Here is a 57,671-nt window from a genome sequence, read left to right on the forward strand (position 1 = left end):
TCTCTTTTATATTAAGGTAAAGAGAACAAAAAAGTGGGTAGTAAACCGGAAAAAAGTGCTGCAGCGGCTGTCATTTCGACAGCCGCTGCAGCACTTAATTGCTTTTTTAGAAGCTTTTACCTAAGTCTTCTGCTTTTTTCAAGGCTTCATTCATTAGTTCTTCGGAACGTTCTGGTGCATAATCGATTCCTTCGATAAACAGCTGTTGAACATCTTCAATACCGATAAAGTTAAGAATACCTTTTACGTATTGTGAAGAGAAATCGTTTCCGCCGTATACACCGCCGTTAGACTGGATATGAAGTACGCTTTTTCCTTCAGCAAGGCCTTTAGGACCTTCTTCTGTATATTTGAATGTTTTGCCTGCAACGTTAATTGTATCAATCCATGCTTTTAGACGGGTTGGTACATTCAAGTTCCAAAGTGCATTAGCAATAACAACTTTATCTGAATTGATAAACTGTTCTGTTAAATCGTTAAAGCGAGAAATTTTCTCCTGTTGTGAAGCATTCAAGCTAGTAAATTCAGAACCGGCTCTTAAGGCATTCCATCCAGATAATAGCTCTTCATCAATTTCTGGAACAGTGTCTGCATAGACATCCAGAATTTCGATTTGATCATCAGCGTTAACTGATTTATAACTTTCTAAAAATGAGTCCAAAGCCCGCACTGAGCGTGATTCTTCCTTAGTAAGTGGGTGTGCCTTAACAACTAATAATTTTGACATGTGTGTTTTCTCCTTTTCATTGTGATTCCACTACTGATAATTTGGTGCAGCAGAAATAGTTTTATGATTATTTTAGGATGCATCCGAAAACTTAAATAAAATTCAATTTATTCAGACAAAATCCATTATTAAACATTATCATTTTACTAATAAAAAGTAAGGGAAGCAATATATTTGCTTATAAGAAAATTTTTGGTAATGATTTCTAAACAGTTGGAAGAAGTGAAAGGTTTGATATTGCTGAAAAATCAAGCTATGATAGTAAAAAGAAAGAGTATGCTGCATGAATAACGACAATCCTAGAATTAGCTGAACTATATATTAGAAAGGAGAGACCTGTATGGAAGTGGAAAAAATAAATCATCCTCTGTATATCATTATGGGTCCAAGCGGATCAGGAAAAACAAAAATAACTGAGCTGGCCTTTCCCAAAGAAAGTAAAATTGTTTCCTATACCACTAGAAAAAAGCGTAAAGGAGAGCAGGAGGGACTGGATTATTATTTTGTCGATAGGGAGCAGTTTGAAGAACTAATAAATACAGGTAAGCTGATTGAATATGATGAGTATGACGGACATTATTATGGAATTGGGGTAGAAGAGATTGTTAGGAAAACTCGTAGTCGTAGTGCCTACAATGCCTTGACCATCAAAGGCTTTCGGACTCTGGCTGCCCGTTTTGGCAATCAGGTAGTTCCAATTTTTTTAGATGTCAGCAGGGAAAATAGTCAAAAACGCCTAAAACTGCGTAAAGACGACAAGCTTTCTCAAGAGAAACGACTGGCAATATTTGAGCAGGATCAGCAGATTAAAGAGCAGCTGCAGCAGTATAAAAATCTCCACGTAATTGATGGAAATCAGCCGCTGGAAAAAGTGGTTGAAGAGCTGAAGCGGATCATTGAATAATGGGTTTTAAGGAATGACTATGGTGTGGGACAAATTAAGAAATTTCTGCTTATACATTACAAGGGACGAACGGATATTTATCAGTACTTGTTTGGTTCTCAAAGTATACCTCTTCTGTTTCAATTTGATTCCTTCATAAAATCAATAAAACTGAGGAAATAAAGCAAAACAAGTGAGGAAAATCTTACTATACTTGTTTTGTTTTATTTTGTATAATTTACATTAAATATCATTTGTTATTTTAAAATAAAATATTTTTTATGAAAAAATCATGTATTTAATACATAAAACAAATAATTGGTCTAGTTGCTTGGAAAGTCTGAATCGTCGGGCTTAATTAGTTGCTCAATTCAGGACAAGTGATACAATAGTAGTGAATTGTTAGTGTGATAGGGAGGAAAATGTATGGGGACTTTTCAATTAGCAGAGGACGCCTCTTTGAATACAATTGCATTCAAAATCAATAGTAATCATGAAATGGTCAGCTTCTATAAAGATGTATTAGGGTTTACCCTGAAAAATGAAGAAAATGGACTGTCAATATTTGATATCAATAAAGATAAAAAACAGCAACTGATTTTAGAGGAAACAGATGCAATGGATCTTTCAGAAAAAGCTGAAGCTTCACTCGTGCACTATTCTGTTCAGATGGGTTCTGAATCAGAGTTTACCGCAGCCCTCCAACATTTTTCCAGCCAGGATATTTCCACAGAAGAACTCTCAAAAAATAAAAAGTTAAACGGCGTTCGTTTGGTTGATCCAGAAAAAAATGAAATTGAATTTCTTTATCCAAACAAAGCGCACGATGGCCAGAATGGTGAAACTGTTGGTAGTGGACTTGTAAAAATTTCGTTGAATACTGCAAATAAAGAGCAGAGTCAAACCTTTTATGAGAATATCTTCGGTATGAAAAAGCTTGCTGAAGACTTGCTGACGTTTAACAATCAGAAGGTTGTTTTTCAGCTGGTAGAAGAAAAGGATTATGACAATTTAGGCTGGAGTTTTTTTGTCGTTGATTTGAAAACTTCGGAAGAAATTGAGCGGCTTAGTGAACACTTGAAAACAATGAAACAGGACTTTTTTGTGGATAATAAACGGTCGATTCTGACTGTTTTTGACGTAAATGGTATCGAATGGTGGTTTGTCCGCGAATAAGCTGGATATGGAGAATAAGATGATGTATGAACAGACAAAAAACTGTATTAACAGTTTCCTGAAAGAGGGCGTATTTCCAGGTGTTTCCTACAGCTTTATACGCAATGGCAGTATAGAGTCTCAAACACTTGGATTTGCACGGCTCCTTCCTGAAAAAGAAAAGCTAACAACAGATCATCTGTTTGATGTTGCCTCCTTAACAAAGGTGATTTGTACCACAACTGTTATTTTGCAGTTGCTAGAGGAAAAGCTTATTGCACTGGATCAGCCGCTTAAAATGTATTACCCGGTATTTACGGATGACAAGATAACGATTCGACACTTGCTTACACATACTAGTGATATTCATACGTACATAAAAAATCGGGATTCATTATCGCAAAAAGAGCTAATCGAGGCCTACAATAACGTGGAATCTGGGAGTAAGCTTGGGAAAGAAGTAAAGTATACAGATGTAGGAACTATTCTGCTAGGCTTGATGCTGGAACATTTACTAAAAAAAACTGCCGTGGAGTTATTTGAGGAGCGAGTACTTAGACCACTGCAAATGACAAGCAGCTGTTTTCTTCCTGCGGCTTCTGTAAAAACCGTAGCTACAGAAGATCATCCTGTCAGAGGAATAATTCAAGGAGCGACGCATGATCCCAAAGCCTTTGTATTGTCAGAGCATGCGGGAAATGCCGGCTTGTTTACAAATTTATCAGATTTGCTGAGTTTTGCTGAAATGTACTTAAATGATGGTAGCTATAACGGAAAAACGTTTTTGAAAAAAGAAACGATTCAAGGATTGTTAAAAGACTATACACTTGCAGCTACAGGTGAGCGTTCTTTGGGCTGGGATTTGAAAGAAGGATTGAACGGCGAGCGTTTTCTTTTTCATACAGGTTACACTGGAACATTTTTATTATTAGATATTTTGCACAAAGAGGCTTTTCTTTTTTTATCTAACCGGGTTCATCCTGCAGACAACCGTCAGGCTTATATTGAAAAAAGAGATGAGCTGCTGCAGATTTATCTGGAAGAAAAAGCGAGAATGAGTTAAAATTAGCAGATAATGACTATACATTAACTATTAGAAAAGTTGCGGAGGAGTAAGTGATCATGAATCAACCTTTATTTCTAAAACCTGTTTTTCAAGAGAAGATTTGGGGCGGCAATCGTCTTCATACAGTGTTTGGCTTTGATTTACCTAACGACAAAATTGGTGAAGACTGGGCAATCAGTGCACATCCTCATGGCGTTGGCACGGTTATCAATGGCGAGTTCGCCGGTAAAAAACTGGATGAACTATGGCAGGAACATCGTGAACTCTTTGGAAATGCTTCTGGAGATGTTTTTCCTTTACTAATTAAGATTTTGGATGCAGAAGATGATTTATCTGTTCAGGTTCATCCAGATGATGCGTATGGTTTAAAACATGAAGGAGAACTAGGAAAAACTGAATGCTGGTATATCATTGATGCCGAGCCGGGAGCTTCAATTATTTATGGACATCATGCAAAGACCAGAGAAGAATTAGCTGAGATGATTCATGAAGGAAAATGGGATGACCTCTTAAAGAAGGTTCCTGTTAAAAAAGGTGATTTTTTCTATGTACCAAGCGGTACGATTCATGCAATTGGTAAAGGGATTATGATTCTGGAAACACAGCAGAGCAGCGATACAACTTATAGAGTATATGATTATGACAGAAAAGATGATAAGGGACAGCCCAGAGAGCTTCACTTGGAACAGTCAATCGATGTGACCACTGTACCGGCGAAAGAGCCTGCACTGCAGATTCAACAGCAAAACCAAGGGCAGTCAAGTCTAGTGACTTACTTGAAAACCGAGTTCTTTAATGTCTACGAATGGCTGGTTAAAGGATCATTAAAGCTGAAAAAGGGTGCACCTTATACTTTGGCAACTGTCATTAACGGTGAGGGCAGATTAGTTATTGAACAGGCTAATCCTGAGCAGAATACAACGTATGAGTTGAAGATGGGAGACAGCTTCATTCTTCCTGACGGTGTCGAAAGATGGCGTGTTGAAGGCGAGCTGACAATCATTGCTTCTGAGCCAGGCGTATAAAATCTGATTAGAAAAAAATAAAGAGTTCCCGTAGTTAGTAAAAACTGCGGGACTCTTTTTAAATAGACAGAATCGCACATTATACAAAGATAAGTAAGCTGGCAGAAGCGTAGAGAGGAAGGCTGAAATGATAAGTGAGAGAAAGTAGTGCGCCAGCTTCGATTTGTTTTAGATTATGTCACTCGTGTTACAAAGAAAATAAGCTAGTTCATCATGCTTCAGACCAATAAAATAGGCAGTGACTTCCTTTGTTATAGCTCTCTTTCCCGCAAAATAACAGAGCTCGGCCCAGAAGTCTTGATGGAGATTTTTACACCATTGGTTCAACAGGTGAATCGGCAAAGAGCTGTTAATTCTCCATTCGTTTATTAAAGTATTGATAAAAACAGCGAAGGGGATATAGTTATGTCCTCTCGCTGTTTCGTTTATTTTTTATGATTACTAGTAGCCTCATGAGTAAAGTAAATCCCTACGATGCCAAGTCGGTTGTTCGTTAAGCGGTTTGTATTCCCGCATCTTTTCCATACTTTCTTTCAAGGGCAGTATTAATGAGACGTAAACCAAGATTCTCATTTCTGGAAAGGATAGGTCCGTGAAAATATGAACCGTAGACATTTTTGTAGATAACTCCTTCGGAACCATCTTCGGCATTGTTTCCTTTGCCTTCAACAACCTTTCCTAAAGGGCGTTCCCCTTCCCCTAAGAATGTCCGTCCATTATGATTTTCAAATCCATAGTAAGTTTCGTTAAACTCCTCGTTATGAATAGTGATATCACCGATATATCGGTTGTTATCCTGACTAAGCGTGTAGTGATCCAAAGCACTGATGCCTTTGATTTTTTCACCATCTGCGCCAATGTAATAATGTCCCAGCAGCTGATAGCCGCCGCAGATAGCCAACATAACGCCATCATCTTCAATATAGCTGGTTAGCGTGTCTTTTTTTGTTTGAATATCCTGCGAAACAATAACCTGCTCAAAATCCTGCCCGCCGCCAAAAAAGACTAAATCATATTTTTCAGGATCAAACGGTTCATAAATACTGACTATCTCAGAAGTAAAGGCAATGCCGTTTTTCTCAGCAAGATATTTCAGCATCAGCATATTACCATTGTCGCCATACGTATTCAGCAGGTTACCGTAAAGGTGACAGACATGAAGTTCTTTAGACACTGTTCATTCCTCCTTGAATATAGCCTTGGACAGCAAGTGCTTTTCTAAGCTGCAGCACAGCTGTGTAAGTGGCTAAAATATACACATTTTCAGTTGGCAGTTCTTTAATAGCAGTAATGACTTTTTCCAAATCAGGAATCTCAGTAAGCTTTTCCTCAGGAATGCCAGCTACCTTTAAGCGCAGCGCCATATCTGTATGACGGTCACCGCCGGCAATCACTGCTGGAATATCCATCTCTGCAAAGGCTTCGTGATTTCCGTCCCAAATCCAGCTGACATCTATTCCGTCTGCGTAATTTGCATTTAACAAAGAAACCAAGGAGAAGGGATAGGGAGCTAAGCCAATCATATCAACAACCTGATTCAAGCCCACCGGATTTTTAACAAGTACCAGTGTACAGCGTTTATCACCAATTTGAATCACTTCCTGACGTCCAAACACTTTTTCATCGTAGCTTAATCCTGCTTTGATTTTTTCTTTATCCACACCATAATGTTCAGCCACTGCAGCAGCGGCTAAAGCGTTGTACACGTTATACATGCCGCCGACAGCTATGTCATAGGTTCCGCCGTCAATAACAAATTCAGCTGAGACATTGTCCATATGTATCATATCGGTTAGCTGAACGTCCAACTCTGGTCTATGGAAGTCACAGTTTGGACAGTAATAATTGCCTAAATTCGCGTAAGTAATCATTTTATAGTGTAAAATGTGATGACAATTAGGACATAATACGCCATCGGTATTGTAATGTGCCAGCTGTTCTTTATCAGGCAGATGGTTAAAGCCGTAGTATTTTCTTGGATTTACGGTATCCACTGAATTGAAGATTGGTGAATCACCATTGCAGAGAATCGTCGCTTCCGGTGAAGTTGCTGCTCCTTCAACAATCATTCGGTAAGTTGTATAGATTTCTCCATAGCGATCCATCTGATCACGGAAAATGTTGGTAAACAAAAACAATTTTGGTTTAATGTATTTCGTCACTTTACTTAGACTGGCTTCATCAATTTCCAGAACTGCAAATTTTTTCTGTCCTTTTTTAGCATTGGCAGAAAGAAACGTAGAAACAATTCCCTGAGCCATATTTGCTCCGGTAGGGTTTGTCAAAACATGATCAAACTCCTGTTTTAAAATATTAACGGTTAAGGCGGTTGTTAGAGTTTTTCCGTTGGTTCCAGTTACCACGACAATTTCGTAGTCTTTTGCCAATGTATCTAAAATATTAGGATCTATTTTTAATGCCAGTTGTCCCGGATAGCTGCTTCCGCCTTTAAAAAAAGTTTTTAATACCCATTGCGATGTTTTGCCGGCAGCAATCGCCACTTGACTTCTTAATCCCATAAAGTACCCTCCAATAGCTTTTTTCCATTTTTTCACGCTATATAAACCCTGTTCAAAACCCGTTATGTATACTACTGGAATTTATATATTGAAACTCCACCTATAATACCATAATTAAAAAAAAATATTAATTGATTTTTCTCAATCTTCATTGAATCGCAAGAAATCCCAAAAAACAACTATCTGCTGTTTTTTGGGATTTCTTTACTAAGATGGTTAAAATTCAAAATTGATTAACCAATAATGATTTTTTCTGAAGGGTATTCGTAGCCAAGATCTCGTGTTTCTTTGGGAATGAAAATCATTAATGTGTACAGCATGCCAATTCTGCCGATAAACATTAAGAGTGAAATCATGATTTTTCCGGTAATGCTTAAATCATCTGTAATGCCTAAAGATAAACCTGTTGTCCCAAAGGCAGAGGCAACTTCTACAATAATCGCAATCAAGGAATGCTCCTCCGTTGCAGAAAGAATAACCACAGAAAAGAAGCACATCAGAAGAGAAAGCATAAAAACAACAACTGATTTCTTTACATCATCATCATCAATTCGCCGGCCGAAGATGTTAACATTGTCTTCACTTTTAATAAATGAGTATAGATACAGACCAATGATAGCAACGGTTGTAGTCCTTATACCGCCGCCGACAGAACTTGGGCTGCAGCCAATAAACATTAGCATAGAAAAGACAATCAGTGTAGTTATTTGAAAATCCTGAAGCGGATTAATCTGAAGTCCGGCATTTCTGGTTGTCATGGAATAAAACATAGACGTAATCCAGCGGTTAGTCTCACTCATATCTGTAAATAAATGATTTCTTTCAAGCAGATAAATCAAAATAGTCCCGCCAATGAACAGGATAATGAAGGCTAGCATAGCTATCTTACTGAAAAGGGAAAAACGAAAAGGCAAGCAGCGTTTGGTTTTCTTAAAGAGCAGCCACTCGCGAAATTCCATTAAAACAGGAAAGCCAATTCCCCCGATAAAGATTAAGAACATAATGATGATCAGAAATAGATAATCATTGGCAAAAGGAACAATCGAATTACCAGTAATATCAAAGCCAGAGTTAGTAACTGCCGAGATTGACTGATAAAAGCCATAGAAAATTGCATCCTTCCAGTTTGTGTAGTAGCCGGAAATATAGAAATAAATGGAAAAGAACACACCAAACAGCAGCTGGAACCATAATAATATGGAAAAAGTAATCCGAATCAGCCGGACAATACCGCTTAGCTTTGGCTGATTCATGTCAGTCATAATGAGCTGACGCTGCTTTAAAGTAATTCTTCGTTTAGACAAAATAATGAAGGCAGTGGAGATCATCATAATACCAAGACCACCTACCTGAAAAAGAATTTCCAGTAAGATAATACCTTGATCATTAAAAATGGTATGAATATCAAAGGTGGTTAAACCTGTAACACTCACTGTACTGACAGCCATGAAAAGCATATCCAGAAAGGAAGCAGAAGAACCTGGGATTCTAAAAAATGGTAGATAAAATAAAATCAGTGAGATAGCTGTCATCAAAATGTAATAGCTGACAATAATTTGAATAGATGAGAAATGGTCACTGATGAAATGACGAAATTTTCTTTGGGAACGCCAAAGAAAGCGACTGTTGAACATAATACGCCTCCTGCAAGTAATTAAGTAAAGTATAGCAGAAAAAGCAGGTTAGGGAACAGAAAAATTACGGAATCGAACATAACATTATATTGTCATCTGCAGGAAAAAGAAAAGCGCATTGCTAAGTGCTGTCTGAAAACGGAGGCAAAGGAAAACTTATTTTATTTGGAAAAAGACAGGCAATTTTGCGAAAATACTGCTTTTTTGTTCAAAATATAGTAAAATACGAAAGGAATGAAATGAAAGGTGACAGTGAGTAATGGCACAATTATTTTTTAAATACGGCGCAATGAATAGCGGAAAAACAATTGAAATTTTAAAAGTAGCACATAATTATGAAGAACAAGACAAACCGGTTGTTATCATGACCAGTGGTTTGGATACACGAGATGGTGTGGGAAATGTCTCCAGTAGAATTGGGTTGAAGCGCAAAGCCCTGCCTATTTTTGAAGAGACAAATGTCTATGATTTGGTTAAAAGTCTGGATGCTCGACCTTACTGTGTATTGGTAGATGAATCTCAATTTTTAAGCAAACATCACGTGATTGAATTTGCTAAAGTCGTGGATGATTTGGAAATACCAGTGATGGCGTTTGGGTTAAAAAATGATTTTCGTAATGAGCTGTTTGAAGGCTCAAAATATCTGCTTCTTTATGCGGATAAAATCGAGGAGCTAAAAACAATCTGCTGGTTCTGTCATAAAAAAGCAATCATGAACTTACATTATATAGATGGGAAACCAGTGTATGAAGGTGATCAGGTGCAGATTGGCGGAAATGAAGCCTATTATCCAGTTTGTCGGAAACACTATTTCCACCCTGAAAAAAGAAAAGATCTATAGCGAAGCATATAATGGATTTGCAGCTTCATAGGTTAGTAAACAGAGTGATAGGCAAGTTAAGAGCCAAATCTAAACAAATGAAATAGACCGATAGCGTTAAAAATCGGAAAACGTGGAAAAACAATTGAAAAAATGATTATTTCAGTGTAAGTAAACGCGGCAAAAAGCTGAGCTGCACTGATTATCTAGAGAAGGAGAAATGCACATGTACGATCAGTTACAGGCGATCGAGGATCGTTATGAAGAATTAGGGGAGCTCTTGAGCGATCCGGAAGTAGTTACGGATACGAAACGTTTTATGCAGCTTTCAAAGGAAGAAGCAGGAAGCAGGGAAACAGTAGAAAACTATCGCCGCTATAAAAAAGTTGTTGAAGGAATTAAGGAAGCCGAAGAACTGCTTGGCGAAAATCTTGATGCTGAAATGGCTGAAATGGCGAAGGAAGAGCTTTCTGAGCTGAAGAAGGAAAAAGAGGTTCTTGAAGAGCGAATCAAAATTTTATTATTACCTAAAGATCCGAATGATGATAAAAATATTATTATGGAAATTAGAGGAGCTGCCGGTGGTGATGAAGCAGCGCTTTTTGCTGGTGATTTGTTCAATATGTATCAGAAATACGCAGAAAGTCAGGGTTGGAAGGCTGAAGTCTTAGAAGCAAATGTTACTGGTATCGGCGGTTACAAAGAAGTGATTATGATGATTACCGGCGAAAATGTATTTTCAAAACTGAAATATGAGAGTGGTGCTCATCGTGTACAGCGTGTGCCTTCAACAGAATCTCAAGGCCGTATCCATACATCAACAGCTACAGTTGTCGTAATGCCGGAAGCGGAAGAAGTAGAGATCGACATTGCAGATAAAGATATTCGAACAGATATTTATCATGCCAGCGGTGCCGGCGGTCAGCACGTCAATAAGACAGCATCCGCTGTTCGTTTAACACACATTCCAACAGGAGTAGTAGTTGCGATGCAGGATGAACGGTCGCAGCTGAAAAACCGGGATAAGGCAATGAAGGTTCTGCGTGCCAGAGTTTATGACATCATCCAGCAGGAAGCACAAAGCGAATATGATGCAACTAGAAAATCTGCAGTGGGAACAGGGGATCGTTCGGAACGGATTCGTACCTATAATTTCCCGCAGAATCGGGTAACAGATCACCGGATAGGTTTGACAATTCAGAAGCTGGATCAGATTTTGGCTGGGAAGCTGGATGAGATTGTAGATGCGCTGGTCTTGTACGATCAAACTTCTAAATTAGAAGAGATGCAAAATGGCTAAAACTTATTTTGAAGTCCTGAAACGGGCTTCTTCTTTTTTAAAAGAGCTGGGAAAGGACGATTATGCTCCATACTATCTTCTATTTGAACGAAAAGGCTGGAATAAAACGGATTGGCTGCTTCATATGAAGGATGAGATTCCTGATGTGGAAGAAGCACAGATTCATGCAGATTTGAATAGCCTGCAGCAGGATTATCCGCCCCAGTATTTGCTAGGCTATAGTGAATTTTATGGGCATCGTTTTGTGGTCAGTGAAGATACGCTTATCCCGCGTCCTGAAACAGAAGAGCTGGTGGAATATTGTCTCAATGAGAATTTGCAGAATAAGCTAACCGTTGTGGATGTAGGGACGGGGACAGGAGCAATTGCAATCAGCCTGAAGCTGGCACGTCCTGATTGGCAGATTACTGCGGTGGACCTTTCGAAAGAAGCGCTGGCAGTTGCGGCACAAAATAGTGAAGCACTGGCAGCTTCGATAGAGCTGGTTTTAGGGGATGGACTTGCTCCAGTTCTGAATAAGGAGATAGATATTCTTATTTCCAATCCGCCGTATATTAGTTTAACAGAATGGCAGCTGATGGATCAAAGTGTGAAAAAGTATGAGCCGAAGCAGGCCTTGTTTGCAGAAGATGATGGATTGGCAATATACAAGCAGCTTGTGAAGGAGGCAGCGAACTGCCTTAAACCAGCAGGCAAGATTTATTTCGAAATTGGTTTTCAGCAAGGGGCGGCAGTGAAGGCTCTTATTCAGGAAAAATTTCCAAATAAACAGGTTCGTGTCGAGAAGGATCTTTCAGGAAATGACCGGATGGTGATTGCTGAATAGAAACAATTGAAAAAGTAAGGAAGATGGAAAATGGAAACCAGATGTTTTACAAAAAATGATATAGACGAAGCTGCAGTGTATCTGAAGCAGGGCGAACTGGTAGCTTTTCCCACGGAAACGGTTTATGGCTTGGGCGCAAACGCACTCTCTGAAGCTTCAGTAAAGCAGGTGTATCAGGTGAAAGGACGTCCCAGCGACAATCCGCTGATTGTCCATGTAAGCGGATTGGAAATGCTGCTGTGCTATATTGATCAGCTGCCGGAAACAGCTGAAAAGCTGATACACCATTTCTGGCCGGGACCGCTGACATTGATTTTGCCGTTAAAGACCGGCAGCTTTTCTTCCTCTGTCACAGGAGGCTTAGACACCGTCGCATTTCGGATGCCTAATCATTCGCTGACCCTAAAGCTGATTGAAGCTGCAGGCATACCAATTGTTGGTCCAAGTGCAAACACTTCAGGAAAACCAAGTCCGACAACAGCTGCACACGTATATCACGATTTGAACGGAAAAATTTCTGCTATTTTGGATGGCGGACCTACTCAGATTGGTGTAGAATCAACGGTTTTAGACTTAACGGATAGCTCAGGAACCCCACTTATTTTACGGCCAGGTGCTGTGACGAAAGAAGCGCTGGAACAAGTTGTGGGGCAGGTATCAGTGGATAAGCATTTGCTCACCGAGAACGAAGCACCTAAAGCCCCAGGAATGAAGTATAAGCATTACTCTCCTAGTACCCCGGTTTGGATTGTTCAAAATGATGAGCAAAGCTGGCGGGCAGCCGCAGATTGGGCGGAAAAAAATCAGAAAAAGCTAGGTATCTTTGCCAGTAAAAAAATACTTGAATTGCTAAACGATAAAAAGATAGTCGGTTATTCTTTTGGTGAAGAGGGTGTAGAGCCGGCAACGAAATACTTGTTTTCAGGACTACGTTCCTTAGATGAAAAAGAGCTGGATTTGATTTTTGTGCCTGCTTTTCCAGAAATAGGACTGGGGACTGCATATATGAATCGTCTGAAAAAAGCAGCGGATCAAAATTTTTTCAAAATCTGATGGCTTTTTTAGGTAGAGGGGAATTAAGTATGATACAATCGAAACAAGAAATCGAATGAGGTGTTGTCTAAAATGAATTATCAAGAGTATGATCCAGAGGTTTGGGAAGCTATTGGAAAAGAGAAAGAGCGTCAAGAGAATAATTTGGAGCTAATTGCATCGGAAAATGTGGTTTCTGAAGGCGTTATGGCTGCACAGGGAAGTATTTTAACCAACAAATATGCAGAAGGCTATCCGGGAAAACGTTATTATGGCGGCTGTGAATTTGTTGATGTAGTTGAAACGCTGGCGATTGAACGAGCAAAAAAACTGTTCGGCTCTGCCTTTGCCAATGTGCAGGCACATTCTGGGTCACAGGCAAATACAGCGGCTTATCTATCTTTGGTTGAACCAGGAGATACAATCATGGGGATGGATTTATCAGCAGGGGGACATTTAACCCATGGCTCACCGGTTAACTTTAGCGGAAAAACGTATAATTTTGTCAGCTACGGTGTTGATCCGGTGACGGAAGTCATTGATTATAATGTTGTACGTATTCTGGCACGTGAACATCAGCCAAAATTAATTGTTGCTGGAGCTAGTGCGTATTCCAGAACAATCGATTTTGAAAAATTCCGTGAAATCGCTGATGAAATCGGCGCAAAATTAATGGTGGATATGGCACATATTGCCGGACTGGTTGCAGCTGGACTGCATCCTAATCCAGTTCCTTTTGCCGATATTACAACCTCTACAACCCATAAAACACTGCGGGGACCTAGAGGCGGTCTAATTTTGACAAATGACGAGGAATTAGCTAAAAAAATCAACAGCAATATTTTTCCTGGTATTCAGGGTGGTCCGTTAGAACATGTAATCGCTGGTAAAGCAGTGGCATTTAAAGAAGCACTTGATCCTGATTTTAAATATTATAGTGAACAAGTAATTGAAAATGCCAAAGCAATGACTAAAGTTTTCAACCAGTCACCTGAAGCCCGCTTGATTAGCGGTGCGACGGATAATCATCTGCTGCTGATTGATGTCACTGGTTTTGGACTAAATGGTAAAGAAGCAGAGAAAATTTTGGATACAGTGAATATTACAGTGAATAAGAATTCCATTCCTTTTGAACAGCTTAGCCCGTTTAAGACAAGTGGAATCCGAGTAGGGACACCTGCGATTACTACTAGAGGCTTCAAAGAAGAAGATTCTATCGAGGTGGCAAAACTGATTATCAAAGCTTTGAAGAATCATACAGATGAAGCTGCCATGACTGAAGTCAAGGACGCTGTGAAAGAGCTGACAGAAAAATATCCGTTATATAAAAAGTAAACGAACGATTTATTTGATTTGAAATGTTATAGGTTCTGTATCAAAATATGTTGTCAGGACTGAAAATTGAATGAAATCTTAGCACTTGAAACAAAAGCAGAAAATATCTGACTTTGTTTCAAGTTTTTTTGAGAAAGGAACTTCAAAGGCTTTCCTGTGAAGCCATGGGATATTGGTAAAAAGCTTCCTTTTAGCATTGTAAAAAAACAGTTTAAATAAGATTTTATCACTGGTGTTGCAGAAATATAGTCAGAATAATCTGAAAACACCAACCTGCTGAAAATGGAAAAGGAGAATTTTTAGAATGGCTCTAAAATCAAGCTTTTTACTATACTAATCAAAGTTTTTGCTGGTTCGTTTAGTTTTCTCAGATAAAGAATCAAACGTTATTGTAGAAAAGCATTTCTGAAAAGATGTTTTTGCGTTATACTCTTTCATGTGGTAATCCTTTTTATTGGTCTTGGATAAGTCATCCAAGAGTAGTATAAAGGACTTTTTTGTCTATGGATAGTTATGCTTCAGAACCAAGAACGGGCAGTGTCAAAAGCAAATAAGGAATTACAAGCTGCTTTTCAAGTAAGTTACAGCTTGTTTGACTTCATTTAGGAAGGAAATCGGCCAGGGCTTTCCGCCGAGTTGCTTCCGGCTCACTACCTATTCTATTGGTCTGAAGCATGCTTAGCCATTTATTTTTCTTTGCAACACCACTGAGATTTTATATGTAAATAAATATTTAACAAGCACATATTTCTGATTAGCACATTAGAGAAAACAACAGCGCTCAAAAGTTTGAACGCTGTTTTTGGTTTGTTAAAAGAGCTTGTGTATTCATAACTTTAAAGCAGTTATCCTATTGCTGCGTATAAATTATAAATATTAATGAGCAAGACTAGTAGAACGATGAGGCTATAAAGCTTTTTCACTTGAACCTCTGTCATTCGACTGCTTAGCAAACCACCCAGCCAGCCTCCCAACAAGGCTGCTGGAATTACAGCCCATAAAATTGACAGGTCGTAGGAATAGAAGCCTACACTTAGTCCAACACTGGAAAGCTTTGCAATTTGAGAAAAGAAAATTGTAACGATGGAATACACAGTTGCCATTTTGATATCCATGCCAAAAAAGAAAATAAGAGCAGCTACATTGATTGGTCCGCCGCCGATTCCCAAAAAAGTAGAAAGAATCCCCAGAAAAAGTCCGATGATTAAATAAAGCCACTTACTGGAAAGCGCTAGTTTTTTTTGCCCCCATTGATTATAAAAAAGAACAATGAGTAATGTAAGAATCATTAAGACATTCTGAATGATTTGAACCTGATTGTCTGATTTGAAAAACTCGAGCAGCCGATTTAACAGACTGTCACCGAGAACACCTCCCAATAAGGAACCCATAGAGATTGCCAGCGCTCGGCTAAAATCAATTTGAATTCCATCCTTAAGCTGTTTATAGGTTGAAGAAATGGACATGGTAAAAACAGCGGTACTGGAGTAAAAAGCAATCGCGCTTAACGAATGGAGTCCAATAAAATCCAGCACGGGCTTGATGATTACACCGCCGCCCATACCAGAAATAGCACCAACTGTATTAGATAGAACAATCGTAATAAAGTAGATAAGTAAAGTTTTCATATAATTAGCCTTTCATTTTTTTTATAAGAACTTTTTCAAAGAAACACGAGCTAAAATCAAAAAGTTAATAAATCTTATCAAACACTACTTTCTATTCATGGAAAACAGATATTGCTTTAGCTGCTGTTGACTGGATTAATAAATCCATATCTAATCCATTTAGTTTAGTTTTAGGCAACTTAGAATGCTAGAGGTACAGGAAATAAAATTTGTAGTTACTTATCCAGTATATCATGAAAACTTCCCAGTATTTATTAGAAGGTTGATGAGGACAAAGTTGAGGTGGAAATGGGCGTTTGTTGATTGGAAGTAAATTTTATCTAATTCAAATCAATCAGATGTATCACTAAGTGAATGAAAATTTAACATGAATTGTTTAAAAGAAGTAGTGAAGGCTCAAACTAGGACTAGAGCGTGTCCAAAAACACTAGCGGGGAATAGAGCTTCGAGGGTGTGCTGGACTTGTCGGCAGAAAAAACCTTTATGAGCTAAATCAGTGTTTTTTTCTTGATTGTGACAATTATCCTTGAGCATTCGGATATCACATTACTTTTCAGACACGTCCTCATTTTGATAAATAACAACATAACTTGTAAGATAACTCGTTCAGTAAACTAGTCTTGTTGCTTTTTTACTAATCTAGAAAGCGCGGATTAATGGCAGTTTATGACAGAAGATTGAGCCTGAAAAGAATGATGGTTCATTTGATAAAAATAATGAGTCTGCGCTAGTAATTACAGATTTTAAAGCATGTTGTGTTATGCACTTAGCTGGGAAAATCCGAAGAAATATGTAGATGATTTTTAACTTGATTTCAGCAGAAGAATTTGAAACAATTATGCCGCTTATAAAGGCGTTGAGTAAGGGTTTATTTTAGCTGGTGTCTACTAAAATAACAGAATAGAGTCAATTGAGCTTTCTAAATAAGAAGAAGATAAAGCTAAGAAATAATTCTTGAGTGATTGACTAGTCAACCGCTCTTTTTTGTTTTACAATAGTAGAAGAAAATGAATAGTTAGGAGACAGAACATGGGAAAATTTCAAGTAATTGATCATCCATTAATTCAGCACAAATTAACAATCATCAGAGACAAAGACTGCGGAACTAAAGTTTTTCGTGAGGTAGTTAATGAAATTGCAATGCTGATGGCTTATGAGGTTTCCAGAGATATGCCTTTAGAGGATGTTGTGATTGAAACACCAATGGGTGAAACAACACAAAAGACATTATCAGGTAAGAAGGTAGCGATTGTTCCGATTTTAAGAGCAGGTATTGGCATGGTTGATGGGATTCTTGAACTAATTCCAGCAGCTAAGGTTGGACATGTCGGCTTATACCGTGACCACGAAACGTTGGAGCCGGTAGAATACTTTGTGAAAATGCCGGAAGATATTGATGCCCGTCAATTATTCGTAGTAGACCCTATGCTGGCTACTGGTGGATCAGCTATCATGGCAATTGATTCGTTGAAGGAGCGCGGCGGCAGTAATATTAAATTTGTCTGTCTGGTTGCAGCGCCAGAAGGTGTGAAAGCATTGCAGGACGCACATCCAGATATTGATATCTATACTGCTGCATTGGACGAGAAGCTGAATGAAGATGGCTATATCGTTCCAGGACTAGGTGATGCGGGCGACCGTTTGTTTGGTACAAAATAAGTAGAACTGTCTTAAATAAGACGAGAAAAAGCGTGAGGCTTCTATATTTGACTTTAGTACAAAAAAGTTTGGGCTGTAGTTTTTATAGCTCAAGCTTTTTTATTGGGAAAGAATCAGTGAATGATTTTGCAAGACCAGTAAAAAGTGAAGGAACAGTTCGTATAAATCCATTGCTTAAGTGGGGAATAGAAAATGATGTCAGTAGATGACTATTAATGGTTTGCTTGGCAGTATCTCTTTACAATTCAAAAAAAGAGATTTATAATAGTTTCGTCATTGAACGCCAGCTTAGCTCAGTTGGTAGAGCAGCGCACTCGTAACGCGCAGGTCACAGGTTCGATCCCTGCAGCTGGCATAGTTGAAATCCTTGATAAACAAGGGTTTTTTGTTTGCTTAAAAAATGTTAAAAAAGGTAGTTGCCTAAAAATTACTACTTACTAAAAAGAAGTGAAAAATTGTACTTTTAAAAAATGTTATTTAATTTGTTACTCATTGATTTCTGTGCGTTTAAGTACAGGATTTGGTTAGTATTGGTATTCATTTTATAAGATTGAACATGATTATAAAACGAATGCTATTAGGGAAATCAAACTTTATTTGTCCGGTGCGGGTGAAAAATATACTCTCGAAAGAGTGTTGGGGTGGCTAGAATTTGTAAAGATATTACCGCAAGAAAAAGTTGCTGAGTTGAGGAATAAAATTAGTGCTTTAGAAACGATTACACCTCGTAAACGTTACAATCAAAAATCTGTAGATAATAGAAGAAAACAGAAATTAGGAGTATTGTAAAGAGCCTAGAAAACTAAGTATTTTTGTTATAAGCAGATATTCGAATTTATTGTAAAGCAAATAGACGTCTTTTGGAATGTTTGATATACTTTTAGAAAAAAGTATAGGATGATGGTTTTATGAGTGAGGTCAACAGTAGCTTTAGTGTTGCTAGTAGTATTTCTGCAAGATTAAGTCAAGTAGCCAGTGGATTTTCATCAGTGCACAGTGTGACAAGTTTAGCTAGTCGTACGACTGTGACAGGAAATACAAATGCAAAAAAAAGTATTTCGGATTTATACGATAGAGGGATACGCATTTCTAATGCATTAGCAAAAGATGGAAATAATATCAATTCTGTTGCGAAGGAATTTAGTAAAATTGACCAAAATTTACAAAAAGGATTTGAACAAACATCTTTTTTTGATTTGGGTGGTTTTTAATGAAAAGTCAAGAAGATCAGGAATTACAAATTAAGAAAAGCCTTTTAATGATTGATGAAGAAAGAGAACAATTACAGAAACAAAAAAGGAAATTAGAGGAGTATGATGAAGCACTATTTTATATAGATCAAGACGAGCAAAGATTTTACGAACAGTTAATAGAAAGTCATGAGAACTCGCATGATAGGAATGATTTCGAAGTATATAAGGAAGAAAACTATCGATTAGGAATGAAAGACAAGGAAAATTTATTATCAGCATTTGAGGAATTGGAACAAAAATCAAAGGATTTAATAGTAAAAGAAGAGGAACTATTTCATAAGAAAAAAACTCTATTTAGTGAAAAGGAAATGGAGGATAGATATGGATATTAATTTCTTTGTTGGTGAAGTAGAAGCTCAATCGAATGCTGCTAGACAGATGGCGGATGAGTATATTAGATTTTCAGGTCAATTAAAAGATAGTGCAACATCATTTTTTAATGCTCCATTATCTGGTAAAACGTATGATTCAGCAAAACAATATTTTTTAACTGTATATCCACCTCTGGCGAATGGATTTATTTTGGCTTGTGAAGCCTTTATTGAGGCACATCAAAGATTGCCGAAAGAATTTCAAAGTAGCGTAGATACTTGTGATGTAATTGAAGAAGAATTAAAGAATCAAATCAATCAAGGTCAATTATTACTTCGCTCTATGGCTATCATATTGGATAAAGAAGAAACAAATTTTCATTTAGAAAAACGGTATATGAATGTCCAAAATTCTATAAGAAGAATTGAAGAAAAATTAGAACGATTATATAGCTTCAATAGTAGTTCGCCAAACATCTTTTCTGATTATGAATCAAAGCTGGCTAATTTAGATAATTGGTTATCTGAAATTGAAAATGGTAAAGCGTGGAACCCAAGTTCTGGAGTCTTCGAAATATCAAGGTTAAATTTGTCTTTAGTGAAACCGCTTCATGCGTCATGGCAAGAAAGAGAAGATAAGATAAAAAATGGAAACATGACAATTAAAGAAAGTAAAAATATCTTTGGTGGTAAAGTATTTGAAGTGTATAAAAATGGTGTATTAGATGAAGAGGCTACCAAAATTTATAATGATTTACTAAAAAAGGAAATGTTGACTTTACTTCGTCAAGAAGTTGAAAATGATAAGTTCACGCAATGGGTTACATTAATTGGACAAGTAATATCACTAACTAATGGAACTCGTGCCATTGTAAGAGAAATTATCGGCATGGTAGGAGATAAACTATTGGTATCCGTGGATAATGGCAATGTAGGAGTTTTGTCTTTATCAAACAATATGGTAGTCGAAACGGCTGGATCAACTGCAATAGCTGGTAGTTTAGAGGCGTTACTTAAAAGTTATGCTAATAATATTATGTATTCAAAAACTCCACAATGGGAAGAAAAGGACAGGGTTCCTTTAGATAATGAAACTATTTTAGGTGATAAGAGTTTCAAAGTAAACAAAAGTAAAGGAAGAATAAAAGGCGCAGTTGTCTATGAAAAAGATGGTAAGTTTTATCATAGGGATACTTTTCATAGAGGTGAAGGCTCGCATATAGAGGTTTATGATAAAAGAGGTAATCATTTAGGAGAAGCTAACCATCAAACAGGCGAACTAATTCCGGGCACTCAAGATAAAACAAAAAAATTACCTAGATAAAGGAGATGATAGTATTGAAAATTCTAAAGAAAGAAATAGAAAATAATGATGTTTATGCATTAGCTGTTACAAAAAAATATATAGTAATAAATAGCAATTATAAAGGATTGACTGTTTTTGATAAAAATTTTTCATTTGTAACAGAAATAGATGTGGATGAAGAACTTGTAATCTATCAAATGTATGCCTCTACTTTAAATGACTATGTAATTATTCAAGATTTAGAGAATGAAACATTGTATAGTGTAGAAGTTAAGAACAAGAAAATAGTAAAAATGCAATGTACTACTTTTTTTATGCAGAATTATTATGTTGATGGAAGCCGTTTTCGACTGATGGATGGAGAAAAAAATTATTTTTTCACCTATGATAATCTTCTATTTACAGTGGAAGAACATTCAGTTAATGGTTTAACATACCTTACTAATAATCAAGAAGAAATAATTTATCGTGATTATGAAAAAATTATTTATGATGATGGAAAAATGAAAAAAGAACTGTTGTATAATAGTAAAGGTTATTTTTATAGTATTAAAGATAAAAAAATAATTAAGTATGATGAAGAAGAACTATACTTGTGGGAAAATGATGAATGGATTCTGTTGTATGAAGCCGAAAGTTCTTATAGTATTAGACAATGTATATTGGAAAATGAAAGGTGCTATTTTTTAATTAATAATAAAGGAAATAGAGATGAGAGTGAATTAGCTTGTCTATTTTTGGAAATTTAGGCTAAAAATATGAAGAAAATAATGTTAAATGATTTTGTAAAATGCTTAGATGAAAAACTTAATTATGTTGTAGAGGAAGGAATTAGTACCGAAATTAGAATTTGGTTGAGGGATATTGAAAATGTACTAGATTTTTCAATAAAACTGGAAGGTACAACATATGTAGTAACTATAAACACTCAAAAGAAAGATGAAGTCTCTATTGAAAGAGTATTTTATGAATTTGTTCATATAATGGAGTATCGATTTATGACTTTTTATTGCAGAGAAAAAACACCTGAATATATCAATTTTAGAATGATTTCAGCTACTGAAAACGCCAACGCAATGAGTTTACTCTTAAAATTTTCAACAAAAGAATCAAGCAAATAAATATATCTATTAAGTAGGATATGCTATTCGAATATTTTGATGTTATATTATAAGAGTTTGATTTTGAGAATGCTAGTCTAAAATTTGTCTAAAATGAGTGTTTATCATGAGATAATAAATAAAATAGAGAAAAAATGTACCGGTTTAATAACATATATACGTGTGAAAAAGATTTTAAGTCACTCTTAACGCGCAGGTCACAGGTTCGATCCCTGCAGCTGGCATAGTTGACCCCCTTTATTTAGCAGAGGGTTTTGGCTTGTCTAAGTGAAGCCTTACAGATTTTCTACAAAGTACAAAAACTATTTTGGAATATATGAAACGAAATATCCGATTTTAGTATAAAACTGGAAAATAATTAAGATTCTTACTTATTTCAAGGTAAATTGGTATACTTTTAAGAATGGATATGGTAAGATGATTCTTGTAGTATGCTTCTGGTTAAACTAAAAGGCTTTATCCTTATCTATTCTTAGAATAATTCCTCTTATTTTTATCGTGAAAATATTGCAAATATATTGTGCTACAGCACTAGGAGGATTTTATTTATGAATACAGGAACAGTTAAATGGTTTAACGCAGACAAAGGTTTTGGATTTATTACAGCAGAAGACGGAACAGACGTTTTCGCTCACTTCTCAGCTATCCAAGGAGAAGGTTTCAAATCTCTTGACGAGGGTCAAGCAGTTACTTTTGATATTGAAGATGGTCAACGTGGCCCTCAAGCTGTAAATATCGTAAAAAATTAGTCTATCAAAAAGACAGTCTTCAAAAGACTGTCTTTTTTTATAAGGAGGGCAATCATGGCAGAGCCGACTCAAAAAAAAGCCTATGGAAAAAAGCAAAAAGAGGATTCTGAAATCAAGAAGCTTTTTGATATAGGACAGTCTGTATCATTTATTTACAAAAGTGAGATTCGTACAGGTGTTATTGCAAAGAAATTAGAATATGCCGCTGTGGTAGAAATCGATGCTGTATCCGGTTCTTCTGCTACGGAAGATCGAACGGTTGTTAATTACAATGATATGTATCAGCGATGAGGTTGAAACCAGAACGTTAGGATTCTTATAAGCTTGTCTAGGATTCTCCCTGCGTTGTAATCTTAAAAGCATGCAAAGACTGGAATGCCGTTTGTTCAGAATAATTAAAAAGAAAGAGTTTGGACAGTTATTTTTATGTTCAAAACTCTTTTTTTTGCTTATTTCTCAGATTCTATGATAGATTTCTGCACTTTTCCCAATTCCTAATGACTAATCCCATTGATGTTGGTTTTTAGATACTATATAATCAATGATATATGTGATTTAGGGGGAGTATTGATGAAAAAACTTGTAGTGGGCGGATTTATCCTATTAAGCATCTTAATGACAGGCTGTACAAGAAACAATGATGAAAAAAGTTCTACAGGAGTAGGGACGAGCCAACGCGAAAAAAGAGAAAAAAGAAGCAAAGCTGAAGGAACAGAGGAAGAGACTGTTTATCGAACAGAAAATGGAACCTTTACGTTGAAATTGAGCGATGGCTGGGAAGCATTGGAGCCTGATGAACTTTCAGATGATGCCGATTTGAGTTTTGAAAACTACGACGCAGATATTTATTATATGGTTTTAAGTGAGCATAAGGATGATTTTGAAGGCTTTGAAGAATATAAGGATTTAATTGTACCAGATATGCTTGAAGACACTTATGATGTGGAAGAAAGCGACATTGAGTATAATGGTTTTAAAGGGACCAGATATACGTTTGGCTTAACTTCAGATGGAATAAAGACTGCCTGGATCTATGATGTTTTGGAAGGGGAAACCTACTATATCCAAAATATTGGCTGGACGATTAACAGTAAAAAGGAAAAGAATAACAAGAATCTGACTCAGTTGATGGAGTCACTAACCTTTGTTAAGTAGCAGGCATCATTTTTGAAGGATTTTTTTGATAACGACAATAAGTAGTTTTCCGTTAATAGTGCCAGTAGGAAAAAAGAATTGAATGAAATCGTAGAGCTTGGAGCAAAAAGGCAAGAAATTGCTGGTTTTGTTTCAAGCTCTTTTTTTTGCGAATGGAAAAAGTTTGAATGATTAGGATGACTGTATAGGTTTTCTGTCAAATCCTATAAGAAAGAACCTAATAAATATAAAACCGGGAATCCTGGTTGATTTCCGGTTTTTTTGTATTGGAAAAATGCATGATAAAAAGGAACTGGGAAATTAATGGGAGACTTTTAACAGAGAAATGAAAGTTAAGAATGAAAATAATCAGCTACTATGAGGCTAGGCAGATTGGAATAGAGAACCATAGCAGATATGAAAAAACAAGCTGAAAGACACTTTCTAATCAGCTTTACATTGAGAGGCTGTTGATTGTCTATATTTTAAGACAAATGAACAGCGAAAAAAGAATGGAAAGAGAGGTGGAATGCAATGAGCACAATCACTACAATTGAGGATTTTTGGGATAGAGTAAACGAGTTAAGGATAGAACGTGAACTGAACTGGAGGGAATTGGTTGGCGGCAATGCATCTCTGGCGGCCGAAAAAAGATTCAATCCTACGTTAACGCGTATCTTTCAAATGCAGGAAAAGCTGGAAGTCAATTTATTCAATCTGGCTTCGGAAAATCAGCCGGAGATTGAAGAGCAGTTTAAAAAGAATCCCGAGACGCCAAAGAAAATGACAGCCATTTATGATTTAACGCGCACCGAAGACTGGATGAATGATGAGCAGATTGTAAAAAAAGTTCAGGAGCTGGCTAAGGATATCTTGTAGACAAAAGTTTATAGCTTTAGTTTTGTTTAAATAAATTTTTAAAGAGTCAGTTATTTATATAATGAAAGTTTTTTGGGAGTTCTTTGAAAGTTATGAAGAGACATAATCAGCTATTATTGGTTTATCGGAAATGTAAAAGAAACTACTGCAGTAGAAAAAAACTAGTTTTTTCATTACATTTTCAGTCTAAACATTGAAGACTAAAAAAGCTATGCGGACTGTCTGGAAAATGATAAATCAAAAATATGATTGAAGAAAAATCTTTAATAAATTAAATACTTAATAAAGCTATAAGAACAAAAAATAACCGCTGATAAAATTAAATTTTAATAATAAATGAAAAGCAGTAAGGATTTTTTGTGAGTATAGAAAAATTAAGTAGGGAGTTTCAATAAAGAAATTTTCTTCTTTCTATTTTCTGTGACAGTTAAACAATGCGCTGCTGTTGAAGCAGATAATCATTTAATTACTAAGGAGAGAATAATTATGGAAAAAGCAATTCAAGGTAAAAATGTTAAGTTAATGTTTCGTCTATTAAAGGAACGTCCATTTAAAAAAGCTGGTTTGTTGGCTTTGGAAATGAGCCATACGTATAATCGTGAAACAAGTGTCGAAACTCAGGCAACTAAAGACGGTAGCGTAGCAACTGGCGGCAGCGTTGTCTCTAACATTGAAATGGAATTTTTGAAAACCAATACAGAGGTATTCAGCATGCTGGAATATGCATATGAAAATGGAGAAGAAATTGAAGTTTGGAGAGTCTTCTTTGACAATCCTGTAGAAGGTGTGGAACGTAAATATAAAGCACAGTATGGAACTGGAATTTTAGGAAACTTTCCTGACGCAGCAGAAGCTGAATCTAATGCTTCTGTATCAACAACATTAAATCTTAATGGTTTATTAGTTAATGGAGAAGCAACTGTGGATGCTGAAAATGATGAGCTTGCGAAAGCCTTCTTCTTTGATACGATTGCTGATGCTAAAGGGGAAGAACCAACAGCTATCTATACTCCTCAAACAACAGTAACACCCTAAGCCTCCCCAAAATCTGACGGTTTCAGCTATTGGAGATGATTCAGCACTCTTGGAATGGTCGGGTGACAAAGGGGATGTAGTATTGAAAAGAAACGTTACAATACTAAGTGATTTTAAAGGGAAAGTAGCTGGCAGCGTTGTAGAGAATCCAAATATTGCAAAAAATAGTATAAATCCTAGCTTACAGATGCCTTCCAGTGCTATTTTTAATGATTTAAGTAGTGCTGCGTATTCGTGGATAGGCAAATTGGATAATACTCAGTTTTCACCTCAAACAGAAGCAAATAAATACATTTCGCAAGTCTTGCTTTCTTGGAATGTTATAGAAATTGTAGAAAGACAATATCCTACTATTTTTCAGGGAGTTTCTACAGTTGCGGAAAAAGTTGACATTCTTAAAGGTACCAGTCAACAAATATCTTTAAATGCATATGGATACGCCAGCGGTGCAGCAGGTAACAGCTTAAAGCTGAGTGTCTTTGTTGACAACAATGCTTGGGCTTCTGGGGTTGCCGAGAATACAATTAACAGCATTAAACAACTTAGACTGAGTTGGAATACTAAGTCATTAATTTCACGTATTATTTCCGATGATGGCTATATTTATGCTTTAACTTATGCGCCAGCTTCAGATGGAACAACACCGAGTATTGTGACTATTGACTATGCAAGTATTGAGATTGTTTTGCCAGTTTCAACTACTATTGGAGACGTATCATCACCGTGTAAACTAGAAAGCTTATCTAGTGACACTGATTATACAGCTAAGGTTATAAACAAGAGTGGTGAAAGTAACGAAAGTACTTTTACAACAGGGAAGAAAGAACCTGTAGAAGTAATAGTATCAATGGACCTAAAAAATAAAATTGCAGGTAGTGTTATAGAGAATCCGAATAGAATGACAAGAACCGCATATACAAATTTATTAAGTCCTCAAGCTATCACAATTGAAAATGATCAAAATCAGTATAATGGAATAATGAACCTTGATAATAATCTGTATAGCCAGTCCACAAATGTGAACGGCAATATTTTTCAAGTTATGTTCTCATGGAATGTTGTTGAAAACATAGAAAAACAATATCCTACTATTTTTCAGAAGGCTGCTACAGTAGCTGAAAAAGTAGCCAAGCTGAAAAGTTTGACCAAGTCAATAAATATTAAAGTTCACGGATTTGCTTCAGGTGCAGGTGAAAAGCCTAACCGTATGATATTAGCTAGGTGGGGCGGAATCTATTCATGGGTAACTGGGCAAGCTTCAGATGCTACTACAGTTGCATTGTTACAGGGAAATTTAACATCAGATGCACAGATAAATTCATCAATAACAGATGATGGTTATGTTTATGTGATGGCATACGCTCCTGCCAGTGACGGTAAGACAGCCAGCATAATCAACATTGATTATGCAAGTTTAGAATGTACATTATCTATGTAAGAGCAGGGCAGTTATTGCCCCTCTTACATTTTAGGAGGAAAAAACATGGTTAATAAAGTAAAAAAAGCAGTAGTAACAATTGATGGGAAGAAATATCCATTGATTTTTGGATTTAAATTTCTGAATGAAATCAATGCACTGCCAAAAGATAACGAGCAGATGGATAGTCTGACACTACTAATCGGCGGACTAATTGATGGAGATCCTAATGCATTGAAGCAAATGCTTGTAGCGAGTCTAAGTACATATGATGAGCTGGAAGAGCGGGAGATTATCAATTATTTGGAAACTTCAGCTGAGGTGGAGGAATTATTTGAAAATTTTATCGAGTACTTAACGTCGGCTCCATTGTTGAAAAAACGAACAATGAAAATCAAATCCGGAATCGAGCAGATGATGAAGACGGTGGAAAGCAAAGTTCAAATGGACTTGGAGCAAGCTATGATGAAATAGTTCTTACCTGTTTTCGTTATTTTCCGACGATTCAGCTGAAAGAGATTGAGTGTATGACTCCGTGGGAGTATACATTGAGAATGAAGGCGTATCTATTAAATGAAAACGAAAAGGAACGTCGTGTGTTTCAAGGGGCGTTTGCCAATCGCTTATTTAAGGCTGAGAAAAAAGGAAAATACTTATTTAGAGATGTTAAGAGTATTTATGATTATGAAAAGAATGAAGAAAAGATACTTGCAGATATGAATAAGAATGAAAAGACAAATAGTAAAAAAGACGACCTTTATGAGATGCAAAGCCGGCTAGAGCGGGCAAAAGCAATTGTTAAGGGCAGAAAGGAGGGAAAAGATGAAGGAAAGAAATACAGTAACAACAGTTTTGCAGACGAGAGATAAGAACTTTTCAGCAACTTTTCAGCGGGCTGTTACTCTTTTAGGCAGATACAGAGATGGTGCCTCAGCAGCACAAAGAGCCACCGTGATGCTGGATCAGACTATGCGGAGTACAGCAGCAACTATTGATATGGTTGGTTCGGCAAGCAGGTCAGCTGCTGTTCAGTTAGGTGTTTTTGCAGAACAAATGAATCAAATGGATAACGCTGCTCTATTTAATCAGACGTTGAATCAGTCTGTAGTTTTTTTAGAAGCAATGAATCAAAAGCTTGGTGAGTCCAGTAATCAGATGGATATTGTAAGTCAAAGTACAGCTTTGGCGACTGCTGGACTTCAAGAATTTATCGCTCAAAGCTATTTGATGGGCGAGATTGGAACCGTCTTCTCTACGGTTAGTACGCAAATAGCTCACTTAACCACTACTGGTATCAACGGTCTCCTTAACTTCCAATCTGTTTTAGCCTCTGGATTTCCAACAATAGAATTATTTTCTAACATCTGGGTTAATGTTGACGGAGATTTTCAGCGAATTTTGTCAGGACTTCAATTGACTGGTGAAAGATTTATTTTATCTTTGAGTCAAATGTTTCAACAGGCTGCCAGCCAGTTTGATTTGATGATTGGCGGAATGGAGCAGTCGGCAGAATCTTCCAGCAGTTTTTGGGATATTTTAAAAGGAATAGATGATTTTCTTGGCAGTTCATTTAGTGAAGCGATATTAGATGTAGCGGGGAATTTTCTTGAACTTAACGGTGATGTGATGGGAAGTGAAGGTGTAATTTCTCAGTATGCTGAAGTCATTCGAAGTTCATTTTCAAGTATATTAGATTTGAATAGTTCTTTAGGGTCTTCACTTAGTTCAGCAATAACAAGTTTCACTCAACCCATAACCGAAGCTGGTGGAGTTCTATCTTTTTTTAAAGAACAAGTTTCAGCGGGATTTTCTGCGGTTAAAAATAGCATTAGCAACACGGTGGCATCAGCTAGAGGAGCTTTGATGAACCTTGGCCTATCTATTAACCAAGCGGGCGGTATCGTACCATTTTTTAGTCAACAAGTTGTGGCAGGATTTTCTACAGTTAAAAATAATATTGGCAATATGGTGGTATCAGCCAGAGGGGCTCTAATGAATCTTGGGGTGTCGATTGGTCAAGCTGGAGGGATTCTACCTTATTTTTCTCAATTAGTAGTTAGTGCTACATCAACAGCAGGAAGTGCATTTACATCGCTTGGTGCATTGATAATAAGCAATCCTTTAATCGTTGGAATAGCTTTAATCATTGCAGCTGTTGCAGGATTTGCAGCTGCATGGCAGTCGAACTTCATGAATATCAAGGGTTTTGTTTCATCAGCTTTTGGAGCAATCAAAAACTCTCTCACAAGTATGGGTGATATGTTTAAAGGAATAATGCCCTTTTTAAGTAGTGTTGGAGATGCATTTAAAACATTGGGAGTTATTCTAGCTGGCGGAGTATTAATTGCCATTGCAGCTGTTGTAGATATGTTTAGAGGCATTGTTTTTGGAGGAATATCAGTCATCAATACTGCTCAGGCAGTCGGAAGTGCCATCACTGGTATTTGGGCTAAAATTAATGGTGATGATAAGGCGGCGGATGAAGCTTTCAGCGATATGAAAATGAATTTGACTGAGATAAAAGAAGGTTTTGATAATCTCAAAGATAACTCAGCTATTGCAGGAGTTATCGGAAGTACAAGTGAATTAACGAATAATACCAAAGAGTTGAAAGAAGAGACAGTAGCAACAGCAGAACAAATCGCAGCACTTGGTGAAGCTTATCGGGAAACCTTTGATGAGGCGGGAAATCGAATTGATAATCTGGCGTTGAAGTATTCAGAGGTTGGACAAGCCGCGATTACTGCCTTTTCTGGAGAGGGCTTGGAACAGTCCACTAAAAGATTTGAGGCAGCTGAAGAAATCATGGGCCGTCATGGAGAGAAGCTTAAAGAAATTAAAACCCAGGTTGGTGAAAAGCTGACTCAAGCCGAACAGCTAACGGGTGAAGAGCAGGCAGCTGCTCAGAGCGAAGCTTATTCCATGATGATTGAACAAGCGAGCTTTGGATCTAGTGAAATGCTGACTGTCATGCAGGCAAACAAAGAAATGCTGGTTGCAGAAAAAACATTGGAGGGACAAGCTCTTTCTGATGAACAAAGGCGAGCCCTTCAGGATCAGAACAACGCAATTCGTGAAGGCTTGATGGAACAGCAGCAGTTGATTGTTGAAGCTTCAGCAGCAAAATTAGAAAATGGTAAACAGTTAAGTGATGCTGAATTAAAGGCAACTATGAGTGCGAATCAGGCACTTTATCAAAATAGAAAAGAGCAGCTGGAAGCAAATGAAACGGAGATTGCTAGTTTGAAAGCCGAATATGCAGCGACAGAAGATGAAGTTCAGAAGGCGAATTTCCAACAGCAAATCGATGCTTTAGGGATGCATAATGAGCAGCTACGATTACAGCAGGAACAGGCAGGCTTGGATACTCTATCACTGCTTCAGCAAAATGAACAAATGAAGGCTGAAACAATTGCCCAGGGACTGAATGGAGTGGGTGTAACAACTGACGAAGCATTGACTGGGTTGGTTCAGAAATATGCGGATTCAGGTGTAGGTATTGACCAGCAAATGCAGCTTCTGGCAGGAATTCTTCATCAACGGGGACTGGATGCAGGCGATAGCTTGCTTACAGCATTACAAACCAACGATTTTGGAGCTGTTGCAGCCGGACTTAGCGATTCAGCAGTAAATGGATTGGCTGGTCTTCCAGAAGGCATGTTTGTTAATGGAGCCGCAGGTAAAGATGCTTTTATTCAAGCATTAGAGTCTGGTTCGATAGACGCTAGTCAAATAGGTTCACATTTGATAGGAGCGATGAATACATCAGTTGCAAATGAAAAAAGCAATGTTGAAGTAACTGCAAAAAATGTTGCTACTGGTGGTTCTGATGCTATTAAGCAACAGAATAGTCAGTTTAATACGGCTGGTAAACAAAATATAGATGCTTACAATAATGGAATTAGCGCTTATGGAGTGAATGTGAGCAATACTGCTTTGGCTGTTGCTCAAAGAGCTAAAGCAAGCGCAGAAACTGTTGATTTTTCTTCTGTAGGTATACAGATGGCCAACGGTATTGCCTCTGGAATCAATGCCGGAGCAAGTGGAGCGATTGGAGCAATGGTTAATTTGGTGAATCAAATTAATGCAGAGGCGCGCAAAGTTGCTCAAATCAAATCGCCTTCTCGTTTATTCCGGGATACAGTGGGACGCTTTATTGCTCAAGGTGTAGCAGTTGGGATTGAAGAGGATACAGAAGTGGCGGTAGCTAGTGCAAAAAATATGATTGCAGAAGTTCAAAATGCTGTTTCGGGCAGCACTGCATCAGCTCCAAAAGCTGAGCTGAAGGTTGAACATGATGTGCAGAACAGCATGGTTGGTCAGCTTCAGGAAATGGTTAGTACGATAAAAAATATGAATGTTGTCTTGGAAAGCGGCGCTTTGGTAGGCGGTATTGGCGGCTCAATGGATGGCTTTTTAGGCAATAGAACGGGCTATGTAGGGAGGTACCGCTAATGGGAATAGAGATAAAAGAATATATTGAGGTCGGTCGATTCAACAGCAAAACAGCTGGATACTATGTCCTTGAACATGATGCACCCAGTCCGGATGAACAGGAAATTATTGAAAGTATTCCATTTATGCAAGGGGTCTATGATTTCTCAATGCTGCTGGGAGAACGGGTTTTCGAAAATAGAACAGTGACAGTTAAATTATTCCGACCTCTGGCTCAATACGATGAGAGAAAACGGCTGGAGCAAGAAGCGAAAGAACAGCTGCTGCTAAATGGTATAGTACCAATTTATGATACTTGGCTTGATGGCTGTCATTGGCTGGGAAAATGTGAGAGTGTACGGGCGGATGATGATCAGGAAAGCAATTCATTAATTTTAACAGTTGTTTTTGACTGTTATCCGTTTGCATTAAAGGATGCTTCTGGTTATACAGATGAATTTGATGTGGATTACTTTACAGATGGAGTAGATCAATGGACAGGTTTCTTTGTCAATGGTACACGAAAAGTATTGCTCATAAGCGAGGGTGCGAATGCAACAAGTCCGATAATGACGGCCACTGAGACTCTTTTGCTGATAACAGAAGAAGATGAAAGGCTACCCATCAAAAAAGGACAGAATCAGGATCTTTTTTTCAAATTGAAAAGAGGAGCAAACCTTCTTACACTTGTTGGAAATGGTCATGTTAGCTTTTCATTTGAAACCGAGGTGATGGTGTAATGTATCGAGTAACATTATACGAGCATGCTGGTGACCAACGGGGAACAGTGATTCATGAACCGGCAAACTTTGGTAATAAAATAAATAACGGTGATTTGGAATTATCAATAGAAGGCTTGGGAATTAGCACCTTTGAGTTCTCTATAAATCTTAACAACCCAGCTTACCGAAAGGCAGAACCCATCGTAAATTTGGTTACCGTGACAGATCAATCCGGTCAAATTTTTAAAGGACGGATAGCTCAAATTACCAATACTATGGATGGGACTGGCAGCTTTGTTGAAAAAATACTTTGCGAAGACCAAAAAGCCTATCTTTATGACAGCACACAACGATATGTAAAGCCTAAAATTAGATCAGTAAAAGAATTTCTGGAACTATTACTGGCAGAGCACAATCGTCAAGTAGAGGAGTATAAACGAATTTATGTTGGAACAGTCACTGTGGAGGACGAAGAAGGTACCTACCGCGCTATTGGCTATGATGCAACTGCTGAAGTGATTAAAAACAAACTTCTGGATCAATTAGGCGGCTATCTAATTCTTAGAGAATCAAATGGGAAACTCCTGCTTGATTATTTAAAGGAATACGGGGAAGTGTCTCAAACACCGCTGCAAATCGCCAGAAACTTGAAAAGTGCCAGCCGAGATATTGATATTTCTGAGCTGGCAACAAGAGTAGTTCCTTTGGGGCAGGATATCGATAATTCGGAAAATACTGCGAATATTTCAGATGGTATTAGAGAAAAAACAACGATTGAAAGTGTTAATAATGGGAAAAATTATCTTGAAGATCAGACACTTGTTAGCAAATTTGGTGTTATTCAAAAAACAATTGAATTTCCCAATATAACAAATAAGGCTTTATTAAAGCAGCGTGGTCAGGAATATCTGAAAAATCAGCGGCTAATGCTGGTTACCTGGACCGCTGAGGTAATAGAGTTGGGGTTACTGGATCAACGCTACGAAATTATCCAGTTGGGAAACTCTTATTCAGTAGCAAATCAATTCTTGTATGAACAAGAGGTTCTGCAAGTGATTGAAAAAAAGATTGATATTCTGAATCCTCAAAAAATTGTTCTGACAATCGGCAGCGGGAAAAAAACATTTTCTCAATACCAGCTGGAATACAGAGGGCTGAGAGAGACTGTTGAAACAGTGAAGAGTACGGCAAATGCGAATAATGCAGATGTCAGCACCCTGAAAGCGCAGACTTTGCAGTTGAGTGAAGAGACTGCTGTGCTGCCGATGTATGGTGAAAAACTCGCTGAACAAGAACAGGAGCTCATTATTCAAAAATCCAGAAATGAATCTTTTGAAGAACTATTAAGCAGTCAGCAGCAAAAATTGGAAAAACAGGATGAAACAATCAACGAGCTATTGACTATAGTAAAAGAACTACAGGAAAGCAGGTGAAAGTAAATGCCGGAACAAAAATTTTATGATACACAGCCGACAGGAGAAAACCATGAAGTTGATTATCGGGACCCTACAGATGTAGAGGAAGTTGAAGAGGCAATAAAATTTGGTGTAGTAGATGAACTCACTCAAAAATTTGCTTTATGGATTCGTACCAAGATGTGGAGACGTCATGTTCGAGAAGCTTTGGCACGGATGATTGAATATACGAATGTTCTTTACAACAAAATAAAAGATATTTCTGAAAATACGCAAAAGAGGCAGGCAGCTGTAGAAAAACGGCAGACAGATTTAGAAGCACGTATGAAAGAAGTTATAGGAAATGCAACGGTTGACAGTGAAGTCATCCATGCAAGAAGTAGTGAGAAATATGGAGATTTTGCTGTTTTAGATGATCGTTTGGAACATATTGAACAGCTGCTTATTCAGTTTGTCCCAGCAGGGTTTGATGTGACTATAATGCATAATTCTGGTCTTCAGCCGAATATCAATGTTCGTTCCTGGACACATGGAATAGGAGTTATGCCTCTTGGAACCGAATCAGCAGGCTTATTTGGCGGATCTGCCAGTCAGTCAGTTGCCTGTCAAGTCAGTCATGTTGATGGCAATACAAGTATTGTATCTCTTCCTGTTGAGTATACGACAGACAGTGAGATTATAAAAATTGAAGATGATAAGTTTTTATTGATTGATGAAATAACATATCGTTCAATTCTATTTGAACTATATTAGGAGGAGAAAAAATGGAATTAAAGAATATATACAGAGGTATGGAAAATGGGGCAGAAGCGATAGAGAGTAATTTTTCAACTATAGAATCATCTGTTGCAGAAATGGATTCAAAAAGTTTTGGGTATTTTACAGCAAAAAGTACACCTAATGATAAACTGGTAGTAGAATTACCTTGGGAGAAGGTCAAGTCAAGTGAAGATATCTATCTCTCAGATAATAAGGTTATTGTAACTAAAGCAGGATTTTATCATCTTGCTGGTCAGATATCTCTTTATAATCAAACAGATGATGAATGGAAATCACTGCATTTTGAAATTAGTAATAACGGGAGTATTTCTAATACAATCGAGGTACTACGGACATATCCAAAAAATTCTTCTGTTTCTCCAATAGCATTAGTGGAATTGCAATCAGGTGCTCAAATCAGAGCTGTCAAGAATGGTGCTTCCACATCAGGAAGCATTATTAGATCTGCTATGACAATTGTCAAAATTGCATAGAAAAACATTTAATTTTTTCTAGAAATTAGAATATTCAATTGACATATTTTCAGAAAAATAATTTCTTTTAGAAAAATGAAACAGAGCAAGTGGTGTGAACCATAAGCTCTGTTTTTTTAAACCTATGTTAAGAACAACTCCTGGTACAAAAATTACCCATAGTTCATGAGCTGCTTATAGAAATACATTGAAAAATGGATAATGACTACATAGGGAATTAAAGTTTTTTCCAAATCCTTCAGTCCGTACTTTCTTTTATGCGGCAGGGAAGATATAATAAAGAGCGTATGATTCAAGGAAAAGGGATGACAGATGAACAAAAATAAACAGTTAAATATAGATAATCGTATAGACTACGGCGTAATTTTACCAGTTTTTCTCCTATCATTAATAGGAATGCTTTCATTGTATTCAGCGTTATACAATGACCCAAACCGACCGGATATTTTCCCAATGCTGATGCGGCAGGGACTTTGGTATTTAATCGGAATCATTAGCGTGGTGGTTATCATGCATTTTAGTTCGAAGCTGCTGTGGAAGCTGACCCCAGTCTTTTATGGAATCGGGTTGATTATGATGGGGCTGCTGCTTAAGTTTTATGATCCTTATTTGGAGGTTCAAACTGGATCAAAAAACTGGATAAGTATCGGTGGAACCACTTTCCAGCCTTCTGAGTTAATGAAAATTGCCTTTGTTTTGATGCTGGCCTACGTTGTGACAATGCATAATGCTCGTTTTAAGGAACGAACCTTAAAAACAGATGGCTGGTTGATTGCAAAATTATCGATGGTTACACTTCCGGTTGTTGCTTTGATCTTGCTGCAGAAGGACTTCGGAACCATGCTGGTCTTTCTGGCTATTTTTGCCGGTGTCTTTCTAATGTCGGGAATTTCCTGGAAAATTGTGGTGCCCGTCTTTTTAGGAGCCATTCTGATTGGCGCTGGGGTATTGTATCTCATTACGACAGACTCTGGCCGGGACTTTTTAAATAAGTTTGGCGTCAAAGCGTACCAGTTTGAACGGATTGACTTATGGCTGAATCCATTTCATAATGATCCAAGCCGTTCCAACCAGCCAGCGCAGGCAATCACGGCAATTGGCTCTGGTGGTCTGCTGGGAAAAGGATTTAACGTGAGCGATGTCTATGTACCTGTACGGGAATCGGATATGATTTTTGCGATTATCGGTGAGAATTTTGGTTTTATTGGCGGATGCTTTATCATTTTGTTATACTTTATATTGATTTATCGAATGATTCGTGTTTGTTTTGAAACAAATAATGAATTTTATGCGTATATTGCAACAGGAATTATTATGATGCTGCTTTTCCACGTATTTGAGAATATTGGCGCTAATATTGGTCTGCTTCCGTTAACAGGGATTCCGCTGCCGTTTATTAGTCAGGGAGGTTCCTCTATTCTGGGAAATATGATTGGTGTAGGGCTGATTCTTTCAATGAAGTATCAAAAAGAAGTAGTAGTCAGTGAATGATTATTTAGAAAGAAGGGGAATAAAGTATGTACACGTTTTTCTGGTATCCGAAATGTTCAACTTGTAAAAAGGCAAAAGCTTGGCTTGATGCGTCAGGTGTGGATTATGAAATCGTTGATATGATAGAAACACCGCCGACCAAAGAACAGCTGCTTGGCTGGATGGAGGAAAGTCCGCTGCCGGTTCGCAGATTTTTTAATACAAGCGGTGGTCATTATAGAGAACAAGGGCTGAAGGAAATCGTTAATGACTTTTCAAACGAGGAAGCGGCTGAGCGTTTGTCTAAAGACGGCATGCTGAATAAGCGTCCAATCTTTGTTAAAGATGGTCATTTTATTACAAACGGCTTTAAAGAGTCTGAGTATGAAGGAGCAATTAGCAAATGAGTACAGACCGAAAAGTTGTCGATAATTTGTGGATTGAAAAAACCACAGAAGGCTTAAAAGTTGGCTTGACTAATGCTGCGCAGGAGGATTTAGGAAAAATTTCTTTTGTCACGTTGCCAAAGGTTGGGCAAAAGCTATCTGCTGGAGACTCTTTTGTAGAGCTGGAAGCAGAAAAATCGGTTAGTGAATTCTCCAGCCCAATTTCCGGGATGGTTGCAGCTGTGAATGAAGCAGCTGATAAAAATCCTGAGCTGCTGGACAACGAGGATGAAACACAAGCGTGGCTGGCAGTATTTACAGAAGTAGAAGAATAATTCTGATAAAAACGTTGACAGTTGAAGTTGATGTTGCTATAATTTCATCATTAATCAAAAATAATAAAGCATCGAAAAGAAGAGTAAATATTTGAACTGTTTGAAAAGAGAGCCTTGGCAAGCTGAAAAGAGGCAGCAGATTTGGTATGGAAGATGGTCTTAGAGCAGAATAGGCAAGCAGGAGTGAGCTTATTACGGGAGTGCCCGTTACAGCACCACAGTATACGATGATTAAAAATCAAGTACTGAATAAGGCAGTAATCGTGAGATAACTGTAAATTAAGGTGGTAACACGGAAGATATGCTTTCGTCCTTTTTACTGATATGTATTATAATCAGTAGAGGACGGAAGTTTTTTTATTGTTCGGCTGGTCTGAGCAAGGATGCAAATGAATTAAAAACAGAAAGTTGAGTGAGCAGCATGGCTTTGATTGAATTACGTCATGTCAAAAAGGAATTCTCCGGAAAAGCCGGAAAAGTGACAGCAGTAGACGACGTTTCCTTATCAATAGAAAAAGGTGATATTTATGGAATCGTTGGTTATTCCGGTGCAGGAAAAAGTACACTAGTTCGTCTCTTAAATGGGCTTGAGCTGCCAAGTGATGGTCAAGTTGTGATACAGGATCAGGATGTGACCAAACTAAGCGCTGGGGAGCTAAGAGGTTTTAGAAAGAAAATCGGTATGATTTTTCAGCATTTCAATCTGCTGTGGTCCCGTACGATTTTAGAAAATATTATGCTTCCGTTGGAGCTGGTTGGAGTTTCAAAAGAACAGCGCTTAAAACGGGCAGAAGAGCTATTGATTCTAGTTGGACTGGAAGGACGGGGGAATGCCTATCCGAGTCAGCTTTCCGGCGGACAAAAGCAGCGGGTTGGTATTGCCAGGGCACTGGCTAACAATCCGGAGATTCTGTTGTGCGATGAAGCGACAAGTGCATTGGATCCGCAAACAACTGATGAAGTTTTGGATTTACTATTGGAAATTAACAAAGAACTGAACTTAACAATTGTGCTGATTACCCATGAAATGCATGTTATCAGAAAAATCTGTAATAAGGTTGCCGTTATGGAGCTGGGCAAAATTGTTGAGGAAGGCGAAGTGCTTCATGTCTTCCGCCATCCAGAACAGGAAGTAACAAAGAGGTTTGTCCAAAGAGAAATCGATCCGGAAGCGGATTTAGAGGAGCTGTTGGCAGAACTGATTGCCGAAAACCCAGCTGGATTAGTAACCACTTTGCATTTTAAAGGGGATAATGCCAATGAGCCGGTTATTTCTCAGGCGATTCGTCAATTTCCTGTTGACATCAATGTAGTTCACGGCAAAGTGCAGCAGGCTAAAGAAGGAGCTTTCGGTTCGCTGACAGTCATGATTACTGGCGAGAAGGCAGCAGTTGAGGAAGCCTTGGCATTTTTCAAAGAAAAAGAAGTTGGCGTGGAGGTGATTCATCGTGGATAAGAGTTTTGCAGAAACTTATTTTGACTTTAGCAAAGTAAACGGTGAAACCCTGCAGCAGGCATTAATCGACACTGTTTATATGACGGTTATTTCCATGGTCTGTGTATTGGTGATTGGGTTAATTTTAGGATTGCTGCTTTATACGGCGGGACGCAACAATAAAGCCTATGCCAAATTTTTATATACAGCTGTTTCAATTATCAGCAACATTTTCCGTTCCACACCCTTTATGATTTTAATGGTCTTATTAATCCCCTTCACAAAGGTACTTGTAGGAACGATGCTGGGTGCTAAGGCAGCTATTCCGGCGCTAGTATTATCAGCTGCGCCATTTTATGCACGATTAGTAGAAATTGCCTTTCGGGAGGTTGACTCCGGAGTTATTGAAGCTGCTGAGGCAATGGGTGCCAGCTATTGGCAAATTGTCCGCAAGGTGATTATCCCAGAGAGTATTCCAGCACTGATTTCAGGATTAACTGTTACAACTGTTTCAATGATTGGATTTACAGCGATGGCTGGTGCTATCGGTGCCGGCGGTCTAGGCGGACTAGCTTGGCAGGAAGGTTATCAACGGAACAATCTGACCGTTACCTTTGTAGCGACAGTTATTATATTACTTATAGTATTTATTGTTCAGGGATTGGGCGATTTTCTAGCGAAACGAACAGACAAACGATAATAATGGGAGGAATTAAGTATGAAAAAGAAATTAGCAGGTTTAGCAGCAGTCGTTGCCCTAAGCTTTGGCTTAGCGGCATGCGGAGGCAATAATAGCGGGAGTACAGATGGATCTAAGGCAGCAGAGGGTGAAAAAACAGTATTGACAGTTGGTGCATCACCAACTCCTCACGCGGAAATTCTGGAACAGGTAAAACCAATTCTTGAAAAAGAAGGAATTGATTTAGAAATCAAAAAGTTTGATGATTACATTCTGCCGAACAAAGCATTGGCAGATGGCGAAATCGATGCAAACTACTTCCAGCATATTCCTTATTTTAGTCTTCAGGTAAAAGAAAACGGGTATGATTTTGCGAATGCCGGCGGCATTCATATTGAACCAATGGGGCTTTACTCTCAGCGAATTGATGATATTAAAGACCTGAAAGATGGAGCAACAGTGATTACTTCAAATTCAGAATCTGACTGGGGTCGAATCATTACGATTTTACAGGATGCCGATTTAGTAACAGTTAAAGATGGCGTTGATTTAGAAACTGCGACATTTGATGATATTGATAAAAATCCTAAAAATCTGAAATTTGTTCATGATATTAATCCAGAGCTACTGGCTACAACTTACCAAAATGATGAAGCTGACTTAGTAGCAATCAATGCCAACTTTGCCTATAATGCAGGCTTGAATCCAGTGAAGGATTCTGTGTTGTTGGAAGCTGACAACTCACCATATGTTAATATTATTGCAGTCCGTTCAGAAGATAAGGACAACGAAGCAATTAATAAGCTAATTGATGCGCTGCACAGCAAAGAAATTCAAGACTGGATTCTTGATAAATGGGATGGTTCCGTAAAACCAGTTGATAAATAAAGATAAAAGTTAGAAAATGAACCAGAAGTGCATTTTTCAAAGATTTGCATATAGTTAAACTAAGGGAGCGTGGTCCATAACCCGCTTTCAAAAAGAAAACAAGTCTGATTTTGATAAACAATATCAAAATCGGGCTTGTTTTTTTCCTACTACCCTGTTTAAAAGGAACTGTCCGAAGGGCTGGAAAACTATAGGTATCTTCTTCTTCAAAATAGTGTCAGTTTTCAACGAAAAAAATATTTTTTGTATTTCTTTTTACTTTCTTTATGATAGCGGACATACGCTTCATATATTTGTTTTCTCGGTAAATAATTCATTTGAACTTTGCGCAGATATTTTTTGTAGACTCTTCTTTTTCTCTTTAAGTGGCGCTGCTTTTCATTATGTAAGTGTTCTTCTGTCACCTCTAAATCTACTTCAAAGTGATAAGCAATTTCTTTCAACTGATGGTTCGTCAATCCACCAGATTGCGTTTCTTCTTTTAACCAAGGCTAGATTTCTTATTGATAAAGGGTTTTATTGTTTTTATCTAATCGTTCATAACGAGTGGTCGCTTTGTGTCAAACAAAGCTGAATCTATGGGCATTTGCTTCAATTATTGTGTTTTCAATGAAGGGGGTTTTATTTTCTATCACTTGATTGGTAATCAGTTGACAACGAGATGGAACAAAGGCTTCTACTAAAAGGTGCACAGTTGCCTCATGTCTTCTGAACCGACTAATGGTACGATAGTTGACTTGTTCGTGATTGACTAGTTAGCACATGTGATAACTGTCATCTAAATGAAACAAGTTTCCAAGGCTATAGAGGCAGCACTAACCTGCTGGATTCTAAAAACGATCAGTTTTCTTTTAGAGCTTTGGATAAGAAAATGAAAACGATAGCTATTGATAAAACTTCTTATCAAGTTGTAAATATTCTAAACAAGGCAAGTGATATATAAGAAAAGTCCAGAAAAATTAGCCTTCTCCACAGCAAAGAGATTGCGATTCATTCTCAATTAAGATAAAATGATTGAGAACGAAATTTTGAATAAAAGTTGGAGGGAAATATACATGTCAGTTTTGGAAATTAAAAATTTACACGTATCAATTGATGATAAAGAGATTCTAAAGGGCGTAAATCTGACGATGAAAACAGGTGAGATTCATGCCATCATGGGACCCAACGGAACAGGGAAATCGACATTGTCTGCTGCCATCATGGGCAATCCAAATTATGAAGTAACTCAAGGAGAAATCCTTTTTGACGGTGAAAATATTTTAGAGCTGGAAGTCGATGAACGTGCACGTTTAGGTCTATTTCTAGCTATGCAGTATCCAAGCGAAATCCCAGGGATTACCAATGCGGAATTTATGCGTGCGGCAATTAATGCCAAGCGTGAAGAAGACAATAAAATCTCTGTAATGGAATTTTTGAAAAAGTTAGACAGCAAAATGGATTTGCTGAATATGCCTGAGGAGATGGCTGAACGTTACCTGAACGAAGGCTTTTCCGGCGGAGAAAAGAAAAGAAATGAAATCCTGCAGCTATTGATGCTGGAACCAACCTTTGCAATTTTAGATGAAATCGATTCTGGCTTGGATATTGATGCGTTGAAGGTTGTAGCAAAAGGAATCAACGAAATGCGCGGTGAAAACTTTGGTGCATTGATTATTACGCACTATCAGCGTCTGTTGAACTACATCACACCTGATGTGGTGCATATCATGATGAATGGAAAAGTTGTGAAAACCGGTGATGCCGAGCTGGCAAAACGTCTGGAAGCAGAAGGTTATGCAGGAATCAGCAAAGAATTAGGTATTGAATACAAAGAAGAAGAAGCATAAGGAGGAGGACAAGATAAATGAAAGACACAAATGTAAAAGCTTATCTTGACGACATCAGCGCTTTTTCTGCACAAATGGAAGAACCTTCATGGATGACTGACTTTCGTTTGTCTGCATTAGAAAAAATCGATGGGCTGGAGCTGCCGCTGATTGAACGGGTGAAATTTCACCGTTGGCCGCTGTTCAACGTGACCACTGACACGTATGAACCAGCTTCTGGAAATGTTCCAAGCTTTGGTGAAATGAATGATAACCCAATGGTTGTACAACAGAACTCAGCAACGATTTTTGAACAGCTGTCGACTGAGTTGGCGGACAAAGGAGTTATTTTTACCGATATCTTTACAGCCATGCAGGATTATCCTGAGCTGGTTAAAGAATATTATATGACAAAAGCAGTCTTGATGGATGAAGACAAAATGACTGCGTATCATGCTGCCTTTATGAATAGCGGGCTGTTTTTATACGTACCGAAAAATGTAGTTATTGAAGAACCTCTTGAAGCAATCTTCTTTCAGGATTCCGCCAGTGACCAGGCATTTTTCAAGCATGTGCTGATTGTAGCGGAAGAAAATAGTGAATTCAGCTATTTGGAAAGATTCCAGACAATGGCTGATAAAAATATCAAGGTTTCCGCAAATATTGTGGTTGAAGTCATTGCTAAAGCAGGTGCTAAGGTAAAATACTCCGCAGTCGATCAGCTAGGCGTAAATCTTGCTACCTATATGAACCGTAGAGGGCATATCCTGCGGGATGCCTCTGTTGACTGGGCGTTAGGCGTGATGAATGACGGCGATGTGATTGCTGATTTTGATTCAGATTTAGTTGGGGAAGGTGCTCATTCAGAAGTTAAAGTAGTCGCAATTAGTGCAGGTAAGCAGACCCAAGGGATTGATACTCGAGTAACAAATAAAGCCTCTCACTCTGTTGGTCATATCCTTCAGCACGGTGTTATTCGTGAACGGGGAACACTTACTTTTAACGGAATTGGTCATATTCTTAAGGGAGCTAAAGGGGCAGATGCTCAGCAGGAAAGCCGGGTACTAATGCTTTCTGATAAAGCCAGAGGGGATGCCAATCCAATCCTGTTAATAGATGAAAATGAAGTAACAGCGGGACATGCTGCTAGTGTCGGCCGTGTCGATCCGGAAGAAATGTACTACCTAATGAGTCGGGGGCTGCCGCAGGCTGAAGCTGAACGTCTGGTTATCCGTGGATTCTTAGGTTCAGTTATTACAGCAATCCCTGTGAAGGCTGTTCAAAATGAATTTGTCGAGGTTATTGAAAGGAAGTTGAACGCATGATAAACGTGGAAAATATTCGTCAGCAGTTTCCGATCTTGTTTCAAGAAGTGAACGACGAGCCACTTGTTTATCTGGATAATGCAGCAACCACCCAAAAGCCTCAAGCCGTTCTAGATAAGCTGGCTTATTACTATGAGCATGATAATGCCAATGTTCACAGAGGCGTTCATACGTTGGCAGAACGGGCAACAAAGGAATACGAAGCTGCTCGGGAAAAGGTAAGGAGACTGATTGGCGCCAATGAAACAGCCGAGATTCTCTTCACCAGAGGAACAACAACCAGCTTGAACTGGGTAGCGAAAAGCTATGGTGATTTAGCAGTAGGTGCGGGAGATGAAATCGTGATTTCCTATATGGAGCATCACTCCAATATCATTCCCTGGCAGCAGCTGGCTCAGCGTAAAGGAGCCGTGCTGAAATATATCGATATTACAGCAGATGGTTATCTGGATCTTGAAAATGCAAAAAAGCAAATTACAGATAAAACAAAAATTGTTTCAATCGCCCATGTTTCAAATGTCCTTGGCGTTATTAATCCAATTAGCGAGCTGACAGTACTTGCCCATCAGCATGGTGCAATCATGGTGGTGGATGGCGCACAGGCGGTTCCCCATATGCCAGTCAATGTACAGGAGCTGGATGCTGATTTTTATGCCTTTAGCGGACATAAGATGTGCGGACCGACAGGAATTGGTGTATTATATGGAAAACGCGCACTGTTGGAAAAAATGGAGCCGGTAGAGTTCGGCGGCGAAATGATTGACTTTGTCAATCTACAGGACAGCACCTGGAAAGAGCTGCCGTGGAAATTTGAAGCAGGAACACCTAATATTGCCGGAGCCATTGCATTAGGCGCAGCCGTGGATTATTTGACAGACATCGGTCTGGAAAATATCCATCAGCATGAAGCGGATTTGGTTGCTTATGTCCTGCCCAAGCTGCAGGCCATTGAAGGGCTAACGGTCTATGGTCCGCAGAAGATTGAAGACCATACCGGAGTGATTGCCTTCAATCTTGAAGGACTGCATCCTCATGATGTAGCAACTGCCTTGGATATGGAAGGCGTGGCAGTCCGTGCCGGGCACCACTGTGCTCAGCCTTTGCTGAAATACATTGACGTGCCGGCAACCGCCAGAGCGAGTTTTTATCTTTACAATACAAAAGCAGATGCCGATCGGCTGATCGAAGCAATTCTTGCAACAAAGGAGTTTTTCCAACATGGCCCTATCTAAATTAGAAAATTTGTATCGTCAGGTGATTTTGGATCATTCCAGTCATCCCCATCATCATGGTACATTAGGCGACGCCAGTCAGAAAATTGAGCTGAATAATCCAACCTGTGGTGATGTGATTGAGCTTCAGGTGGCTATTCAGGATGATGTAATCAAGGATATCGCCTTTAACGGCAGCGGCTGCTCTATCAGTACCGCTAGCGCCAGTATGATGACCGATGCAGTGATTGGGAAAACCGTAGCGGAAGCAGAACAACTAGCAGAGGCCTTTTCTCAGCTAGTTCAAGGCAATGAAACAGCAGACGAAGAAAAGCTGGGCGATGCCTCCATGCTGAAAAACGTCAGTAAATTTCCAGCTAGAATCAAATGCGCTACCTTAGCATGGAAGGCACTGGAACAGGCAGTTGAAAACGACGGTCAAGGAACCGCTGGACAGCTGCACTGCTAAGAGTTCACCAATTAGATATAAGAATACACAGATAAGAATTAGAGAGAGAAGCAGAATAGAAGCTTCATAATCCAGAGAATAAAGGGAGCGTGAAACAATGAGCGGCGTACCAGAATTAGAAGATTATAAATTTGGGTTTCACGATGATGTGAAGCCAGTCTTTAGTACAGGAGACGGACTAACAGAGGATGTTGTCCGGGAAATGTCACGAGTAAAGGAAGAGCCGGAATGGATGCTGGATTTCCGTCTGAAATCATTGGCGCAGTTTAATAAAATGCCGATGCAGACCTGGGGAGCCGACTTATCGGACATCGACTTTTCCCAAATTAAATATTACCAGAAACCAAGTGATCGTCCTGCCAGAGATTGGGACGATGTGCCTGATAAAATCAAAGAAACCTTTGAAAAAATCGGGATTCCAGAAGCAGAACGTGCATACTTGGCAGGAGCTTCTGCTCAATACGAATCAGAAGTGGTTTACCACAATATGAAGGAAGAATTCGAAAAGCTGGGGATCATCTTTACTGATACTGACTCAGCCTTAAAGGAATATCCAGAGCTGTTCAAGGAATATTTTGCGAAGCTGGTTCCGCCAACTGACAACAAGCTGGCAGCATTAAACTCAGCTGTCTGGTCTGGTGGTACCTTCATCTATGTACCGAAAGGCGTACGCGTAGATGTGCCGCTGCAAACCTACTTCCGGATTAACGCAGAAAACACGGGTCAGTTTGAACGGACACTAATTATTGTGGACGAAGGCGCCAGCGTGCATTATGTAGAAGGCTGTACCGCACCAACCTATTCAAGTAATAGTCTACATGCGGCTATCGTGGAAATCTATACAAGAAAAGATGCATACTGCCGCTATACAACCATTCAAAACTGGTCAGACAACGTATATAACTTAGTAACGAAACGCGCCAAAGCCTACGAAGGAGCGACCGTTGAATGGATTGACGGCAACCTCGGCGCCAAAACAACAATGAAATACCCAAGTGTTCATTTAGACGGCAAAGGCGCTCGTGGAACGATGCTTTCCATCGCCTTCGCCGGTGAAAACCAAATTCAGGACACAGGTGCAAAAATGATCCACAACGCACCAAACACATCAAGCTCCATCGTATCCAAATCTATTGCCAAAGACGGCGGCGAAGTCAACTACCGCGGACAAGTAACCTTCGGCAAAGATAGTGCTGGATCAATCTCCCATATTGAATGTGATACCATCATCATGGATGATAAATCCAAATCAGATACTATCCCATTCAATGAGATTCATAACAGCCAAGTAGCGCTGGAACATGAAGCCAAGGTATCAAAAATTTCGGAAGAACAGCTTTACTACCTAATGAGCCGCGGCTTGAGTGAAGTTGAAGCGACTGAGATGATTGTCATGGGCTTTGTGGAACCATTTACGAAGGAACTGCCGATGGAATATGCGGTGGAATTGAATCGATTGATTAGTTATGAGATGGAAGGTTCGGTTGGATAATATAATTAAAGATAGGAAGAATGCTGTTATTCTAGTGTTCTTTCTATTTTTTTATAGGAATAATATTATAAGATTAATTAAATAACAAATTTTATTTGTTGATCTGACACATCAATTTTGAATTCGATAGACGAACCTATAAAAATACGCAGAAAAATACTATATGAATTTTTCTTATAGACTTTTTTATGTATAATGATTAATAATAGGAAATATATTTTTAGGATGAGGAGAAGTATAAATTGGCAATTAAAAAAAGTGAAATATATAACCAATTATGGGCTGCGGCAGATAAATTAAGAGGTGGGGTTGAACCTGCTCGCTATAAAAACTATATTTTAACGATGTTATTTGTAAAATATGTTTCTGATAAGTATAAAACTTCTGATGATTGGGAGATTGAAATTCCAGCAGATTCGAGTTTTGACGATATTGTAAAGCACAAGTTTCAAAAAGATATTGGCGAAAAAATCAATACTAGTATTGGTGCAATTGCAGATAAAAACAATCTAAAGGGAATTATTGATATTGCTGATTTTGATAGTGATGAACTTGGAGAAGGAAAAACCCATATTGATAAAGTCTCTGATTTAGTGGCTATTTTTCAAAAACCAGAGCTAGATTTTACCAAAAATCGTGCTGGTGGAGATGATATTTTAGGTGATGCTTATGAATACCTGATGCGTAAGTTTGCTCAAGATTCTGGTAAGAGTAAGGGACAATTTTACACACCAGGTGAGGTATCACGCGTAATGGCAAGAGTTATAGGCTTGGACAAAGCGACTAGCTCAAGTATGACAGTTTACGATCCTGCATGTGGATCTGGTTCACTTCTAATAAGAGCTGCTGATGTAGCTCCAGTTGAAATTACTATTTATGGTCAAGAGTATGATCCGTCTACTGCTGGATTGGCACGCATGAACTTAGTTCTTCATAATAAAGGAGCAGGTGAAATTCAGAGAGGCAATACATTAGCTGATCCTAAATGGAAAGAAAATAATCAGTTAAAAAGGTTTGATTATATTGTTGTAAACCCACCATTTTCTGATAAATCGTGGACGGACGGAACTTTGCCAGATCAATATGGTCGTTATAGTGAAGTTGGTTACGGTGTTCCACCAGAAAAAAATGGTGATTACGCTTGGTTTTTACATGTATTAAAATCTTTGAAATCAAAAGGAAAAGCAGCAATCATTTTACCACATGGAGTACTTTTCCGTGGAAATACAGAAGGGGAAATACGTAAAAGAATTATTGACCATGGCTATATAAAAGGTATCATTGGACTTCCTGCAAATATCTTTTTTGGAACAGGAATACCTGCATGTATTATCATTGTAGACAAAGAGGATGCTGTAGAACGTGAAGGTATTTTTATGATTGATGCTAGTCAAGATTTTGTTAAAGAAGGGAATAAAAACAGACTTCGAGAACAAGATATCGAAAAAATAGTTCGAACTTTTAACACGATGGATCAATCAGACAAAAGATATGCTCGCTTTGTTTTAAATGAAGAGATTAAAGAGGATAATGAGTATAATTTGAATATTCCTCGTTATATAGATAATAGTAATAACGAAGACCTCCAGGACATTGAGGCTCATTTAAAAGGTGGTATTCCTGAAAATGATGTAGACTCATTGAATAATTATTGGGAAGAATATCCAAGCTTGCGACAAGATTTATTTAATCCGCTTCGATCAGGTTACTTACAAGCAAAAATCGAGAAAGAACAGGTTGTAGACGTTATAAATTCTAATGCTGAATTTCTCGAGCATTCTAAACGAATTAAAGATTCTTTTTTGACGTGGAAGTATGAGATTCTTCCTATACTGATGAATTTAACAGTTGAAGATAAGCCAAAAAATGTCATTGAATTCATTAGCCATAAAATCTTACGTTTATTTGAAGAAGATTCTTTAATTAAGGAATACGATGTTTATCAGATAGTGATGGAATACTGGGAAGAAATAATGGAAGATGATATTTATGCCGTTATTTCTGATGGATATGAAGCAGGAAATCAGGTAGTGAATATTACAAGAATAAAAAAAGTAAATGGTGAAGAGGAAGAAGAAGTTATTGGATGGGAAGGATTGATACTTCCAAAAGAACAAATAATGAATACCTATTTTGAAGATAAGTTAAGTGAAATCCAAGATTTAAAACAAGTTTTGGAAAAAAATGAAGCTGAGATTGAAGAATTGCTGGAAAATCATAATAACGAAGACTCTAGTTTATTTGAATTTATTCAAGATGGGAAATTTAACAAAAAAATGATTTCTATCCGTATAAATGAAATCAAATCTGACTATACAAATGCTGAAATTGATGTTTTAAATATCTTGTGGAATCATTTAGATCAAAAAATGAAGAAAAAAGAATATTTGGAATTCTTAGAGAACAATCCACTAGCTAAATCTGCTTTAACTGGGAAAGGAACAGTAACAAAGACTAGTGTTACAGCTCGAATAAAAGAGATAAGAGAATCTGCAGATATAGATGGTCTTTTTAAAGAAGAATTTGAGTTATTAACGGATGTTCAGACTTTGCTTGATACAAAAGAGCAAGTAGCAAAAAAGATCAAAGAAAAAGAATTTGTATTGGATGTTGAAACAAAGAAAAAATATTCTGAGTTGAGTATTGAGGAAATAAAAAAATTATTGGAAGAAAAATGGTTTACTGCTATTTATGAAGCTCTAGATAATATACACTCAGCTGTAAGTTATCAATTATCGGTTCGAGTAAAAGAATTAGTAGAGCGATATGAATCCAAGCTGTCAGAATTAGCACATGAAGTAGATATTTATGAAGAAAAAGTAAAACGTCATCTTGAAAGGATGGGGTTTGAATGGTAAAACCAAATGACTGGAAACTAGTAAGTTTAGAAGAAATAGTAGAATTTAAAGATAACTTAAGAAGACCAATAAAAAAGTCAAGTAGAAATAGTGGCATATATCCTTATTATGGAGCTACAGGAATAATTGGGTATATTGATAATTATATTTTTGAAGGAGAATTTATTCTTTTAGGAGAAGATGGGGCTAATATTGTTACACGTAGCTATCCATTAGTGTATAAAACCAAAGGAAGATTTTGGTTAAATAATCATGCTCATATAATGTCTCCAAATAAAGAGGTAGACATTGATTTTTTGGTTCAACTCTTGGAAAATAAAGACTATTCAGAACTAAATAGTGGGTCTGCTCAACCTAAACTAAATTTGAAAAATGTCAAATCTATTGAGATATTGCTCCCATCAATAGAAGAACAGAAAAAAATTGCGATAATTCTTTATGATATAGATCAATTAATTAGCTTTCTATCTGTTTTAATTGAAAAAAAACGACTTATAAAAAAAGGGGTCTCCAACAAATTATTAACTGGAAAAAAACGAGTAAGAGGCTATCGTGAAGATTGGATGGAAAAGACTTTAAAAGATGTTTGTGAGGTTAAGGACGGAACACATCAGACTCCTAAGTATGTTAAACAAGGTATTCCTTTTTATAGTGTAGAGAATATTAGTAATGATGATTTTTTTCATACTAAAAATATTTCACTAGCAGAACACAAAATTCTAACAGAGAAGTATAAAATTGAAAAAGGCGACATACTTATGACTAGAATTGGTTCAATAGGTGTTTGTAAATATGTTGATTGGGAAGTAAATGCAAGTTTTTATGTTAGTTTAGCTCTAATAAAATGTAATGAACTCATAGATGCCCAATTTTTAACGCAACTTTCATTTTCAGAAGACTTTCAAAAAGAGGTTGAACAGCATTCACTTCAACATGCTGTCCCTAAAAAAATAAACTTATCAGGAATTCCACTAATTAAGATAAAAATTCCGCAATCTATTCAAGAACAAAAAGCTATAGCTACAATATTATTTGATATGGACGAAGAGATTTTTAAATTAGAAGAAAAACTTGAAAAATACAAAAAAATTAAACAGGGTATGATGGAACAATTGTTAACTGGAAAAATTCGATTAGCTTAAACTTAATCAGGAGGTGGACTAGTTGGTAGATTTAGCAAAAAAGGAGAGAGAAACACAATCTAGAGTATCTAAGTTATTTCAAAATGTTTTAGGTTATAAAAATCTTGGTAATTTAAAAGATCAAGAAAACTCAAATGTAGATGAGATGCTCTTAAGGAGATATTTGCTAGAGCAAAATTATTCTATTGATGCAATACGTTTGGCAGTGAGTTCTATCAAGGATATAACTAGCAATCAAGCAATGGATCTGTTTCAGTTAAATTCATCTGTCTATTCTTTTCTAAGATATGGTGTTTTAGTGAAAGAACCAGGGAAAGAAAAGCAGACTCGTGTATCGTTGATTAATTGGGATAAACCATTGAAAAATCATTTTTATATTGCAGAGGAAGTTTCTGTTTTAAAAGACTATGCTGATTCAAGCAATAAAGAAATACACAAACGTCCGGATATCGTTTTATACATTAACGGAATTGCTATAGCTGTTTTGGAATTAAAAAGAAGTACACGATCAATTAATGAGGGGATTCGGCAAAATATAACAAATCAACGAAAAGATATGATTCAACGATTCTTTGGAACAAATGGATTACTAATGGCGGGTAATGATACTGAAGGGCTGCGCTATGGTGTAATTCAAACACCTGAGAAATATTATTTAAGTTGGAAAGAGGATGCTGAATTAAAAGATTCTTTATCTTTAGAAGTTAAAAGTTTACGAGAGAGCCAAAGCTATGGGTTAGACAAAAGTTTGATTTCAATATGCCATAAAGAACGATTGGTTGAGTTGTTATACAATTTTATTATTTTTGATAAAGGTGCAAAAAAGATTTGTCGGCCTCACCAGTTTTTCGGTAGTTTGTCAGCACGAAATTTTGTTTCAAATCGCAAAGGCGGCATCATTTGGCATACACAAGGTTCTGGGAAAAGTTTAACAATGGTATGGTTAAGTAAATGGATCAAGGAAAATATTTCTGAGAGTCGTATTTTAATTGTCACTGATCGAGACGAATTAGATAGTCAGATTGAAGGGGTTTTTGCTGGAGTTGATGAAAAAATAGTAAGAGTTCGCTCTGGTAGAGAATTAATTCAAAAAATCAACGAACCCTCTCCTGTAATGATGTGCTCTTTAATCCACAAATTTGGGAAAAAAGGAGGAGAGGATAAAAATTATACAAACTTTATTGATGAAATAAAGTCTTCCTTACCTTATGGCTTTAAGCCAAAAGGAAACTTCTTTATATTTGTAGATGAAGCTCACCGAACACAGTCAGGTAAACTCCACGAAGCCATGAAAACCATTATACCTGACGGAACACTTATCGGATTTACAGGTACTCCTTTAATGAAAAAGGATAAAAAGAAGTCAATAGAAGTTTTTGGACCATACATCCATAAATATAAATTTAATGAAGCAGTAGAAGATAAAGTTGTTTTGGATTTGAGGTATGAAGCTCGAGAAGTTGAGCAAAATGTAACGAACCAAAAGAAAATTGATCAATGGTTTGAAAGTAAAACGAAAGGATTAAATGATCGTTCGAAAGCTAGATTAAAATCTCGTTGGGGGACGTTTCAAAAGGTTTTTAGCTCAAAAGACCGGTTAACTAAGATTGTGGAAGATATTGTATTTGATATGCAAATACAACCAAGACTTGTTGATGGCAGGGGGAATGCTTTGCTTGTTGCAGATAGCATCTATCAAGCAACTAGATATTATGAGTTGTTTCAAAGTACCGACTTAAAAGGGAAATGTGCAATAATTACTTCCTATAATCCACAACCAAGTGATGTACGAACTGAATCGCGTGGCGAAGCAATTGAAACTGAAAAAATTGAAAAATATGAAACATATATTAAAATGTTAGCTGGTAAAAAGGTAGAGAAATTTGAGGAAGAAGTGAAAGAAAAATTTCTTGAGTATCCTGACCAAATGAAATTACTCATTGTTGTAGACAAATTATTGACCGGTTTTGATGCACCTCCAGCAACTTATTTGTATATTGATAAAAAGATGCAAGATCACAAGCTTTTTCAAGCCATTTGCCGAGTGAATCGTTTAGATGGAGAAGACAAAGAGTATGGCTATATTATTGATTACAAAGACTTATTCAAATCACTTGAGAAAGCAATGGATGATTACACTTCAGAAGCTTTTTCAGATTACGATGAAGAAGATGTATCAGGTCTTTTAAACAATCGTTTAGATAAGGCGAAAGATCAATTAGAAGAGTCATTAGAAGCTTTGCGAGCTCTATGTGAGCCTGTGGCAATGCCTCAAACAGATATTGAATTTATTCATTATTTTGTAGCTCAAGATACTGCTCAACCAGATATTGAAGAGTTGGAATCTAATTTACCTAAAAGAGAAAATCTATATGATTTTTCTGCTTCTGCTTTAAGATCATTTGCAGAAGTAAAAGGTGATTTAGAAAGTAAATATGGTTACTCAAACGCCGAAGTCACTAATTTGGAGAAAGAAGTGACTCGCTTCGTAAATGCACGTGATATTATTCGACAGGCAAGTGGTGATTATATTGATTTAAAGGCGTATGATCCAGATATGCGGCAATTGATTGATATGTTTTTAGATGCTAAAGAAAGTCGAACATTGATGGAGTTTGAAGAACCTTTAGTCGAATTATTATTGCGTGAAGATACGTCTAAAATTGATCCAATTATCGATCCAATAGATGAAAGTAAACGAGATACTGCTGCGGAAACTATTGAGAATAATGTAAAGAGGGAACTAATAGCTAAAAGAAGTTCAAATCCTAGATATTATGAGAAAATGTCTCAACTGCTAACTGATTTAATTGAAAAGCGAAAGCAGTCGGTTATTGAATATGAAGAATATTTGGCGCAGTTCAAAAAATATGTTCATAAAGCATTTCACCCTGAAGATAGTAAGGATTATCCTGAATCAATTCGAGTAAGTGCGGCAAAGCGTGCTTTTTATGATTTGCTAGATGATGAAGTACTAGCAAATTCTGTTCATAATGCTATTAATTCAGTTCGTCAAGATGGATGGCGAGGTAACAAGATTAAGGAAAGAAAAATTCGTAGAGCGATTGAAGATCTTATAGAAGATCAAGAATTAGTTGATGAGTTGTTTAAACTTACAAAAGAGCAAGGTGAGTATTAATGTATAGTATAACCATTAGTGGAATCGAGATTAAGATTGTAAAAAAAAGAATAAAAAATATGTATATCCGAGTATTTCCGCCTAATGGGATTGTTCAGGTTAGTGCGCCTGTTGACTATGATGATGAAACCATCCGAATGTTTGCTCTTTCAAGAATTGGTTGGATTAAAAGACAAATTCAATCATTTGAAAACCAACCTCGTCAAACAAAACGCAAATATGTTTCAGGGGAAAATATTTATTTATGGGGAAAAAGATATCGTTTAGACGTTATATTTTCGAGTTCAAAAAATGACATGAAAATTGCTGGAGACCGAATTGTCTTGCAGGTGAGGCCTGAAAGTACGATTCAGCAGCGAGAGAATGTAGTAAATGAGTGGTATAGAAAATTACTAAAAGCAGAAATACCTGATATCATAGAGAAATATCAAAAAATTATAGGAGTAACCCCTTCAGAGTGGCATGTTAAGAATATGAGAACTAAGTGGGGGACTTGTAATACAGATAAGAAAAAAATCTGGATTAATTTACAACTTACAAAAAAAACTCGGGAATGTTTGGAATATGTAATAGTTCATGAGCTTGTACACCTGTTGGAAAAAAATCATACTGAAAAATTTACTCAGTATATGAATCAATTCTATCCTGAATGGCGTGTTGCTAAAGAAAAATTAAACTCTGAGGTTTTAGATTATATGGAACCAGTGGATAATGTGGATTAGATTATATTGATGAATATTCGGTTCAAACTAACACCCAAACTAGCACCAATCACGAAAAATTATCAGAATTTCATAGAATCGCCCTAAACTACAAACATTGATCTAACAGCATTTAGAAGCTGTTGAAACTTGTAGAAAACACTATCCCTTTGCTGGAAGGGTCAGTAGGGTAAACTTATAGCAGAAGCTCCGAATGTTGATTTAACAGCATTCGGAGTTTTTTTACCTAAAAATCGTCGAACTCTGAAAAATGGTAAATCTGAATATGTAGCAGAAGATTTGTTAAGAAACGAGCTAAATGTGCTCTTAACTAGAGGAGTAAATGGTTTATATATTTACGCTGTAGATGATGAGCTGCGGAAAGCACTTCTAGAAGCACAAAAGAAATAAACAGAAAAATTATATGTTGGAAAAGGCTAGGATGCATAAGATTTATTCTTAGTCTTTTTTATTTTTTCTATATCTATTAATCTCTTTTTTTAAAATAACTAAAAATGTTATTTTCATAACTATAAGTTTGAAATAGTTAAATAAAAATCTTTATTTTAAGCAAATAAATGCTATAATAAGCCTTTAAATAATTAACTAATTGTTATGAGTAGGAAGTGAGGATTTAAGTATATGGATGAAACTGTTAGTACAGATGGAGGAGCGGTTCTAAAATTTAATAAGGATGTTTTAAATGCACTAAGCAACATAGAGTTTAAGCCGACAAATGGGATTCATACGTCTACTAGTCCAGCAACTGATGAGCTGAAAGAATTGATGTCTTCCTTTCAAGAAATACTCTATACGTATAGAAATTGCTTAGCCGTTGAAGTTAAAAATGTTCAGGCAGTACATATAACTATTGAAACGACGGATAAGCTGTTAAAAGATGGTATAGCTTCTTCTATACAAACATGAGGTGAGAAAATGGATGATAAAAGCTTAGTACATTTGTGTATGAAAGTAGAAGCTGCCGAGTATAATTTTTATTCTTTAAAAAGGAAAACTGATGATATTCCTTATGCTTATGAAGAAAGCCTCCGGGCAATTCAGCGTGAAAAGGATATTTGGGAAAGGGTGCTGTATTATGCCAAGGAAACTAATTCTGGGCGGCAGGTCTTTCAAAAACTAGAAGCCTTGGAGGAGAAACAAAGAGTATTTTCCAAAGCGTTTTCTGATGCTGAGGAAGAAATTCAGAAAGAGCTGACTCATAGAAAGCTGTTATTTGAAGATACCGAGCAGGAGTATGAAGCGTGCTTAAGGGAGATGACAAATGAAAATAATGTATGAGGAATTAAGCGCTGTAAGAATGAGTATTAGTTCTGAACGTCTAAATACAGTTAGCAGTTTTAGTTCTGTCTCAAGTGCGATAGATGGTTTAGATGGTAATCGAAATTTGTTGGGCTCTGCTTGGATTTCCACTGTGAACCACTTAAAAGCTTATCAGGAAATAGATCAAGCGCTGTTTACTATCTATTATGAAATGGAAGATAGCTTGGATAGTTATCTTATGGACTTTTTAGTGGATGTAGGTAAGACAGATGAGCTGCTGGATACGGATGATTTGGCAGAGCTATACAGAGAACTACAAACTGCCCAAAATGATTATTTCAATTTAATGAATGCGTTAGCAGAATCGATGAAGGGAGTTCCTGGCTTAGGTGATTTTTTCAAGGCGCAGAGTATGGAAACGATTAAAGATGAGATAGAGATTTTACAGAAATATCAAGGCTTTGAATCCAGTCATAGTTCACACTATTCTGAATTATCAAGCTTGATGAATGATGTAAATACTGGCTTGGCACAGCTAGGCAATCCAGTAAACTTTCTTAACCCTAAAGAAGGCTACGTAAGTATAGACTATAGCAGACAACAATGGTATAAGAATTTAAAGGGATTTAATGAAGAGAGAACGATTGACCGAGTAGAAGTGGTTCAAAAATTGGATGAAGCTGGAAAAATTAATTATGTCGTTTATAAAAATGGTATTATCGATAATGAATTAACAACGAAGATTAATGAAGAGAGCTTTGTAGACAAGTCACTAGATGTTATTGAAAAGTTTACAGATCTATTGGATGCAACATTAAAAATACTTGGCGGTGGAACCGCAGTCGTTGCGGGGATCATCGGATGATTTGGCGGAGCAGCAGTTGTTGCACTGTCAACCGGTGGTTTTGGTCTTGTTATTGATGGTATCATTGTAGTACAGGGAGCAACCCTTGCTGCTGTTGGAGCTATGTATTTTAATGAGGGCTTAGATAGTTTAGGCAATGAGTCCCAAGAAGTCAAAAACGTTTATGATGGATTTAAGAATGCACCCCAATACCCAGAAGGTTTTAAAGGGAGACAAAATGGAACTAAGATAGTAAAAATGAATGATAAACAACTGTTAGAGCAATTAAGAAAGGTCGAGTCGGGAGAGTGGAAAAAAGTATTCAAGGATGGATTTGATAAATTTGGAAACAGGATATCTATACATTATTTCCAAAGTAAGTCTGGAAAAGTATTTAATGTTAAAGTAAAGACTGGATGGAGCAATCCATAATTTCAGGAAAGAGGGCATATATATGGTTATTTCTTTATCTGCTAGTGAAAAAAGTGAGATGGAACGATTAATTTTAGTTACAGCATTGGGTTTGTTGGAATCACTGAAGAATAATGTACTGACAATCGATGAATGTCAAAATTATTTGTTTAGCCCATATACACAAAGTATATTAGAAGCAAAAAAGATAGATGAAGCAGTTGTTGCTACTATTGAAAAGTGTCTTTTTCTGGAAGATTACGAGGACTTGCTTCCAAATCAGCTAACGGGGTACATTGAGCAATTAAGAGAAGATATTTTAGAATTAATAGAGAATAGAAACACAGTTGCAAATATTTATGAAGTAAAAAAATGGCTGGATAAATAGCGACTGTGAAAAAAATTGAACTGACAATTCTACACAAAAACGAAATAGAACGCTTATTTTAGTATCATTAAATGGGATAATGGACGCACTATAGAAAAGTGTTTTAAATCTAAATAAGCGCCCCGAAGGGCTTAAACTAGGCTCAGTCTATTCTTGGATTGATGAAGGCGGTTCAAGAGATGACGTTATAGACAAAAGTTGAAAAGCAATTTAGAAGGAGGGGATAATATATTCATTATTACAATTATCATCGAATAAAAGAAGAATTGGCTGGCGTAAGTCCAGTTCAATACCAAGATCATGCCAGCCAAATAACTGAGTAATCTAGGAGCAAGCTTTAGGGCGTAGATTACTCCTGTCTCACCTGTGTAAGATAAAATCAGTTTTTAGTAGTAAACAAAGGAACAACATTTGAGGTGCTGAAATATTCCCTTGCAGATTCTTCAGAATATTTAGTTAAGAAATTTTTCTCTAATCCTAAAAGTGACTCTAAAAAAGAGCGATTAATATAATAATCATTTAGGACATCATTCAAAGAAAATAAATGGTTCTTGAAAATTAAATCTAGAAGAGAACGAATTTTTCCAGGTCTGACAACCGCAATATCTTCATCTAAAGGTTCATTTTTTTTGTAACTTTTTTTATTAAGAGTTGCATAGAAGTACCTATTTTCTTCAAAAGATAATAACCCCATTTTATAAGCTCTGTACTCTAAAGCACCAATTGAAACCATATATTTCATTTTTAAATCGATATATGCATCAGGATTGG

General features: G+C 37.3%; 55 protein-coding genes, 1 tRNA gene and 2 pseudogenes (1 of these 58 running past the window's edge). 51 read left to right on the forward strand and 7 right to left on the reverse strand.

Annotated features, from left to right (window positions below):
* Positions 1–106 precede the first annotated feature (106 nt).
* Complete coding sequence (locus tag ACYSNQ_RS09645) at positions 107–727, reverse strand: FMN-dependent NADH-azoreductase (protein WP_426082842.1); 621 nt, start codon at positions 725–727, stop codon at positions 107–109.
* 340 nt (positions 728–1,067) lie between these two features.
* Here ACYSNQ_RS09645 and ACYSNQ_RS09650 point away from each other — a divergent pair, with 340 nt between their 5' ends.
* The 4 genes from ACYSNQ_RS09650 to manA all read left to right on the forward strand — a co-directional run bounded on the left by ACYSNQ_RS09650 (position 1,068) and on the right by manA (position 4,856).
* Complete coding sequence (locus ACYSNQ_RS09650) at positions 1,068–1,631, forward strand: guanylate kinase (protein WP_426082843.1); 564 nt, start codon at positions 1,068–1,070, stop codon at positions 1,629–1,631.
* A 405-nt stretch (positions 1,632–2,036) separates the two neighbouring features.
* A complete protein-coding gene (locus ACYSNQ_RS09655) occupies positions 2,037–2,786 on the forward strand; it encodes a CppA N-terminal domain-containing protein (RefSeq protein WP_426082845.1) in 750 nt (249 codons plus the stop codon).
* Positions 2,787–2,808: 22 nt separating this feature from the next.
* Entirely contained in the window at positions 2,809–3,828 is a 1,020-nt protein-coding gene (locus ACYSNQ_RS09660) for a serine hydrolase domain-containing protein (RefSeq protein ID WP_426082847.1), read from the forward strand.
* A gap of 59 nt (positions 3,829–3,887) precedes the next feature.
* On the forward strand, positions 3,888–4,856 hold the full coding sequence (gene manA / locus ACYSNQ_RS09665) for a mannose-6-phosphate isomerase, class I (protein WP_426082849.1): 969 nt from the start codon (positions 3,888–3,890) through the stop codon (positions 4,854–4,856).
* Positions 4,857–5,349: 493 nt separating this feature from the next.
* On the opposite strand, the gene ACYSNQ_RS09670 is transcribed toward manA, so the two are convergent.
* The 3 genes from ACYSNQ_RS09670 to ACYSNQ_RS09680 all read right to left on the reverse strand — a co-directional run bounded on the left by ACYSNQ_RS09670 (position 5,350) and on the right by ACYSNQ_RS09680 (position 9,009).
* Complete coding sequence (locus ACYSNQ_RS09670; protein ID WP_426082851.1) at positions 5,350–6,030, reverse strand: type 1 glutamine amidotransferase; 681 nt, start codon at positions 6,028–6,030, stop codon at positions 5,350–5,352.
* Complete coding sequence (locus ACYSNQ_RS09675) at positions 6,023–7,375, reverse strand: DUF1727 domain-containing protein (RefSeq protein ID WP_426082852.1); 1,353 nt, start codon at positions 7,373–7,375, stop codon at positions 6,023–6,025. Before ACYSNQ_RS09675 ends, ACYSNQ_RS09670 begins: the two co-directional genes overlap by 8 nt.
* A 233-nt stretch (positions 7,376–7,608) precedes the next feature.
* A complete protein-coding gene (locus tag ACYSNQ_RS09680) occupies positions 7,609–9,009 on the reverse strand; it encodes a TrkH family potassium uptake protein (RefSeq protein ID WP_426082854.1) in 1,401 nt (466 codons plus the stop codon).
* Positions 9,010–9,268: 259 nt separating this feature from the next.
* Between ACYSNQ_RS09680 and ACYSNQ_RS09685 the strand changes: the two genes are divergently transcribed.
* The 5 genes from ACYSNQ_RS09685 to glyA all read left to right on the forward strand — a co-directional run bounded on the left by ACYSNQ_RS09685 (position 9,269) and on the right by glyA (position 14,322).
* On the forward strand, positions 9,269–9,850 hold the full coding sequence (locus tag ACYSNQ_RS09685) for a thymidine kinase (RefSeq protein WP_426082856.1): 582 nt from the start codon (positions 9,269–9,271) through the stop codon (positions 9,848–9,850).
* A 205-nt stretch (positions 9,851–10,055) separates the two neighbouring features.
* A complete protein-coding gene (gene prfA, locus ACYSNQ_RS09690; protein ID WP_426082858.1) occupies positions 10,056–11,129 on the forward strand; it encodes a peptide chain release factor 1 in 1,074 nt (357 codons plus the stop codon).
* Entirely contained in the window at positions 11,122–11,955 is an 834-nt protein-coding gene (gene prmC, locus ACYSNQ_RS09695) for a peptide chain release factor N(5)-glutamine methyltransferase (RefSeq protein WP_426082860.1), read from the forward strand. The genes prfA and prmC overlap by 8 nt, the downstream gene beginning before the upstream one ends.
* Before the next feature lie 30 nt (positions 11,956–11,985).
* The gene (locus ACYSNQ_RS09700; protein ID WP_426082861.1) at positions 11,986–13,008 is read left to right on the forward strand and encodes an L-threonylcarbamoyladenylate synthase; all 1,023 of its coding nucleotides are present in this window, start codon (positions 11,986–11,988) and stop codon (positions 13,006–13,008) included.
* 72 nt (positions 13,009–13,080) lie between these two features.
* Positions 13,081–14,322, forward strand: coding sequence for a serine hydroxymethyltransferase (glyA, locus tag ACYSNQ_RS09705; protein WP_426082862.1), 1,242 nt, complete (start codon positions 13,081–13,083; stop codon positions 14,320–14,322).
* Positions 14,323–15,167: 845 nt separating this feature from the next.
* Here the strand turns inward: glyA and ACYSNQ_RS09710 are convergent.
* The gene (locus ACYSNQ_RS09710; RefSeq protein WP_426082864.1) at positions 15,168–15,950 is read right to left on the reverse strand and encodes a sulfite exporter TauE/SafE family protein; all 783 of its coding nucleotides are present in this window, start codon (positions 15,948–15,950) and stop codon (positions 15,168–15,170) included.
* A gap of 1,029 nt (positions 15,951–16,979) precedes the next feature.
* Between ACYSNQ_RS09710 and upp the strand changes: the two genes are divergently transcribed.
* The 26 genes from upp to ACYSNQ_RS09840 all read left to right on the forward strand — a co-directional run bounded on the left by upp (position 16,980) and on the right by ACYSNQ_RS09840 (position 39,831).
* Complete coding sequence (gene upp, locus ACYSNQ_RS09715; protein WP_426082866.1) at positions 16,980–17,609, forward strand: uracil phosphoribosyltransferase; 630 nt, start codon at positions 16,980–16,982, stop codon at positions 17,607–17,609.
* Positions 17,610–17,891: 282 nt separating this feature from the next.
* A tRNA-Thr gene (locus ACYSNQ_RS09720) sits at positions 17,892–17,964 on the forward strand.
* 553 nt (positions 17,965–18,517) lie between these two features.
* Entirely contained in the window at positions 18,518–18,820 is a 303-nt protein-coding gene (locus tag ACYSNQ_RS09725; RefSeq protein ID WP_426082868.1) for a TIGR04197 family type VII secretion effector, read from the forward strand.
* Positions 18,820–19,194, forward strand: coding sequence for a hypothetical protein (locus ACYSNQ_RS09730; protein WP_426082869.1), 375 nt, complete (start codon positions 18,820–18,822; stop codon positions 19,192–19,194). The genes ACYSNQ_RS09725 and ACYSNQ_RS09730 overlap by 1 nt, the downstream gene beginning before the upstream one ends.
* The gene (locus ACYSNQ_RS09735) at positions 19,184–20,497 is read left to right on the forward strand and encodes a T7SS effector LXG polymorphic toxin (protein WP_426082871.1); all 1,314 of its coding nucleotides are present in this window, start codon (positions 19,184–19,186) and stop codon (positions 20,495–20,497) included. The genes ACYSNQ_RS09730 and ACYSNQ_RS09735 overlap by 11 nt, the downstream gene beginning before the upstream one ends.
* A 14-nt stretch (positions 20,498–20,511) precedes the next feature.
* A complete protein-coding gene (locus ACYSNQ_RS09740) occupies positions 20,512–21,228 on the forward strand; it encodes a hypothetical protein (protein WP_426082873.1) in 717 nt (238 codons plus the stop codon).
* 21 nt (positions 21,229–21,249) lie between these two features.
* Positions 21,250–21,600, forward strand: coding sequence for a hypothetical protein (locus tag ACYSNQ_RS09745; RefSeq protein WP_426082875.1), 351 nt, complete (start codon positions 21,250–21,252; stop codon positions 21,598–21,600).
* A gap of 548 nt (positions 21,601–22,148) precedes the next feature.
* Positions 22,149–22,349 (forward strand): cold-shock protein, encoded by a 201-nt coding sequence (locus ACYSNQ_RS09750; protein ID WP_426082876.1) that lies wholly within the window; start codon positions 22,149–22,151, stop codon positions 22,347–22,349.
* A gap of 54 nt (positions 22,350–22,403) precedes the next feature.
* Entirely contained in the window at positions 22,404–22,640 is a 237-nt protein-coding gene (locus tag ACYSNQ_RS09755; RefSeq protein ID WP_426082877.1) for a hypothetical protein, read from the forward strand.
* A gap of 279 nt (positions 22,641–22,919) precedes the next feature.
* Positions 22,920–23,504, forward strand: coding sequence for a hypothetical protein (locus ACYSNQ_RS09760; protein ID WP_426082879.1), 585 nt, complete (start codon positions 22,920–22,922; stop codon positions 23,502–23,504).
* A gap of 513 nt (positions 23,505–24,017) precedes the next feature.
* Entirely contained in the window at positions 24,018–24,362 is a 345-nt protein-coding gene (locus tag ACYSNQ_RS09765) for a hypothetical protein (RefSeq protein ID WP_426082881.1), read from the forward strand.
* A gap of 486 nt (positions 24,363–24,848) precedes the next feature.
* Positions 24,849–25,397, forward strand: a complete 549-nt coding sequence (locus tag ACYSNQ_RS09770) for a phage major tail protein, TP901-1 family (protein ID WP_426082883.1) — start codon at positions 24,849–24,851, stop codon at positions 25,395–25,397.
* An 82-nt stretch (positions 25,398–25,479) separates the two neighbouring features.
* Positions 25,480–26,835: a hypothetical protein gene (locus ACYSNQ_RS09775; RefSeq protein ID WP_426082885.1), complete on the forward strand. Its 1,356-nt coding sequence runs from the start codon at positions 25,480–25,482 to the stop codon at positions 26,833–26,835.
* Between the two features lie 45 nt (positions 26,836–26,880).
* The gene (locus tag ACYSNQ_RS09780) at positions 26,881–27,288 is read left to right on the forward strand and encodes a tail assembly chaperone (protein WP_426082887.1); all 408 of its coding nucleotides are present in this window, start codon (positions 26,881–26,883) and stop codon (positions 27,286–27,288) included.
* Positions 27,289–27,341: 53 nt separating this feature from the next.
* Positions 27,342–27,683 carry a hypothetical protein gene (locus tag ACYSNQ_RS09785; protein WP_426082889.1) on the forward strand — a complete coding sequence of 114 codons (342 nt, stop codon included), beginning with the start codon at positions 27,342–27,344 and terminating at the stop codon, positions 27,681–27,683.
* Entirely contained in the window at positions 27,637–31,269 is a 3,633-nt protein-coding gene (locus tag ACYSNQ_RS09790) for a synaptonemal complex protein 1 (RefSeq protein WP_426082891.1), read from the forward strand. The genes ACYSNQ_RS09785 and ACYSNQ_RS09790 overlap by 47 nt, the downstream gene beginning before the upstream one ends.
* Positions 31,269–31,988, forward strand: a complete 720-nt coding sequence (locus tag ACYSNQ_RS09795) for a hypothetical protein (protein ID WP_426082892.1) — start codon at positions 31,269–31,271, stop codon at positions 31,986–31,988. The genes ACYSNQ_RS09790 and ACYSNQ_RS09795 overlap by 1 nt, the downstream gene beginning before the upstream one ends.
* Complete coding sequence (locus tag ACYSNQ_RS09800; protein WP_426082894.1) at positions 31,988–33,403, forward strand: phage tail protein; 1,416 nt, start codon at positions 31,988–31,990, stop codon at positions 33,401–33,403. The genes ACYSNQ_RS09795 and ACYSNQ_RS09800 overlap by 1 nt, the downstream gene beginning before the upstream one ends.
* Positions 33,404–33,409: 6 nt before the next feature.
* A complete protein-coding gene (locus ACYSNQ_RS09805) occupies positions 33,410–34,138 on the forward strand; it encodes a hypothetical protein (protein WP_426082896.1) in 729 nt (242 codons plus the stop codon).
* An 11-nt stretch (positions 34,139–34,149) separates the two neighbouring features.
* Positions 34,150–34,638, forward strand: a complete 489-nt coding sequence (locus ACYSNQ_RS09810) for a hypothetical protein (RefSeq protein ID WP_426082897.1) — start codon at positions 34,150–34,152, stop codon at positions 34,636–34,638.
* A 312-nt stretch (positions 34,639–34,950) separates the two neighbouring features.
* Positions 34,951–36,129: an FtsW/RodA/SpoVE family cell cycle protein gene (locus ACYSNQ_RS09815; RefSeq protein ID WP_426082899.1), complete on the forward strand. Its 1,179-nt coding sequence runs from the start codon at positions 34,951–34,953 to the stop codon at positions 36,127–36,129.
* 26 nt (positions 36,130–36,155) lie between these two features.
* Positions 36,156–36,515, forward strand: a complete 360-nt coding sequence (locus ACYSNQ_RS09820; RefSeq protein ID WP_426082900.1) for an arsenate reductase family protein — start codon at positions 36,156–36,158, stop codon at positions 36,513–36,515.
* A complete protein-coding gene (locus ACYSNQ_RS09825; RefSeq protein WP_426082902.1) occupies positions 36,512–36,829 on the forward strand; it encodes a glycine cleavage system H family protein in 318 nt (105 codons plus the stop codon). The genes ACYSNQ_RS09820 and ACYSNQ_RS09825 overlap by 4 nt, the downstream gene beginning before the upstream one ends.
* Positions 36,830–37,250: 421 nt before the next feature.
* Entirely contained in the window at positions 37,251–38,285 is a 1,035-nt protein-coding gene (locus ACYSNQ_RS09830) for a methionine ABC transporter ATP-binding protein (RefSeq protein ID WP_426082904.1), read from the forward strand.
* Positions 38,278–38,964 (forward strand): methionine ABC transporter permease, encoded by a 687-nt coding sequence (locus ACYSNQ_RS09835; RefSeq protein ID WP_426082906.1) that lies wholly within the window; start codon positions 38,278–38,280, stop codon positions 38,962–38,964. The genes ACYSNQ_RS09830 and ACYSNQ_RS09835 overlap by 8 nt, the downstream gene beginning before the upstream one ends.
* An 18-nt stretch (positions 38,965–38,982) precedes the next feature.
* Positions 38,983–39,831 (forward strand): MetQ/NlpA family ABC transporter substrate-binding protein, encoded by an 849-nt coding sequence (locus ACYSNQ_RS09840; RefSeq protein ID WP_426082908.1) that lies wholly within the window; start codon positions 38,983–38,985, stop codon positions 39,829–39,831.
* Between the two features lie 260 nt (positions 39,832–40,091).
* Here ACYSNQ_RS09840 and ACYSNQ_RS09845 read toward each other — a convergent pair.
* Positions 40,092–40,619, reverse strand: a pseudogene (locus tag ACYSNQ_RS09845) (transposase); the annotation flags it as partial.
* A 267-nt stretch (positions 40,620–40,886) separates the two neighbouring features.
* Here ACYSNQ_RS09845 and sufC point away from each other — a divergent pair.
* The 16 genes and pseudogenes from sufC to ACYSNQ_RS09925 all read left to right on the forward strand — a co-directional run bounded on the left by sufC (position 40,887) and on the right by ACYSNQ_RS09925 (position 57,223).
* Entirely contained in the window at positions 40,887–41,660 is a 774-nt protein-coding gene (gene sufC, locus ACYSNQ_RS09850) for a Fe-S cluster assembly ATPase SufC (RefSeq protein WP_426082910.1), read from the forward strand.
* A gap of 17 nt (positions 41,661–41,677) precedes the next feature.
* On the forward strand, positions 41,678–42,964 hold the full coding sequence (gene sufD / locus ACYSNQ_RS09855; RefSeq protein WP_426082912.1) for a Fe-S cluster assembly protein SufD: 1,287 nt from the start codon (positions 41,678–41,680) through the stop codon (positions 42,962–42,964).
* Positions 42,961–44,196, forward strand: coding sequence for a cysteine desulfurase (locus ACYSNQ_RS09860; protein ID WP_426082914.1), 1,236 nt, complete (start codon positions 42,961–42,963; stop codon positions 44,194–44,196). Before sufD ends, ACYSNQ_RS09860 begins: the two co-directional genes overlap by 4 nt.
* Complete coding sequence (gene sufU / locus ACYSNQ_RS09865) at positions 44,183–44,644, forward strand: Fe-S cluster assembly sulfur transfer protein SufU (RefSeq protein WP_426082916.1); 462 nt, start codon at positions 44,183–44,185, stop codon at positions 44,642–44,644. The genes ACYSNQ_RS09860 and sufU overlap by 14 nt, the downstream gene beginning before the upstream one ends.
* A gap of 97 nt (positions 44,645–44,741) precedes the next feature.
* A complete protein-coding gene (gene sufB / locus ACYSNQ_RS09870; RefSeq protein WP_426082918.1) occupies positions 44,742–46,136 on the forward strand; it encodes a Fe-S cluster assembly protein SufB in 1,395 nt (464 codons plus the stop codon).
* Positions 46,137–46,378: 242 nt separating this feature from the next.
* Positions 46,379–48,994, forward strand: a complete 2,616-nt coding sequence (locus tag ACYSNQ_RS09875; protein ID WP_426082920.1) for a type I restriction-modification system subunit M — start codon at positions 46,379–46,381, stop codon at positions 48,992–48,994.
* Complete coding sequence (locus ACYSNQ_RS09880) at positions 48,988–50,136, forward strand: restriction endonuclease subunit S (RefSeq protein ID WP_426082921.1); 1,149 nt, start codon at positions 48,988–48,990, stop codon at positions 50,134–50,136. The genes ACYSNQ_RS09875 and ACYSNQ_RS09880 overlap by 7 nt, the downstream gene beginning before the upstream one ends.
* A gap of 22 nt (positions 50,137–50,158) precedes the next feature.
* A complete protein-coding gene (locus ACYSNQ_RS09885; RefSeq protein WP_426082923.1) occupies positions 50,159–53,275 on the forward strand; it encodes a type I restriction endonuclease subunit R in 3,117 nt (1,038 codons plus the stop codon).
* A complete protein-coding gene (locus ACYSNQ_RS09890; RefSeq protein WP_426082925.1) occupies positions 53,275–53,997 on the forward strand; it encodes a M48 family metallopeptidase in 723 nt (240 codons plus the stop codon). Before ACYSNQ_RS09885 ends, ACYSNQ_RS09890 begins: the two co-directional genes overlap by 1 nt.
* 237 nt (positions 53,998–54,234) lie before the next feature.
* Positions 54,235–54,387, forward strand: a pseudogene (locus ACYSNQ_RS09895) (DNA/RNA helicase domain-containing protein); the annotation flags it as partial.
* 231 nt (positions 54,388–54,618) lie between these two features.
* Positions 54,619–54,903 (forward strand): hypothetical protein, encoded by a 285-nt coding sequence (locus tag ACYSNQ_RS09900; protein ID WP_426082927.1) that lies wholly within the window; start codon positions 54,619–54,621, stop codon positions 54,901–54,903.
* 9 nt (positions 54,904–54,912) lie between these two features.
* Positions 54,913–55,275: a hypothetical protein gene (locus tag ACYSNQ_RS09905; RefSeq protein ID WP_426082929.1), complete on the forward strand. Its 363-nt coding sequence runs from the start codon at positions 54,913–54,915 to the stop codon at positions 55,273–55,275.
* Positions 55,259–56,122, forward strand: coding sequence for a T7SS effector LXG polymorphic toxin (locus ACYSNQ_RS09910; protein WP_426082931.1), 864 nt, complete (start codon positions 55,259–55,261; stop codon positions 56,120–56,122). Before ACYSNQ_RS09905 ends, ACYSNQ_RS09910 begins: the two co-directional genes overlap by 17 nt.
* A 102-nt stretch (positions 56,123–56,224) precedes the next feature.
* Positions 56,225–56,533 carry a hypothetical protein gene (locus ACYSNQ_RS09915; protein WP_426082932.1) on the forward strand — a complete coding sequence of 103 codons (309 nt, stop codon included), beginning with the start codon at positions 56,225–56,227 and terminating at the stop codon, positions 56,531–56,533.
* Between the two features lie 22 nt (positions 56,534–56,555).
* Positions 56,556–56,900, forward strand: coding sequence for a DUF3969 family protein (locus ACYSNQ_RS09920; protein WP_426082933.1), 345 nt, complete (start codon positions 56,556–56,558; stop codon positions 56,898–56,900).
* A 230-nt stretch (positions 56,901–57,130) separates the two neighbouring features.
* Positions 57,131–57,223, forward strand: a complete 93-nt coding sequence (locus tag ACYSNQ_RS09925) for an IS3 family transposase (protein WP_426083017.1) — start codon at positions 57,131–57,133, stop codon at positions 57,221–57,223.
* A 56-nt stretch (positions 57,224–57,279) separates the two neighbouring features.
* On the opposite strand, the gene ACYSNQ_RS09930 is transcribed toward ACYSNQ_RS09925, so the two are convergent.
* Positions 57,280–57,671: the final stretch of a spr1629 family repressor/antitoxin gene (locus tag ACYSNQ_RS09930; RefSeq protein WP_426082935.1), read on the reverse strand. The gene runs 793 nt beyond the window's last position; 392 of the gene's 1,185 nt are visible here — the last part of the coding sequence; the start codon falls outside the window, past its right edge; the stop codon is at positions 57,280–57,282.

This window comes from Enterococcus sp. LJL51, assembly GCF_054871795.1.

What these genes read in the sequence shown, in the direction of transcription:
- ACYSNQ_RS09645 (WP_426082842.1), bottom strand. Translation starts at nt 727, where the DNA reads ATGTCAAAATTATTAGTTGTTAAGGCACACCCACTTACTAAGGAAGAA.
- upp (WP_426082866.1), top strand. Translation starts at nt 16,980, where the DNA reads ATGGGAAAATTTCAAGTAATTGATCATCCATTAATTCAGCACAAATTA.
- ACYSNQ_RS09900 (WP_426082927.1), top strand. Translation starts at nt 54,619, where the DNA reads ATGGATGAAACTGTTAGTACAGATGGAGGAGCGGTTCTAAAATTTAAT.
- ACYSNQ_RS09745 (WP_426082875.1), top strand. Translation starts at nt 21,250, where the DNA reads ATGTTAAATGATTTTGTAAAATGCTTAGATGAAAAACTTAATTATGTT.
- manA (WP_426082849.1), top strand. Translation starts at nt 3,888, where the DNA reads ATGAATCAACCTTTATTTCTAAAACCTGTTTTTCAAGAGAAGATTTGG.
- ACYSNQ_RS09710 (WP_426082864.1), bottom strand. Translation starts at nt 15,950, where the DNA reads ATGAAAACTTTACTTATCTACTTTATTACGATTGTTCTATCTAATACA.
- ACYSNQ_RS09815 (WP_426082899.1), top strand. Translation starts at nt 34,951, where the DNA reads ATGAACAAAAATAAACAGTTAAATATAGATAATCGTATAGACTACGGC.
- ACYSNQ_RS09655 (WP_426082845.1), top strand. Translation starts at nt 2,037, where the DNA reads ATGGGGACTTTTCAATTAGCAGAGGACGCCTCTTTGAATACAATTGCA.
- ACYSNQ_RS09755 (WP_426082877.1), top strand. Translation starts at nt 22,404, where the DNA reads ATGGCAGAGCCGACTCAAAAAAAAGCCTATGGAAAAAAGCAAAAAGAG.
- ACYSNQ_RS09770 (WP_426082883.1), top strand. Translation starts at nt 24,849, where the DNA reads ATGGAAAAAGCAATTCAAGGTAAAAATGTTAAGTTAATGTTTCGTCTA.
- ACYSNQ_RS09820 (WP_426082900.1), top strand. Translation starts at nt 36,156, where the DNA reads ATGTACACGTTTTTCTGGTATCCGAAATGTTCAACTTGTAAAAAGGCA.
- ACYSNQ_RS09735 (WP_426082871.1), top strand. Translation starts at nt 19,184, where the DNA reads ATGGATATTAATTTCTTTGTTGGTGAAGTAGAAGCTCAATCGAATGCT.
- prfA (WP_426082858.1), top strand. Translation starts at nt 10,056, where the DNA reads ATGTACGATCAGTTACAGGCGATCGAGGATCGTTATGAAGAATTAGGG.
- ACYSNQ_RS09765 (WP_426082881.1), top strand. Translation starts at nt 24,018, where the DNA reads ATGAGCACAATCACTACAATTGAGGATTTTTGGGATAGAGTAAACGAG.
- ACYSNQ_RS09650 (WP_426082843.1), top strand. Translation starts at nt 1,068, where the DNA reads ATGGAAGTGGAAAAAATAAATCATCCTCTGTATATCATTATGGGTCCA.
- ACYSNQ_RS09805 (WP_426082896.1), top strand. Translation starts at nt 33,410, where the DNA reads ATGCCGGAACAAAAATTTTATGATACACAGCCGACAGGAGAAAACCAT.
- ACYSNQ_RS09795 (WP_426082892.1), top strand. Translation starts at nt 31,269, where the DNA reads ATGGGAATAGAGATAAAAGAATATATTGAGGTCGGTCGATTCAACAGC.
- sufU (WP_426082916.1), top strand. Translation starts at nt 44,183, where the DNA reads ATGGCCCTATCTAAATTAGAAAATTTGTATCGTCAGGTGATTTTGGAT.
- ACYSNQ_RS09880 (WP_426082921.1), top strand. Translation starts at nt 48,988, where the DNA reads ATGGTAAAACCAAATGACTGGAAACTAGTAAGTTTAGAAGAAATAGTA.
- ACYSNQ_RS09760 (WP_426082879.1), top strand. Translation starts at nt 22,920, where the DNA reads ATGAAAAAACTTGTAGTGGGCGGATTTATCCTATTAAGCATCTTAATG.
- ACYSNQ_RS09810 (WP_426082897.1), top strand. Translation starts at nt 34,150, where the DNA reads ATGGAATTAAAGAATATATACAGAGGTATGGAAAATGGGGCAGAAGCG.
- ACYSNQ_RS09910 (WP_426082931.1), top strand. Translation starts at nt 55,259, where the DNA reads ATGAAAATAATGTATGAGGAATTAAGCGCTGTAAGAATGAGTATTAGT.
- sufC (WP_426082910.1), top strand. Translation starts at nt 40,887, where the DNA reads ATGTCAGTTTTGGAAATTAAAAATTTACACGTATCAATTGATGATAAA.
- ACYSNQ_RS09730 (WP_426082869.1), top strand. Translation starts at nt 18,820, where the DNA reads ATGAAAAGTCAAGAAGATCAGGAATTACAAATTAAGAAAAGCCTTTTA.
- prmC (WP_426082860.1), top strand. Translation starts at nt 11,122, where the DNA reads ATGGCTAAAACTTATTTTGAAGTCCTGAAACGGGCTTCTTCTTTTTTA.
- ACYSNQ_RS09800 (WP_426082894.1), top strand. Translation starts at nt 31,988, where the DNA reads ATGTATCGAGTAACATTATACGAGCATGCTGGTGACCAACGGGGAACA.
- ACYSNQ_RS09685 (WP_426082856.1), top strand. Translation starts at nt 9,269, where the DNA reads ATGGCACAATTATTTTTTAAATACGGCGCAATGAATAGCGGAAAAACA.
- ACYSNQ_RS09790 (WP_426082891.1), top strand. Translation starts at nt 27,637, where the DNA reads ATGAAGGAAAGAAATACAGTAACAACAGTTTTGCAGACGAGAGATAAG.
- ACYSNQ_RS09750 (WP_426082876.1), top strand. Translation starts at nt 22,149, where the DNA reads ATGAATACAGGAACAGTTAAATGGTTTAACGCAGACAAAGGTTTTGGA.
- ACYSNQ_RS09725 (WP_426082868.1), top strand. Translation starts at nt 18,518, where the DNA reads ATGAGTGAGGTCAACAGTAGCTTTAGTGTTGCTAGTAGTATTTCTGCA.
- ACYSNQ_RS09660 (WP_426082847.1), top strand. Translation starts at nt 2,809, where the DNA reads ATGTATGAACAGACAAAAAACTGTATTAACAGTTTCCTGAAAGAGGGC.
- ACYSNQ_RS09840 (WP_426082908.1), top strand. Translation starts at nt 38,983, where the DNA reads ATGAAAAAGAAATTAGCAGGTTTAGCAGCAGTCGTTGCCCTAAGCTTT.
- ACYSNQ_RS09785 (WP_426082889.1), top strand. Translation starts at nt 27,342, where the DNA reads ATGACTCCGTGGGAGTATACATTGAGAATGAAGGCGTATCTATTAAAT.
- ACYSNQ_RS09780 (WP_426082887.1), top strand. Translation starts at nt 26,881, where the DNA reads ATGGTTAATAAAGTAAAAAAAGCAGTAGTAACAATTGATGGGAAGAAA.
- ACYSNQ_RS09675 (WP_426082852.1), bottom strand. Translation starts at nt 7,375, where the DNA reads ATGGGATTAAGAAGTCAAGTGGCGATTGCTGCCGGCAAAACATCGCAA.
- ACYSNQ_RS09830 (WP_426082904.1), top strand. Translation starts at nt 37,251, where the DNA reads ATGGCTTTGATTGAATTACGTCATGTCAAAAAGGAATTCTCCGGAAAA.
- sufB (WP_426082918.1), top strand. Translation starts at nt 44,742, where the DNA reads ATGAGCGGCGTACCAGAATTAGAAGATTATAAATTTGGGTTTCACGAT.
- ACYSNQ_RS09915 (WP_426082932.1), top strand. Translation starts at nt 56,225, where the DNA reads ATGTATTTTAATGAGGGCTTAGATAGTTTAGGCAATGAGTCCCAAGAA.
- glyA (WP_426082862.1), top strand. Translation starts at nt 13,081, where the DNA reads ATGAATTATCAAGAGTATGATCCAGAGGTTTGGGAAGCTATTGGAAAA.
- ACYSNQ_RS09860 (WP_426082914.1), top strand. Translation starts at nt 42,961, where the DNA reads ATGATAAACGTGGAAAATATTCGTCAGCAGTTTCCGATCTTGTTTCAA.
- ACYSNQ_RS09905 (WP_426082929.1), top strand. Translation starts at nt 54,913, where the DNA reads ATGGATGATAAAAGCTTAGTACATTTGTGTATGAAAGTAGAAGCTGCC.
- ACYSNQ_RS09700 (WP_426082861.1), top strand. Translation starts at nt 11,986, where the DNA reads ATGGAAACCAGATGTTTTACAAAAAATGATATAGACGAAGCTGCAGTG.
- ACYSNQ_RS09890 (WP_426082925.1), top strand. Translation starts at nt 53,275, where the DNA reads ATGTATAGTATAACCATTAGTGGAATCGAGATTAAGATTGTAAAAAAA.
- ACYSNQ_RS09680 (WP_426082854.1), bottom strand. Translation starts at nt 9,009, where the DNA reads ATGTTCAACAGTCGCTTTCTTTGGCGTTCCCAAAGAAAATTTCGTCAT.
- ACYSNQ_RS09920 (WP_426082933.1), top strand. Translation starts at nt 56,556, where the DNA reads ATGGTTATTTCTTTATCTGCTAGTGAAAAAAGTGAGATGGAACGATTA.
- ACYSNQ_RS09825 (WP_426082902.1), top strand. Translation starts at nt 36,512, where the DNA reads ATGAGTACAGACCGAAAAGTTGTCGATAATTTGTGGATTGAAAAAACC.
- sufD (WP_426082912.1), top strand. Translation starts at nt 41,678, where the DNA reads ATGAAAGACACAAATGTAAAAGCTTATCTTGACGACATCAGCGCTTTT.